The sequence below is a fragment of the Streptomyces sp. NPDC050448 genome, assembly GCF_040655295.1.
Taxonomy (GTDB): Bacteria; Actinomycetota; Actinomycetes; order Streptomycetales; family Streptomycetaceae; genus Streptomyces.
Genome location: NZ_JBFAJR010000044.1, coordinates 1 through 55958, shown reverse-complemented (window position 1 = coordinate 55958; position 55958 = coordinate 1). Strand labels below are relative to the sequence as shown.

Sequence of the window (55958 nt, the reverse complement as noted above, 5' to 3'; positions counted from 1 at the left end):
ACCGGCTCCCCCGGTACCGGCAAGACGACGGTGGCCCGGCTCTACGGGGAGATCCTCGCCTCCCTCGGGGTCCTCGAGCGCGGCCACCTGGTCGAGGTCTCCCGCGTGGACCTGGTCGGCGAGCACATCGGCTCCACGGCGATCCGTACCCAGGAGGCCTTCGAGCGGGCGCGCGGCGGGGTCCTGTTCATCGACGAGGCGTACGCGCTGGCGCCGGAGGACTCGGGCCGGGACTTCGGGCGCGAGGCGATCGACACCCTCGTGAAGCTGATGGAGGACCACCGGGACGCGGTCGTGGTGATCGTCGCCGGGTACACGGCGGAGATGGACCGCTTCCTGACCGTCAATCCGGGTGTGGCCTCGCGGTTCTCCCGGACCATCACCTTCGGCGACTACGGGCCCGACGAGCTGCTGCGGATCGTGGAGCAGCAGGCGGAGGAGCACGAGTACCGGCTCGGCGAGGGCACCACCGCGGCGCTGCTGACGTACTTCACGGAGCTGCCGAAGGGCCCGGCGTTCGGCAACGGCCGCACGGCCCGGCAGACCTTCGAGTCGATGGTCGAGCGGCATGCGGGCCGGGTGGCGCAGCTGTCGGATCCGAACACGGACGAACTCACCCTGCTGTTCCCGGAGGATCTTCCGGCTCTGCCGGCGCTGCCGGCTCCTTGCTGACCCTCGGGGCCGGTACGGCGGGTGCGGCGGCGGGTGCGTCGCCGCGCCCGGTCGGCCCTGCCGGTGCGGCCGACCGGGCCCGGCGGGCAGGTCCCGCCAACCGGACCAGGAGGGCGTCGCGTTCGGCGGCGAAGGCGGGGTCGGCCTGGTAGTCGAAGTGGCCGAGGATCGGCGCGGGCAGCGGGTGGCGGGCGCTGCGCCCGTAGGCGAGCGGGTCGGCGAGCGGCCCCCGGTCCACGGAGTCGGCCGGGGCCATCGGAGCGGCTGAGCCTGCCGGGGCTGCCGGGGCTGCCGGGGCTGCCGGGGCTGCCGGGGCTGCCGGGGCTGCGGTATCACGGCCGTCCGTGAGGACCGGGCCGCCGATCGGGTCGGTGGCGCGCCAGAGGTTGCGCCAGCAGTCGACGTCCCCGTGCAGCGCGCCGAGCGGCCCCGGGCCGAAGTACGCCGGGAACCAGCGCCCGTAGAGCCGGCGGAGCGGGGAGCCGTACGTGAGCAGGGCGACCCGGCGGCGGACCTGGGGCGGCAGCTGCCAGACGGCGGCCGCCGCGAGGACGCTGCCCTGGGAGTGGCCGGAGATCACCAGGCGGCCGCCGGTGCGGCCGGTCCAGCCGGTCATCCGCCAGGTCAGGTCGGGGACGGCGCGCTCGGCGTAGCAGGGCGGCGCGAACGGGTGGGCGGCGCGCGGCCAGAAGGTGCCGACGTCCCACAGCACGCCGATGGTGCGGCGGGCGGCGGGGTCCCGGTAGGCGCGGCGGCCCCAGGTGACGAACAGCACGAAGCCGAGGCCGATCAGCCAGGACCCGGCGTCCTGCGCGGCGCGGGCGGCGGTCTCCAGCAGCGGGTGGGCGCCGCGGGCGGCCTCACCCGGGACCTGGCCGCTGAGCCAGGCTCCGGCGAGGGCGCCCGCGCCGAGCAGTAGGGTGATCCCGGCAACGGCGGCCACGAACCAGGGCGCGGAGTCGGTGAGCGCTGCGGCGGCCCGGGCCCCGGCGATCCGGCGGCTGCGGTCCTCGTCGGGCGGCTCCCCCGGGTACTCGGCGGCCACCCCGGCGGCGAGCCTGCGCCGGGCGCGGACTCCGCGCACCGCGAACCAGGCGGCGAGCAGGGCCAGTACGAGGAGCAGCGGCGGCAGCACGGCGGCCTGCCAGGACAGCAGCACGGGCGGCGCGGGCAGCGGAGCCCCGGCCGGTCCGAGGGCTCCTCCTCCGTCGAGCCAGTCGGCGACCCGCTGCGCGACGCCGCCGGACATGACCCCGCCGAGGGCGCAGCCGAGCATGGCGATGGCAGGGCCGCCGAGGCCGTACAGGGCGGTCGCCGGGTCGGGGGCCAGCCGGTACAGGTGGACGGCGACGGCGGCGAGGAGCAGGACGCAGCAGCCCTGTCCGAGCATGAGCACGCCGAAGGCGAAATCGCCGGGGAGCCGCCCGGTGGAGGTCCAGCCGGGGCGCGACCAGCCGGCGTACAGCAGGACGGCGGCGAGCAGTGCGAGCGCGGAGCCGGGCAGCAGGGTGACGGCGGCCCGGTCGAGGCGGTGGTCGGCGCGGTCCTCGGTGCGGCCGCGCCGGCAGACGACCCAGGCGACGGCGACGGCCCCGGCGGCGAGGAGCACCTCCACGGCCCAGCCGAGGGCCTCGAGCGCGGGGGCGCCGGCGCGGCGGTCGTAGCGGGCGGTGGGGGCGGCGACGGCGGCCGCGACGGTGAGCAGCCCGGCGGCGGTGTGGGCGGCGCGCAGCCGGGCCACGATGCGCCTCCCGTACCAGAATCCGGGCCGGCCGAGCGCGGGCGTACCGTCCCCGCCGGCTGCGGGGACGGCCGTGCCCGCGGGTGGCGGCTGGGACTCGTACGCGCTCCACGTGCGGTTCGACAGGAACCACAGCAGTCCGGTCAGCGCGGCCGGGACCAGCGCGCCGAGTGCGAGCCGCCGCCCTGGCTGGCCCCACCAGCCGCCGGGCTCGAGGAACCCGAGCCAGGAGCGGGGGGCGGTGCAGGCCTTGGTGCCCGCGCACTGCCAGGCGAGGAGGTCGAGTGCGACCTCGCAGGCGGCCGCGATCAGCAGCAGGGTGAGGGTGAGGGCAAGGACCCGTACGAGGACCCCGTACGTCCGCACCGCGCGCGGCGCCGGACCGGCGGCGGGCGCGGCCGGCCGGGCCCAGTGGGCGAGGTTGACCACCATGAACGGCAGGAGCAGCAGCCACAGGGCGCGGGCGCCGTTGCCGGAGGTGAGCCGGGACCAGCAGTAGGCCTCGACCACCGGCCGCCCGGCGTACCACTCGGGGTGGGCCTCGGCGTCGGCGTCCGCGGCGCGGCGGAACACGGCTGCGGTCGAGTCCCCGGTGATCCGGACGGTGCGCGGGTCGCCGAGCAGCTCGTCGGGGGATGCACCGTGGACTCCGTGCACGCGGAGTTCGAGGGCCAGGGGCCGTGGGGGTGTGAGGAGTTCGAGGGCCAGGGGATGCGGGGGCTTGGGGGTGTCCGGCACGGCGGCCTCCGCTCGCGGGGCGGGATCAGCGCAGATCCAGCATCCCGCGCACCGGGCCCCGCGCCTAGGCCCTGATCGGGCGATCTTCCGGGTCCGGGTCCGGGGTCGGGGTCGGGTCCGGGGTCGGGTCCGGGGTACGGGTCCGGGGTACGGGTCCAGGGCCAGGTCCGGGTCCAGGTCCGGGTCCGAGGTCGAGTCCGGGTCCGAGGTCGAGTCCAGGTCCGGGGTCGGGGTCGGGTCCAGGACCGGGTCCGGGCTCGCCGCCGACCGGGGCCGGGCTCTTCGGCCGCCGGGTGCGGATCCGACCCCGGCGGCGCCGCCGGCGTCGTATGCGCGGGCGTCATGGCAACAGCCGGTCGGTCAGCCGGCGCCGGCCGGCCGGGAATCGGGGCCGCAGCGGACATCTGACGGGCCGCCAGCTATGGTACGCGCACCACACGCGCACACACGTTCCGCTGCACACCCCCAGGAAGGACCGCCATGGCTCGCCGACTCCGCCCGGTGGGGCTGGACTTCATCGAGGACGCCCCGATCCGCCTGACCTTCGCCGCGCGGACGACGGCGGCGCCCGAGGCCGTGTACCGGGCCCTGGCCGAGGAAGTCGAGGGCTGGCCGCACTGGTTCGGGGCCGTGACACTGGCCCGGCCGACGCACGGGGGTGCGGGCCGGGAGGTCAGGCTGGTGGGCGGGGCCCGCTTCCAGGAGACGATCATGGCGGCGGATCCGGAGCGGCGCTACGCGTACCGGGTCGACGAGACCAACGTCCCCGGGGTCCGCGCCCTGTTGGAGGAGTGGCGGCTCGCCCCCGCCGAACCGGGCTCCGGCACCCTGGTCGGGTGGACCTTCGCCGCGGACGGCCCGGCGCCCTTCCGGCTCGCCCTCGCCGGTGCCCGCCCGGGCCTGGGCCGGGCGTTCCGATCGGCGGTCCGGGCGCTGGACGCCCGCCTGGGCGCCCGGCGCGCGGCGGACCAGTAGCCGGTACGAGGCCGGTTCAGCCGTCCGCGTCCGCCGCGTGTCCGGTCGGGCCGGTCCGGCCTGTGGTGCTCGAGTCGTGCTCGATGCCCACCGCGGCAGCCCCGGGGCTCCCCCGGGGCTGCCCATGGATCCGCCGTGACCAAAGTCCGCACGGCGGACCCGGCCGAGGCCGGCGAGGCCGGTCAGGCCGCGGGCTCGCGCCAGACGCCGGTCGCCAGCAGGGTCTCGATCGTCTCCGCGTACGGGGCGATGTCCAGGCCCTGCGAGGCCAGCCACTCGTCCGAGTAGTACTTGTCCAGGTAGCGGTCGCCCGGGTCGCACAGCAGCGTGACCACGCTGCCCCTGCGCCCCTCGGCCACCATCTCCGAGATGATTTTCAGCGCGCTCCACACGCCCGTGCCGGTCGAGCCGCCCGCCTTGCGCCCGATGGCCTGCTCCAGCGCACGGCACGCGGCGACGCTCGCCGCGTCCGGCACCTTCATCATCCGGTCGATGGCGCCCGGCACGAAGCTCGGCTCCATCCGCGGCCGGCCGATGCCCTCGATGCGCGAGCCGCAATCGCTGCTCGCGTGCGGGTCGTTGTTGGTCCAGCCGTCGAAGAAGCAGGAGTTCTCCGGGTCCGGGACGCATATGCGGGTGTCGTGCTGCATGTAGTGCACGTAGCGCGCGATGGTCGCCGACGTACCGCCGGTGCCGGCGGTCGCCACGATCCACGCGGGTTCGGGGTAACGCTCCAGGCGCAGCTGCTGGTACATCGATTCTGCAATGTTGTTGTTGCCGCGCCAGTCCGTCGCCCGCTCCGCGTACGTGAACTGGTCCATGTAGTGCCCGCCCGTTCGGGCGGCGAGCTCCGCCGACTCCTCGTACATCTTCATCGAGTCGTCCACGAAGTGGCATACGCCGCCGTGGAATTCGATGAGGCGGCACTTCTCCGGGCTGGTCGTGCGCGGCATGACGGCGACGAACGGAACGCCGATGAGCTTGGCGAAGTACGCCTCGGAGACGGCGGTCGAGCCGGACGAGGCCTCGATGACCGGGCGGCCGGGCCGGATCCAGCCGTTGCACAGCGCGTACAGGAAGAGCGAGCGCGCGAGGCGGTGCTTGAGCGAGCCCGTCGGGTGCGTGGACTCGTCCTTGAGGTAGAGGTCGATGCCCCATTCCTCGGGGAGCGGGAAGCGCAGCAGGTGGGTGTCCGCAGAACGGTTGGCATCGGCCTGGACCTTGCGGACGGCCTCCTTCAGCCAGGCGCGGTAGTCCGCGTCGCTACGGTCGACGTCGATGGTCGTAGCCGTCGTACCGGAGGTACGGGTGGTGCTCATGCGCCTTGCTCCTTCGTGCGATTCTTCGCCCCCTGCTTTCGCAATGTACCCCCCTCACCTGCACAAACGGTCACTTTGGGTATCTATGCGGATCACTTTCGATCGCGTTCGGTTGCACACACGGGCACCGTGGGTGACCCTGGTGGAGCATTACCGAGGGTGCAGCACCCGTAACACTCATGTCGGGGAGTCGCAGCCGTGATCAGTCATTCACGCAGGCACTGCGTAGTCGAACTGCAGGCCTTGCCGTCCCGGATCGGGCAGATCCGAAGGATCGTTTCGGCGCAATTGCGCCACTGGCAGCTCGATCCGCTCATAGACCGGGCTGCCCTCGGCGTGACGGAGCTGCTCAGCAACGTCCACCGCCATGCGCAGCCGGACAAGACGTGCACGGTCGAGATCGAGCTGCGGCTGGGGCGGCTCACGGTCTCGGTGTATGACAGCGATCCGCGGCTTCCCGTCCTGCGGGAGGCGGCCGCGGACGCCCTGGAGACCTGCGGGCGCGGGCTCGCGCTGGTCGCGGCGGTCAGCGAGGCCTGGGGCGCGCGGAACCAGGCCGACAGCCCCGGCAAGGTGGTGTGGTTCTCGCTCCGCGCCGCCCCCGCGACAACGGCGCAGCAGCATCCGATCGGCAACGGATCCACGCCCGTACGAGAGCCCGCGCCGACGGTGGCCGTCGCCGTGGACCCGGGCGCCGTCCCGACCGGCATATCGGTGGCGGCGTCGGTCGGCGCCGGGCCCGGGTGAGGGTTCCGCCGCCGCATCCCGCGACCCCGTGGCCTCGCTTCTCACCCCTCGCCCGCACCCTTCGCCCTCACCGGAGCCGTGCAGACCCGGCAGCATCAGGGGTCTGCGGGCCGGGGCGGGGACGGGGGACGGGGCGGCGCCACCCTCCGTCATCGTCATCGCCATCGACGGTGCGCTGTTCCGGGGCCGTCATCGGGGTCGGGGTCGACGCCGATGCTCCGCGCCCGGGGTTCGACGCGGTGCACCGGCGGCGCCGGCGGACCGGCGCCGCAGCCCACGTCGACGGCGCCCGCTAAGCCGCCGCCCCCAGGGCCCCCAGCGGGTCGTCCAGTACCGGCTGCCAGGCCAGTTCCGCCGCGCCGACCAGGCTGTTGTGGTCCAGGGTGCACGGCAGGATCGGTACTCCCCCGCTGCGCCCCCACAGGCTGCGGTCCGCGACCACCGCGCGCAGCCGCTCCGGGTCCGCGTGGAGCAGCTCCCGGTGCAGTCCGCCGAGGATGATCCGGTCCGGGTTCAGGATGTTCACCAGCCCCGCGAGGCCGAGGCCCAGCCGGTCGATGAGCTCTTCGGCGGCCGCCCGTACCGCCGGCTCCGCGTACTCCTCGCTCAGCAGGTCGCGGGCCTGCTGGAGCAGCGACACCTCCGGGCCCGGGGTGCGGCCCGCCGCGGTCAGGAAGGCCAGCGGGTCCGCCTCCACGTCCAGGCAGCCGCGGCCGCCGCAGTGGCAGGCCCGCCCCTCCGGGTTGACGGTGAGGTGGCCGACCTCCAGGGCCAGGCCGGAACTCCCGCTGTGCAGGCGGCCGTCCAGCACCAGCGCGCCGCCCACCCCGCGGTGGCCGGTGGCCACGCACAGCAGGTGCTGGGCGCTGCGTCCCGCGCCGTGCCGGTGCTCGGCGAGCGCGGCGAGATTGACGTCGTTCCCCGTCAGCGCCGGGCCGTCGATCCCGGCCGCCTTCACGCACTCCGCGAAGATGGCCCGTACGGGAGACCCGGCCGGCCAGGCCAGGTGCAGCGGGTTGAGCGCCGTACCGTCCGGCTCCGCGACCGCCGACGGGACGGCGAGGCCCGCACCGATGCAGCGGCGGCCGGTGTCGGCGAGCAGCGCCGCGCCCGCTTCGACGACCGCGCCCAGCACCTGGGCCGGGTCCGCGGACACGGTGACCTTGCCGGGGGCGGTGGCCACGATCCGGCCGCCGAGGCCGACCAGCGCGGCCCGGAACCCGTCGGGGTGCACCTGCGCGGCCAGCGCCACGGGGCCGTTCTCGTCGATGGAGAGCCGGTGCGAGGGGCGGCCCTGGGTGCCGCCCGCGCCGCCCGGGCGGGAGTCGACGCGGATCAGGCCGAGCGCCTCCAGCTCGGCGGCGACGGCCCCGGCGGTGGCACGGGTGACACCGAGCTCGGCCGTCAGGACGGCGCGGGTCGGGGCCCGGCCCGTGTGGACGAGCTCCAGCGCCGGGCCGAGGGCGCCTCGGCCCCGCTCCAGCTTGGTCCTCGTAGACGCCGACGACGCAGCAGAGGCTGCTGCGGACAGCGCGGACACCGTGGTCACATCCCCCAGCCGCGGCGGGGCCCCGTTGCCGTTCATGACAGCGATCCTCGCATGATCGGCGGTGTGCGCGGCGCCGCCGGTCAGTCGGGGGGCGTCCCCAGCCCGCCGACCCGGAGGGTGATGTTCAGCCGCCCGGTCAGCCCGAGACCGGGCGGGGCGGTGCCGGGCAGGACCTTCGGCACCCCGTGATAGGCCGGCCGGGCCGGGCCGCCGAAGACGAACAGATCGCCGCTGCGCAGCTGAACGTCCTGGTACGGCCGGCCGCGGGAGGTGGCGTTGCCGAAGCGGAAGACGCACGTGTCGCCGAGGCTGAGGGAGACCACAGGTGCCCCGGACTTCTCCTCGGCGTCACGGTGCATGCCCATGCGGGAGTCGCCGTCGTAGAAGTTGATCAGTGCGATGTCGTACGCCTCACCAGCCCCAGCCCCAGCCCCAGCCCCGGTCCCGATCCCGGCCCCGGCCCCGACGGGCGCCGGCCGGCCGTACGCGGCGGTCACCGCCTCGCGCCCCAGCTCCGCGAGCCAGTCTGGCATCGGCTTGACCGGAGCGCCGTCGCCGTCCACGGCGGTGCGGGCGTACCCGTACGGATACCAGTGCAGTCCGAGGCACACCTGGCGGGCGGTCATGGTGCCGCCGCCGGGTGTCCGGACGGTGCGCAGTCCTGCGGGCGGGCGCGCCCAGGCCCGGCAGGCCTCGAGCAGCTCCCGCTGGCGCTCGGGCGCGAGCCAGTCGGGCACGTGCACGGCGCCGGGGGCGATCTCGGTCCGCTCGCGCGGGAAGAGTTCCCCGTCCATGGCTCCATTGTCACCGCTCGGTGCGACACTGCCCGCATGAAGATCACGGAGTATGTGGAGACCCTTGCGCGGGAAGGCGAGTTGCTCGCCGACACGGCCGAACGGGCGGGTACGGACGCCCCGGTGCCCACCTGCCCGGGATGGCGGGTCGCCGATCTGCTGCGGCACACGGGTGCGGTGCACCGGTGGGCCGCCGGGTACGTCAGGGACGCGGTCGTGGAACCGGGCCCGTTCCCGGACGCCCCTGAGCTGGCCGGCTCCGAGCTGCTGGCCTGGTACCGGGAGGGGCACGCGGACCTGGTCCGGACGCTGTCCGAGGCTCCGGCCGATGTGCAGTGCTGGACCTTCCTGCCGACGGCCGCGCCGTCGCCGCTGGCGTTCTGGGCGCGCCGGCAGGCGCACGAGACGGCCGTGCACCGGATGGACGCGGAGGCGGCACTGGGCGTGGCCTACGCACCGCTGTCCCCGGAGTTCGCCGAGGACGGGGTGGACGAACTGCTGACCGGCTTCCACGCGAGGCCGCGCAGCCGGATGCGGACCGAGGAGCCACGGGTGCTGCGGATCCGCGCCGCGGACACGGCCGCGGTGTGGACCGTACACCTGTCGGCGGAGCCGCCCCGTACGGTGTCGGGCGACACGGGCGACCCGGCGGACTGCGAGGTGACCGGCGAGGCGTCGTGGCTGTACGCGGCGCTGTGGAACCGGCTCCCGCTGATGGGCCCCGAGGTGACCGGAGACGAGTCGCTGGCGCGGCAGTGGACGGAGGCGGCCGGCATCGGCTGACGGCATCGGTGACGTGATCGGTCGGCCGGAGCCGGGCGCGGGTGGTCGAGGCAGCGGGCCCGAGGCGCTCTTGTGACAGTGCGGTACGTACTGTGACACTGCGCGCATGGGACGACGTACGCAGGCGGAGCGCGACGCGATCACGATTGAGATCGGCTACGCGTTCGTCAGCGCGTGCTTCGCGGCCGCCCTGGTGTTCGGGGCGGTGTACGGTCCCGCCCTCGTCTTCGACGTGTCCCCCACGGCCGATGCCGTCCTGACCCTGGCGGGCGGGGTGCTGGCCGCGGCGGTGTTCCTGTTCCGGGTCACCCACGTCCTGTGGCGCTTCGCCCGCCGCCCGGAGAACGGCGGGCGCTGAGCGATTTCCCCCGGATCATGCCTGGCCGGGCGCAACCCTGACGGTCGTCGGGGCACGGGCCGCCGTTCGGCCGGGGTCCCCGGCCGACGGGATTCCTACCGTCGGCGCCACGCACACGGGGCCGACGAGCCGTGATGGCAGCCGCATCGGCTGCCACCACGCCCAGTGTTGCCCCCCCCCCGCCGCCACCCCCACGACTGCCGCAGCGCCGCCCTGGCCGGTGCCCGGCAGCGGGCTCCGGGCCCACGCCCAGGCCGGGGGCCGGGGGCCGGCCGGGGGCTGGAGCGGGCCGGGCCGGGGGCCAGAGCCCGCCGCCGGACGCCGGCCCAAGCCCAGGCCCAGACGCAGGCCCAGCCCCGAATCCGAGCGCAAGCGCTGGGCCGCGGCCGGACGTCGGCCCAGACGCACAGCCATACCCGAACCCGAGCACGGGGCCGCGGCCCGGAGCCGGACGCCGGCCCAAACCCAGGCCCAGGCCCAGGCCCAGGCCCAGGCTCGAGCGCAAGCGCGGGGCCGCGGCCGGACGCCGCCCCAGACCCACAACCAGCCCCGAACTCGAGCGCAAGCACGGGGCCTCAGCCCCGAGCCGGAGCCAGACGCCGGCCAAGGCCCAGACGTAGACACGGGCCCAGCCGCCTCAGCCCCGAGCCGGAGCCAGACGCCGGCCAAGGCCCAGACGTAGACACGGGCCCAGCCCCAAACTCGGGCGCGGGGCCGGGGCTGCAGACCGCAGGCCCGGCTGCCTCGGCCGGCACGGGCCCGTCACCGCCCCGTCGTCACGTGCGCCTCCGTACGGCCCTCCGCGCGCCGGACCACGACGGCCGCCCGTTGGGCCGGGGGGGTGTTTGGTGACGTTCGACGACCGGCGGCCCCTCCCCGGCCGTCGTATCGCCATCCGTCCGGAGCCGTACGTAGAGCCCGGCCCCGGTCGCACGGGCCACCAGGTCCCCGAGTTCCGCACGCCGCCCGGCTCCTCGCGCAGGACGCGGCGGGCGGCCCGGTGCCGGATCAGCCCAGGGTGGCGGCGTACGCAGTCTGGCTGCGGTACTTCCAACTCGGCGACTCGCCCCACGGGTTGGGCATGACTGCGCCGGTCGCGTACGCGTAGCCCGCGCCGCGGTCGAACGCCGTACGCAGGGTGGCGCGCATGGCGGCGGCGTCCGGGACCGCGTGGACGAGGTGCCAGAACGCGGTGCCGGTCGGGTCGAGTTCCGTGCCGGCGCGGTAGCCGCCCGACTCGCCGAAGACGTTGCCGCCGAGCCAGCCACCTCCCGTGTACGCGGCGTACGTGTCCTCGTAGGTGACGAAGACGTCCGCGGTGCGGTGGCCCGGTTCCAGGTAGCAGTCGGCAATGGCGGTGCCGGGGTTGTCGACCACCAGGTCGGCGGCGGTGGGGTCCGCGGCGTTCATGGTGTCCTGCACGTAGTCGCGCAACTGTGCGTAGTGGTCGCGGGTGGCGTTGCCGGGGCCGCAGTCGCGGCTGACGACGTCGAAGAAGATGCCGTCCACGTGCAGGCGGCCGTCGCGGGTCTTGAGGTAGTTGTCGACGGAGGCCTTGACGGCGGCGGTGTCGCGGTCGCCGTGGTCGGTGTGGACGTAGCCGAGGACCTTGGTCTTCTCGCCGGTGGCGGTGGTTCCGGCCCGCAGCGCGTCTGCGCGGGCCTGCCAGTGCGCATCGAAGGGGGCGTCGCCGTTGCCGGGGTTGAGGACGACCACGGAGGCGGCGGGTGTGGTGGCGATGAGGTCGCCGATCATGGGGGCGTCGGCCCGTGCGTACGCGGGGACGGCTGTCTCCAGGCCCCGCACTCCGGATATCCGGGGTCTCGGGGCGGGGGCTGCGTCCTCGGCCGCGGTGCCGGCCGAGGCGGTCACGGCGGGCGCCGGGGCGGCCAGTAAGGAGGTGATCAGGACGGCGTACAGGGCCTTCACGGCACGGGCCATGGCTGTTCTCCGGCAAGCGGCGGGGGGCGGGGGCAGGAGCACGACCCGACGAACAGTAGACGGGCGCCCGTTCGGTGAAAGCCGAAGCACTCGCATTGACGTGAGGAACAGACAAGCGACCTGTCACCTCATCATGTGAGCCGCGGTCATACGGTGGGCAGCCCGACCCCGTGGGCCAGTTGGCCCGCGGCGTGCGCGAAGAAGGTGTCGCGGTCCTCGACGACCCGGTTGAACTGGCCGAACAGCTCGAAGGAGACGAGGCCGACCAACTGCGCCCAGGCCGCGACCAGGGCCGCGGTGACCTCGGGGGGCAGGCCTTCGGCGAAGTCCGCGGTCATCCGGACGGCTTCGGGGCGCAGGGCGTCGGGCAGCGGCGGGAGGGCGAGGCCCCGGCCGGCGTGGGCGGCGCGGACGATGCCGATGAGGGTGTTGCCGACGCGCGAGGCGGGGCCGACGGTGTCCACGGGGGCGCTGTAGCCGGGGACCGGGGAGCCGTGGATGAGGGAGTATTCGTGCGGGTGGTCCAGCGCCCAGGTCCGGACGGCCTCGCAGACGGCGATCCAGCGCTCGCGGGGCGGGGCGCCGGCGGCGAGGGTGCGGGCGTCGGCCTGCTCGGCGGCGGCGCCGACGCTGTCATAGGCGTCGACGATGAGCGCGGTGAGGAGCTCGTCGCGGCTGGGGAAGTAGCGGTACAGGGCTGAGGAGACCATGCCGAGCTCGCGTGCCACGGCGCGCAGTGAGAGCTTGGCGGCGCCCTCGGCCGCGAGCATGCGGCGCGCCTCGTCCTTGATGGCGGCGGTGACCTCGATACGGGCCCGCTCCCGGGCCCCGCGCACGGTACTCATACGAGCAGTGTGCCACGAAGGGAGAGCGGTGCCCAAAAATGGAATCGCCGATACATTCAGAGAGCACCGCTCTTGCTTTGGTGCAGCGATCCGTGCACACTGGTCTCAAGCGAGAGCACCGCTCTCCCAATAGCCCCGGAGGCAGTCATGAGCGCGCCCACCCCGTACTACGTCTCGGCCAGCCCGCTCGCCACCCGCTTCAACTCCCTCTTCGGGAAGCTGGCCCGGCTCGGCATCAGCCTGGCCGGCACCGCCGAGCTGTCGGTACGCGGCCGCACGTCCGGCCAGATGCAGCGGATCCCGGTCAATCCGCACACCTACGAGGGCGAGCAGTACCTGGTGTCGGCGCGCGGCCACTCCCAGTGGGTCCGCAACATGCGGGTGGCGGGCGGCGGCGAGCTGCGCGTGGGCCGCAAGGTGCGCACCTTCACGGTCACCGAGCTCACCGACCCGGTGCAGAAGGCCGCCGTACTGCGCGCCTACCTGGTGAAGTGGGGCTGGGAGGTCAACCGGTTCTTCCAGGGCGTGACCGCGGACTCCTCCGACGCGGAGATCCAGGCGGCGGCCGGCGACCACCCGGTCTTCCGGATCACGGTGTCGAACTGACGGGCAGGGCGCATCCCGCGCCGCCCGACAGCCCGTACCAAAGCAGCGGTGGTCTTGCCCGCACATCCGGGCAAGACCACCACCATCGTCGGTACGCGGGCCCCGGAAAAAGCCCCACCGGCCCCGCTCCCGGGTCTGGGCCTGGCCCCGGCCTCTGCGCCCGCCCTGGGCCTTCTCCCTCTCCTGGCCCTGGCTCCGGCCCTGGCTCCGGCCCCGGCTCCGGCCCTGGCCCCGGCCCTACTCCGGTCCCTGCGCCCGGTTCCGCGCCTGCCTGGCGTCCAGGGCGTGCAGCGCCTTGCGGGCCATCGGGTGCGTCCGCACCAGGTCGGGCAGCGTCGTCGCACCCCGGGTGATGCGGGCGAAGGCCCGCCACGCCGGGCGGAAGCCGGTGATCGCCGCGTGCATCAGCCCCGGCCGGGCCGCGAAGGCCGTCAGCATGCTCTTGCCGATGCCCATCTCCACGCCCAGTCCGGCCTTGACCGCGAACGCGTAGTTGAGCGCCTGGCGGCGCGCGTCCACCGCATCCTGCGCCTCGGAGATCTTCACGGCCCACTCCCCGGCCAGCCGGCCCGAGCGCAGCGCGAACGAGATGCCCTCCCGGGTCCACGGTTCCAGCAGTCCGGCCGCGTCGCCCGCGACCAGGACCCGGCCGCGCGAGAGCGGCGAATCGGGCTTGCGGCAGCGGGTCAGGTGCCCGGAGGAGACCGCGGGTTCGAAGCCGGCGAGTCCGAGACGGGCGATGAAGTCCTCCAGGTACCGCTTGGTCGCGGCGCCGTCGCCCTTCGCCGAGATGACCCCGACGGTGAGGGTGTCTCCCTTGGGGAAGACCCAGCCGTAACTGCCGGGCAGCGGGCCCCAGTCGATGAGAACGCGCCCCTTCCAGTCCTCCGCGACCGTCTCCGGAACCGGGATTTCCGCCTCCAGGCCGAGGTCCACCTGGTCCATCTCGACCCCGACGTGCGCGCCGATCCGGCTCGCGCTGCCGTCCGCGCCGACCACCGCGCGCGCCAGGACGGTCTCCCCGTCGGCGAGCACCACGGCGACCGTGCGCCGGTCGGGCACCGCCGCCCCGTGCTGCTCGACCCGCGCGACGGCCGTACCCGTACGGACGGCGGCTCCGGCCTTCTCGGCCTCGGCGACCAGCGCGGCGTCGAACTCCGGCCGGTTGACGAGCCCGAACAGCATCTGCCGGGAACGGCGGGTCCGGGTCAGCTTCCCGTTCAGCGAGAAGGTGACCGCATGGACGCGGTCCTTGAACGGCAGGACGAAGCCGGGCGGGAGGGCATCGCGCGACGGGCCGATGATCCCGCCGCCGCAGGTTTTGTACCGGGGCAGCTCGGCCTTCTCCAGCAGCAGTACGCGCCGCCCGGCCGTCGCCGCCGCGAATGCGGCCGAGGCGCCGGCCGGTCCGGCCCCGACCACGACCACGTCCCACACCTCACCGGTGCCCCCGGCCACCCCGTCCCCCGCCCCCTGAGCGGCCTGCCGTGCTGCTGAGTCGGGTCCCCCGACGGTGCTGTCGTCGCTGCTCACGATGTGTTGCTGCTCCTGATCATGCGGTTGCTCCGATGCATGGAAATCCTACGGCGCGAGTCCGCCCCGTCCTGCTGTGCGAGGATCGGGACTGTCTTTCGCCGTACCCCGTATACGCCCACGACGCGGATGCGGGCGGCTTACACGTACACAACGTCGCACCCAAGAGGAGCGTGCCCATGTCCCAGAATCCGATCGCCGAGACCATCGCCTCGCTGATGCCCCGCGCCAAGCAGGAGCTGAGCGAGCTGGTGGCCTTCCAGTCGGTGGCGGACTGGGCGCAGTTCCCCCGGAGCGAGAGCGAGGGCGCGGCGAACTGGGTGGCCGACGCGCTGCGCGCCGAGGGCTTCCAGGACGTGGCCCTCCTCGACACCCCGGACGGCACCCAGTCGGTGTACGGCTTCCTGCCCGGTCCGGAGGGTGCGCCGACCGTTCTGCTGTACGCGCACTACGACGTGCAGCCGCCGCTGGACGACGCCGCCTGGATATCCCCCGCCTTCGAGCTGACCGAGCGCGACGGCCGCTGGTACGGGCGCGGCGCCGCGGACTGCAAGGGCGGGTTCATCATGCACCTGCTGGCGCTGCGCGCGCTGAAGGCCAACGGCGGCGTGCCGGTGGGCGTGAAGGTGATCGTCGAGGGCTCGGAGGAGCAGGGCACCGGCGGTCTGCAGCAGTACGCCGAGGCGCACCCGGAGCTGCTGACCGCCGACACGATCGTCATCGGCGACGCGGGCAACTTCCGGCTCGGCCTGCCGACGGTGACGGCCACGCTGCGCGGGATGACCCTGATCAAGGTGAAGATCAACACTCTCGGCGGCAACCTGCACTCCGGCATGTTCGGCGGTGTCGCCCCCGATGCGCTGGCCGCACTGATCCGGCTGCTGGACTCGCTGCGCACGGCGGACGGTTCGACCACGGTGGACGGCCTGGCCTCGGACGCGGTGTGGGAGGGCCTGCAGTACCCGGAGGCGGACTTCCGCGCCGACGCGAAGGTGCTGGACGGGGTCGAGCTGATCGGCGAGGGCACGATCGCGGACCGGCTGTGGGCCCGCCCGGCCGTCACCGTGCTCGGCATCGACTGCCCGCCGGTGGTCGGCGCCACCCCGTCGGTGCACGCGAGCGCCGGCGCGCTGATCAGCCTGCGCGTGCCGCCGGGCGTGGACACGGCCGAGGCCATCAAGCTGCTGGAGGCGCACCTGGTGGCGCACACCCCGTGGCAGGCGCACCTCGAACTCGAGGTCGTGGGCCAGGGCCAGCCCTTCCAGGCGGACACGAGCAGCCCGGCGTACGCGTCGATGGCCGCGGCCATGGAGGTGGCGTACCCGGGCCAGGAGATGCAGATCGCGGGCATGGGCGGCTCGATCCCGCTGTGCAACACGCTGACGTCGCTCTACCCCGAGGCGGAGATGCTGCTGATCGGGCTGAGCGAGCCGCAGGCCCAGATCCACGCGGTGAACGAGAGCGTCTCGCCGCAGGAGCTGGAGCGCCTTTCGGTCGCGGAGGCCCTGTTCCTCGTCAACTACGCGGAGTCCAAGCGCGGCTGACCTGCGCTACGGGCGAACTCCGCTCCCGGTGAAAAACAGGCCGGGGGCGGAGTCTGCGTACGTACGTTCGGGGCATGGATCTCATAGAAGTGCTCCCCCAGCGGCTCCACATGCTCCGCTTCCCGATCGGCCAGGCGTACCTGTGGCGCGACGGCGAGGCCCTGACCCTGATCGACTCCGGCCACGCCGGATCCGCGGCCGTGATCGAGGAGGCCGTCCGCTCCCTCGGGCTGAGCCCGGAGCGGCTGGAGCGGATCGTCCTGACCCACTGCCACCGCGACCACATCGGCGCCGCGGACGAACTCGCCGGCCGCTGGGGCGCGGAGGTCGTGGCGCACCGGCTGGAGGCCCCGGTGATCCGGGGCGAGCTCCCGGTGCCGGAGCCCGTCCTGCTCGACTGGGAACTCCCGCTGTACGAGCACGGCCTGACGGTCCCCGAGGCGCCGCCGACGCGGGTCGACCGCGAGGTCGGGGACGGCGAGGTGCTCCCGTTCGGCGACGGCGCGGTGGTGGTCCACGCCCCGGGCCACACGCCGGGCAGCATCGGCATCCACCTGCCGCGCCACGGCGTGCTGTTCGCGGGCGACTGCATCGCGGGGGTGGGCCAGGTGATGCTCGGCGTCTTCAACGTGGACCGCGACGAGGCCCGGGCCTCCTTCCGCCGCCTGGCGGCGCTGTCCCCGTCGGTGGCCTGCTTCGGCCACGGCGACCCCCTGACCACGGACACGGCGGCCGTCCTCCGCACGGCCGCGACGGCGGAGCCGTCCCTCCCATAACCACTGCGCGGCGGAACGTGGCCGCCGCGCGGGGCTTCCTCCCGCCGCGGCCTTCTCCGCTTCCCGGGCTCCGCACTGACCTTCCCGAAGCCACCGGCCGGGATGTACCCCCGTGCCCCGATCGCCGGCGGGGCTGCCCTGACAGGGGGGACCAAGCGGCCGGCGCGTTTCCGGCCCCGCCGGCGTTCGAGACGCCGGAGGTCCCCCGGACGGGGGTCCTCCCCGCGGTGGCCGGGACCGGTGGGCCCCGGCGGCAACCGGGCAGCGGGGGCCGGCAGCGGGGGCCGGACAGCAGCGCCGCTGCCCGCGGCCGGCCCGCCCCGGACGGCTACGGTGTGGGTCGGCCCGCCTCCAGGTACAGCGGGCGTCCCCGCTCCCGCGCCCGCAGCGCCCAGCGCAACCGCTCGTACCGCACGGCGGGCAGCAACTGCGCCGCCTCCTCCTCCGTCACGAACCGCCACGCCCTCAGCTCCGGCCCCGGCAGCCGGAGCCCGGCCGCGGCGGCAGCCGAGAGGCGCCCCCCGTCGAACAACAGCCGCAGCCCCCCGTACGCCGGGGGCATCGGCGGCTCCCAGTCCACGACCAGCAGCCCCGGTACCGCCTCCAGCGTCAGGCCCAGTTCCTCCGCGACCTCCCGCACCCCCGCACACCCCGGCGCCTCGCCCGCCTCCACGACCCCGCCCGGGAACTCCCAACCCGGCTTGTACGTCGGATCGACCAGCAGTACCCGGTCCTCGTCGTCGAACAGCAGAACCCCCGCCGCCACCGTCTCCCGCGTCGGCTCCGGCGTCTGCACGATGTCGCAGACCCGGGCCGCATCCGTGCGCACGGCTTCGGCGATCCGCTCCGCCGTCTCCCGTACGCTCAGGCCGCCGTTGTCGATGACGTGCGCGTCCGCCGCGAGCCAGCCGCCCAGCGCCTGCTGGTACGCGGGGATGTGGTCGTACGCCCACTGCCGCACCCGTACGTCCACGTCCTGCGGGTCCCCCGGCTCCTCCCGCGTCGCGATCCGCTCACGGAGAATCGTTTCCGCCGGGGCGAGCAGCACATGCCGCACCGGGATCCGACGCGCCGCGAGCCCGCCGAAGATCTCGTCCCGGTACTCCTGCCGCAGCAGCGTCATCGGCACCACCAGCACCCCGCCCAGCTCCGCGAGCATCGCGGCGGCCGTGTCCACTACCAGGCGCCGCCAGCTCGGCAGGTCCTGGTAGTCGGAAACCTCCGCAAGGCGTTTGCGCGGCAGCAGTTGGCGTAGTGAGTCGCCGACGAGCTCCGGGTCGTACAGGGTGCTGTCCGGCAGGATCCCGGTCAGTTCGCGGGCCGTGCTGGTCTTCCCGGCGCCGAATGTGCCGTTGATCCAGACAATCACGTCTACCCCTCTCCCCATGGCTCGTCCGGAGCCCCCAGTGGCTTGCCCGCATCACCCTGCCACGGAAACCCGCTCCTCGGCCCAGTGCTTATCCTCAAGGTCAGAGCCGTGCCCCGCCGCCTCAGGAGGTTTCCGTCCCGTGCCGCAGACCCGCCGTCCGTCCGGCCCCCGTTACGGCAACCGGCCGACCATGAAGGACGTGGCGGCGCGGGCCGGCGTGGGTCTGAAGACGGTGTCGCGGGTGGTCAACGGCGAGGCGGGGGTCACCCCGGACACCGAGAGGCGGGTCCAGCAGGCCATCGAGGCGCTGGGTTTCCGCCGCAACGACAGTGCCCGCGTGCTCCGCAAGGGCCGTACCGCCACCGTGGGCCTGGTCCTGGAAGACCTCGCGGACCCCTTCTACGGCCCGCTGAACCGGGCCGTGGAGGAGGTGGCCCGGGCCCACGGGGCGCTGCTCGTCAACGGCTCCAGCGCCGAGGACCCGGACCGCGAGCGGGAGTTGGCGCTGGCACTGTGCGCGCGCCGGGTGGACGGGCTGGTCGTGATCCCGGCCGGGGACGACCACCGCTACCTGGAGCCGGAGATGCGGGCGGGTGTGGCGACGGTGTTCGTGGACCGCCCGGCGGGCCGGATCGACGCGGACGTGGTGCTGTCGGACAGCTTCGGCGGCGCCCGCGCCGGTGTGGCGCACCTGATCGGGGGCGGTCACCGCCGGATCGGTTTCATCGGGGACCATCCGCGCATCCACACGGCGACGGAACGCCTGCGGGGCTACCGCGCGGCGATGGCGGACGCGGGCCTGCCGGTGGCGCAGTCCTGGGTGGCCCTCGGCTCCACGTCCCCGGACCGCGTCGGGGAGGCGGCCCGGGCGATGCTGGCGGGCCCGGACCCCGTCACCGCGGTCTTCGCCGGGAACAACCGCGTGACGGTGACGGTGGTACGGGTGCTGGCCGGGCATCCGGCGCCGGTGGCCCTGGTCGGCTTCGACGACTTCGAACTGGCCGACCTGCTGCGCCCCGGGGTGACGGTGGTCGCCCAGGACGCGGCGGCCCTGGGCCGGGTGGCCACGGACCGCCTGTTCCAGCGCCTCGCGGGCGCCGCCCTCCCCCCGGCCCGCATCGAACTCCCGACCCGCCTGATCCCCCGCGGCTCGGGCGAACTCCCCCCGGCCGCCTGAAGCTCACCGGATCACCCCCCGCAGCACGGTCACGGCCCCGCCGGCGGCGGCGAGCACGGCGAGGGCGGCGGGTGTGCCGCCGAGGCAACTCAGCCCGCCGACGGTGAACCCGATGAGAAGGGCGCCGATGAGCACGACGGCGGTGTGCAGTGACAGGAACGGCGGCTCGCTGTCCGGATCGGTGTCCGGCGGCATGTTGGTCATGCCTCCGATTGCACCGCCGCCCGAGCCACCGGCACGCACGGACGGATCAAGCCCGACCGTACGGGTTCGGCGCCGAACGCTCGTGAGCACCAAGGGTGTTCGGCCACGGCAGGTGCCGACGGCACCGTACGGTTCCTCGACCCGGCCGACGCCGACCGGCCCTGCGGCGATCCGCTGACCGCGCACCGCAACGAGGCGGTCGGGATCGCCTTCGCGCCCGCCGGGTGCGTCATCGCGACATCCGGGGCGGACGGCGCCGTCCTCCTGTGGAACGTCGGCACGGGAGAGCGGGTCGGCGCGCCGCTCGTCGGCCACACGGCCACGGTGTGGTCGGTGGCCTTCTCGCCGGACGGCGGCAAGCCGGCCACCGCGGGCGCCGATGCCACCGTGCGGTTGTACGACCCCGAGAGCGGCCTCCGGATCGGGGAACCGCTGACCGGCCACGCCCCACCGGTGTACGACGTGGCCTTCTCGCCGGACGGCACGCTGCCGGCCTCGGTGGGCGAGGACGGCATGACGCTGCTGCGGGACGCGGAGAGCGGACAGCCCGTAGGCAGTCCGCTGGCCGGTCACGACGGGTCCGTCAACAGCCTGGCCTTCTCTCCCGACGGGAGCCTGCTCGTCACCGCGGGCCGGGACGGGGCCCTGAACCGGTGGCTCGTCGGTCCGCTGTGAACACCGCACGGCCCGGCGGGTGCGCGTCGGCCGGGCCGTGCGGCGGTTGCGACGGTCAGGCGGTCAGGCGGTCAGGCGGTCAGGCGGTCAGGCGGTCGCCGTCAGCGTCGCCGAGCGGCGGGGGATCGCGAAGGCGTCCAGTTCGGCGCGGGTCAGGCCCGTCAGGGCGGTGACCTCCTCCGTGCCCACCGCGCCGCAGTCCAGGCCGCGGACCAGGTAGCCGGCCAGAGCCTTGGCGGTGGCGGGCTCGTCCATCACGTCGCCCTCGATCTTCGCGACGTACGCCTTCAGGCGCGCGGCAGCCGCCTCGAGGCCCTCGCGGTAGAAGGTGAAGACCGCCGCGTAGCGGGTCGGGAGGTGGCCCGGGTGCATGTCCCAGCCCTGGTAGTAGGCGCGGGCCAGGGCCCGGCGGGTGAGGCCGTAGTGCAGCTTCCAGGCTTCGTGCACGTGCTCGGTGGTGCCGATCGGCAGGACGTTCGTCGAGCCGTCGGAGACGCGTACGCCGGTGCCGGCGGCCGCTACCTGCATGATCGCCTTGGCGTGGTCGGCGGCCGGGTGGTCGCTCGACTGGTACGCGGCGGAGACGCCGACGCAGGCGCTGTAGTCGAAGGTGCCGTAGTGCAGGCCGGTGGCGCGGCCCTTGGAGGCCTCGATCATCCGGGCCACGGTGGCGGTGCCGTCGGAGGCGACGATCGACTGGCTGGTCTCGATCTGGATCTCGAAGCCGATCCGGCCGGGGCGCAGGCCGCGGGCGGCCTCGAAGGCCTCCAGCAGCTTGACGAAGGCGCTGACCTGCTCGGCGTACGTGACCTTGGGGAGGGTGAGGACCAGCCCGTCGGGGAGGCCGCCGTGCTCCAGCAGCCCGGACAGGAAGATGTCCGTGGTGCGGATGCCGCGGTCGCGGACGTTGGACTCCATGCACTTCATGCGGATGCCCATGTACGGGGCGTTCGTGCCGTTGGAGAAGGCCTCGGAGACGAGGCGGGCGGCCCGGGCGGCCGCCTGGTCCTCCTCCTCGTCGGAGCGGACGCCGAAGCCGTCCTCGAAGTCGACGCGGAGGTCCTCGATGGGCTCGGAGGCGAGCTTGGCGCGGACGCGGTCGTAGACGGGTACGGCCAGTTCGTCGCTGATGCCGAGCACCTCGGCGAAGGTCGCGGCGTCCGGAGCGTGCTCGTCGAGGGCCGCGAGGGCCTGGTCGCCCCAGGAGCGGATGGTGTCGGCGGCGAACACGTCACCGGGCACGTAGACGGTGTGGATGGGCTGGCGGGTGCCGGGGTCGCCCGGGTAGTGGCGCGCGAGCTCCGCGTCCACCGGCGCGAGGGAGGCACTGATGCCCTCGCTGACCGCGCCGGCGAGGCTCGTCGCCACCTTCTCCTGCTGACCCATCGCGCACTCTCCTCTTTTCCGCTTCACGGAAGCTTAGATCCGCATAGCAGAATTTAGTGTCGAGGTTCCGCCCCCGTCAATGGTCCCTCCACCGACACGGGCAAACGACTCGGGGCCGTGCGGTGAGAAACACCACACGGCCCCGAGAAGGTCAGCCAAAGGTCAGGCGACGAAGAGAAGCGCAGGTCAGCCCTTGCGCGCCTTGATCTCCTCGGTCAGCTGCGGGACGACGGCGAAGAGGTCGCCGACCACGCCGTAGTCGACCAGGTCGAAGATCGGGGCCTCGGCGTCCTTGTTGATGGCAACGATGGTCTTCGAGGTCTGCATGCCGGCCCGGTGCTGGATCGCGCCCGAGATTCCGGAGGCGATGTACAGCTGCGGGGAGACCGACTTGCCGGTCTGGCCGACCTGGTTGGAGTGCGGGTACCAGCCGGCGTCGACGGCGGCGCGCGAGGCGCCGACGGCGGCACCGAGGGAGTCCGCGAGCTCCTCGATGATGTGGAAGTTCTCGGCGCCGTTGACGCCGCGGCCGCCGGAGACCACGATCGCGGCCTCGGTCAGCTCGGGGCGGCCGGTCGACGCGCGCGGGGTGCGGGAGACGACCTTGGTGCCGGTGGCGAGGGCGCCGAAGGTGACGGCGAGGGCCTCGACGGCGCCGGCGGCCGGGGCGGCCTCGACCGGAGCCGAGTTCGGCTTGACGGTGATGACCGGGGTGCCCTTGGAGACACGGGACTTGGTGGTGAAGGACGCGGCGAACGCGGACTGCGTCGCGACCGGACCCTCGTCACCCGCCTCCAGGTCGACGGCGTCGGTGATGATGCCGGAGCCGATGCGGACCGCCAGGCGCGCGGCGATCTCCTTGCCCTCGGCGGAGGACGGGACGAGCACGGCGGCCGGGGAGACGGCCTCGTACGCGGCCTGCAGCGCGTCCACCTTCGGTACGACGAGGTACTCGGCGAACTCGGGGGCGTCGGCGGTGAGGACCTTGACCGCACCGTGCTCGGCGAGCACGGCGGCGGTGTTCTCGGCACCGGCGCCGAGGGCGACGGCGACGGGCTCGCCGATGCGGCGGGCGAGGGTCAGCAGCTCGAGGGTGGGCTTGCGGACGGCGCCGTCCACGTGGTCGACGTAGACGAGGACTTCAGCCATGGGAATGCTCCTGCGAATGCGAAGTAGTCAGGGGGCGATCGAGAGGGTGTCGGCTGAGGTTCTTGGATGAACTTCTGGCCGGCCAGGCTGCCTTAGATGAACTTCTGCTGCGCAAGGAAGGCGGCCAGCTGCTTGCCGCCCTCGCCCTCGTCCTTGACGATCGTGCCGGCGGTACGGGCCGGGCGCTGCGCCGCGGAGTCGACTGCGGTCCAGGAGCCCTCGAGGCCGACCTCGTCCGACTCGATCTCCAGCTCCTCCAGGTCCCAGGACTCGACCGGCTTCTTCTTGGCGGCCATGATGCCCTTGAAGGAGGGGTAGCGGGCCTCGCCCGACTGGTCCGTCACGGAGACGAGCGCCGGGAGGGAGGCCTCCAGCTGCTCGCTCGCGGAGTCGCCGTCGCGTCGGCCCGTCACGGTGCCGTCCTCGACCTTGACCTCGGAGAGCAGGGTGACCTGCGGGACGCCCAGGCGCTCGGCCAGGATCGCCGGGAGCACGCCCATGGTGCCGTCGGTCGAAGCCATGCCGGTGATGACCAGGTCGTAGCCGGCCTTCTCGATCGCCTTGGCGAGCACGAGCGAAGTGCCCATGACGTCGCTGCCGTGCAGGTCGTCGTCCTCGACGTGGATGGCCTTGTCGGCACCCATGGACAGCGCCTTGCGCAGCGCGTCCTTGGCGTCCTCGGGGCCCACCGTCAGGACGGTGATCTCGGCGTCGTCGGCCTCTTCGGCGATCTGCAGCGCCTGCTCGACGGCGTACTCGTCGAGCTCCGACAGCAGACCGTCGACGTCGTCGCGGTCGACCGTCAGGTCATCGGCGAAGTGCCGGTCGCCGGTGGCGTCGGGCACGTACTTCACACAGACAACGATCCTCAGGCTCACGCCGGCTCTCCTACCGCATCGTCTTTTTTCTGATACCGCCTTGTGCAGGCAGCATAGGCGCCTTGTCGGGCGGATCCCGGTCGGGGCGGCCCGCGCTCCGAAGGGAATGTTACTCGTCAGTACACCCTGGGTCCTCCACGGTTGCAAGGCCGGTGAACTGTGATCTGTCCAACGCCGTCCGAACCCGCCCCAGCAGGGACGATTCAGTCACGCAACGCGTTGAAGCGACCCTGGTGGTACAGCAGGGGCCGGCCCTCCCCGGCCGGGTCCCCGGCCACGGCCTCCGCGATGATCACCCGGTGCGCCCCGGCCGGCACCCGCGCCACGACGCGGCACACCAGCCACGCCAGCACGTCGTCCAGCAGCGGAACCTCGTGCGGACCCGGGGCCCAGCCCGTGGCGGGCCCGAACCGGTCGGCTCCGCTGCGGGCGAACAGGCCCGCCAGCTCCTTCTGGTGCTCGCCGAGTATGTGGACGCCGAGGTGCTCGGAGTCGCGTATCGCGGGCCAGCTGGACGACCCGGTGGCGATCGTGAAGGACAGCAGCGGCGGATCTGCCGAGACGGAATTGAGCGAGGTCGCGGTGAAGCCGACCGGCCGGTCCCCGCCGTCGGCGGTGATCACGGCCACTCCGGCGGCATGCCGGCGGAAGACGGAGCGGAGCAGGTCGGGCGAACCCGGCTGAGCGGAGCTGAATCGTGCGGACTGGGCCGCGGGGGCCGTCGGGGCCGTCATGGAGGTGCTTCCTTCTGCCGCGGAGGCGGCGGGCACGGGCGCGGTCGGATCGGGTCGGAGGCCGGGGTCGTTCAGTGGCCCCGACAACGCGCGCTCGCGTAGCGGACGAGGTCCACGTGGACCCGCCCGTAAAGCAGGAGTTCATACCGCATGCCGCCAGCCTGGCGATCTCCCGTGTACACAGTCAAGCCGCAATGGGCAGATGCGAGGCGCGTCACGCTGCGTGCGGGCGTGCGTACCGGCGCGCCCGTCATACCGCGGCACCCAGGGCGGCGATCACATCCGCCTTGCGGGGCATCCCCGCAGCGCGCCGCACGATCCGGCCCCCGGCATCCAGGACGAGCACGGTCGGTGTCTTCTCGATGCCCAGGGCGCGCACCAGCCCGAGGTGGGCTTCGGCATCGATCTCGATGTGCGCGACCCCCTCGACCAGGTCCGCCACCTCGGCGAGGATCCGCCGAGTGGCCCGGCAGGGCTGGCAGAACGCGCTGGAGAACTGCACCAGGCTGGCCCGTTCCCCTGGCTCCGCACCCAGTTCCGCCGCGCCCAGCCGCCCGGCGTCCGGCCGCACCGCTCCTGCGCCGCGCCCGCCCTCGTCCTCGTCCTCGTCCTCGCGCACCCCTGCTCCCGTCGCCGCTGCCCGTCCGCCGCGTCCGGGCGGCCGTCCGCCGTCGCCGCGGACCTCGTTGCCGCATCATTGAAGTACGTTCGTACGCTGATCGAAGCACGTTCGTACGGTGATCCGAGCGCCCCGGACACGCGCCGCATTCCCGGCGTGACGAGAATCTCCCCGGGCGCAGACGTCTGGACTGGCCAGCAGCCCGCGTATGGGGCACGATCCCCAAGGGCCGCGTACCTACGCAGCCGTAACTTCCGGCCGGGAGTACCTCCCCAGGCAGAAAGCGGGGTCTCCCCCTCATGGCTGAGCTCGTCTACCCTCCGGTGATCGGCGCCGCCCACACCCTCTTCCGGGCGCTGGACATCCGCATCGACATGAAGGGCACGGAGAACATCCCGCGCAAGGGCGGGGCGGTTCTCGTGTCGAACCACATCGGCTACCTCGACTTCATCTTCGCCGGCCTGACGGCGCGGCCGCAGAAGCGCCTGGTCCGCTTCATGGCGAAGGAGTCGGTGTTCCGCCACAGGGTGTCCGGCCCGCTGATGCGCGCGATGAAGCACATCCCGGTGGACCGCAAGCAGGGTGAGACGGCCTACCAGCACGCCCTCGACTCGCTGCGCGCCGGCGAGATCATCGGCGTGTTCCCGGAGGCGACGATCTCCCAGTCGTTCACGCTCAAGAGCTTCAAGTCGGGCGCCGCGCGCATGGCCCAGGAGGCCGGCGTCCCGCTGATCCCGGTGGCGCTGTGGGGCACCCAGCGTCTGTGGACCAAGGGCCGTCCGAAGAACCTCAAGCGCAGCCACATCCCGGTGACGATGCGGGTGGGCGAGCCCATCGAGGCGCCGACCGACCAGTACGCCGGGGCGATCACCCGCCGCGTGCGCGAGCGGGTGCAGGAGCTGCTGGACGCGGCGCAGCGCGCCTACCCGGCGGCCCCCAAGGGCTCCGAGGACTCCTGGTGGCTGCCGGCGCACCTGGGCGGGACCGCGCCGACGGCCGCCCAGGTCAAGGAAGCGGGCTGATCCCGCACCACCGGGTCGGGTGATGGTGCGGCCCCGCTGTTTACGGCGGGGCCGCGGTACCGTGCCCGCCCGTCAGTTGGGGTTCTCGGCGTGGGTCAGCGTCTCCCATGCCTCGAAGTGGTTCTCGGTGCCCGCGGGGCGCCGCCCCTCGGTCAGCTTGCGGGTGTTCTCCATGGCGATGCCCAGCCGCGTGTGCAGGGCGTTGTAGCCGACCTCGGTCGCCGGGCCGATGCCCTTGGTCAGGCTCCCGCCGCACAGCCAGGAGGGCACCGGCGCGCCGAGCTCGTACGCGGCGTGGAAGCCGAGTGCGTTGCGGAACCGGTCCTTGAACTCCGGGTAGAGGTCGCGGCCCTGGATCCGCGAGGTCTCGGCGACGTGCATGGTCGCGGCGATCGCCATGCCGGTGTGGCCGAAGTCCCGGCAGGTCTCCTGCGCGAGGCCGTCCACGAACGTGCTCTGGCCGTGCCAGTAGTCGACCAGCTCGCTGCGGGTGTCGATGGAGGAGCGCGGCGGATACTTGGGCTGCGGGCCGTCGGAGGCCAGGTAGAAGTACGCGGGGACCCGGCCGAGGTAGATGGCCATGGCCTTGTCGTAGCTCGCGCGGTCGTCGAGATGGACGGAGATGCCGACGGCGGCGTCCATCATGATCAGTTCCCAGTTGCCGTTGCTGTTCGGCTTGCCGTTGATGACCTCGGGCAGGTAGACGTCGCGCAGCATGGTCGCGAACCGCCCCTGGCCCGGCCAGCCGCCGGTGTACGTGTGCTTGACGATCTCGGCGGCGCGCGGCCAGGTGGAGCCCGCCCAGCCGCTCTGCAGCGGGGCGTTGCTGTTGGTGTGGTCCTTGATCTTCGCGGACCAGGCGTCCATCAGCTCGATCGACTTCTTCGCGTACTTGGCGTCGCGGGTGATGTACCAGGCGAGTGCGTCGCTGTACGCCGCAATGGCGTCCTCGCGCTCGTCGGAACAGCCGATGTCCGGGTTCGAGTACGAGCCGCACTCGACGACGGCGCGCGGTTTGGGTGTGCGTGACAGGGAGCCGTAAGGGCTGGCGAGCATCGCATCGAACGCTCCCTTCCACGGCTGCTCTCCGGCCTGCACCTTGGTGCGTACGAAGTCCAGTTGGGCGCGGCTGTTCAGGACTCCGGGGTGGGCGAACTGCGCGGGGGCGACAGCAGCCGGGGCGGGCCGTGGGGGGCCGGCGTGAGCGGTGGGGGTGAGGGTCAGGGCCGCGGTTAAGCCGAGTGCGAGGGCGGCCAGCCCGGCGGGGACTCCGTAACGCATGAGCGCCTTCCGGTCGGAGGTGGGGGGGAACGGGGAATTCCTGCCGCCGAAAGTACCCATGGGCATGCCAAGTTGACAACGTTATCCGACAGGAAACTTTCCTATCACCTCGCCCGCCCGGGCCGGCCACCTCCGCCCGTCCGGCCGCCTACGCCTGCCCGGAAGCCTCCGCGCTCCCGACCACCTCCGCGCGCTTGCGCCTCCGGTGCGCGGCGACCCGCGCACGCGTGGCGCAGGTGGTGGAGCAGTAGCGGCGGGCGCTGCCGGGCCCGGCGCCGAGGAAGAACCGCCCACAGCCCTCGGCGGCGCAGGCGCCCCACGCGATCCGCCCGTACTCGGTGAGCAGGTGGGAGAGCGCCAGGGCCCCGGAGGCCAGGAACCACTCGCCCCAGCCGGCCTGTTCCCCCCGGTCCACGTGCAGGTGCCAGGGGTGGCCGTCGTGCCGGGTCAGGCGGGGCCGGGTGCCGTACTGCGCGAACAGCGCGTTGAGGGCCTCGGCGGCGCGGTCCTCATCGGTCTCGGCGAGGACGGCGCCCATCCGCCGGGCGGCGGCCCTCAGTTCGGCCGCGTCGGCCTCGGTGAAGACCTCCTGCGCGAGGTCCGCGGGGTGCTCCCCGTGCCGCGCGAGGAGCGCCGCGAGCTCGGCGCGCGGGAGGCCGGGGTCCACGCGGACCGCCTCGGCGAGATCGATCAGCCGCCGGCCCACCGAGAACCCCTGCGCGGAATCGGTCATCCCAGGATCCTTTCGCTCTACAACGGTATGGCGTAACGTCTTGTGCCGCTATCACGTTACACACTGCGGGGAGGGTCCGGGGATGCACGGGTTCGGGCGGTACGTGGCCGCCGCGCTGGCCGCGCGGTTCGCCTCGGAGGGCATGAGCCTCGCGGTGGTCCTGCTCGCCCTCGAGCGCACCGGGAGCGCCGCGCACGGGGCCTTCGTACTGACCGCCTGGCTGGCGCCGCACGTACTGGCGGCTCCGCTCGCCGGGGCGGCGGCGGCCCGGACCCGGCGGCCGAGGCTGTTCCACGTGGGCGCGCTGGCCGGGTTCACCTGCGCGGTGGCGGCGCTGTCCGTGCTGCTGGGCCGGGCCCCGGCGCCGCTGGTGCTCGCGGTGGCGCTGCTGGGCGGCAGCTGCGGGCCGATGGTGACGGGCGGGATGTCCAGCCTGGTCGCCGGCCTGGTCCCGGCGGGGGCCGCGCGGGACCGGGCGTACGCGTGGGACGCGTCCACCTACACCGCCGCCGCGGTCACCGCCCCGGCGGTGGTGGGCCTGGCCGCCTCACTGGGCTCGGCCGCGCCCGCGATGGCGGCGCTCGCACTGGCCGGCGCGCTCGCGGCGGCACTGGCCACGACCCTCCCGTACGGAACCCCGCGGCCGGGCCCGGTGGCGGACGCCGGGCCAGATTCCGGGGCGAACGGCGGGCCGAACGGCGGGACGCACCCGGGCGCGAACCCCGCAGCGGCCCTGCCGAGCCCTCCCCCGGCCGGTCTGGGCGCCGGGCTCGCGGCCCTGTGGCGGATCCGGGAGCTGCGGGCGATCACCTCGGCCACGACGCTGGCCTTCGTCGGTATCGGCACGCTCACCACCACCTCGGTGCTGCTGGCCTCCCGGCTCGGCAGCCCGGGGGCCGGGGGCGTGCTGATGACGGCCTTCGCGGTGGGCGCGCTGGCGGGCTCCCTGACGCTGGGCCGGATCACGGCCGTGGAGCCGGGGCGCTTGGCGCGCTGGGCGATGGCAGGCACCGGAGCCGCCCTGGCGGCGGCCGTGTTCGCCCCGTCCGTGACCGTCGGGGCGGTGCTGTTCGCCGCCGCCGGGGTGTGCGACGGCCCCCTGCTGACGGCCACCCTCCGGATCCGCTCGGAGTACGCCCCCGACGCAGTACGGACCCAGGTGTTCACCCTCGGCGCGGGGCTCAAGCTGACCGCCGCGTCGGTCGGCGCCGCCCTCGTGGGCTTCGCCGCGGCCGCGCCGCCTCAAGCGCTGCTGGCCGGGATATCCGCACTGATCCTGGCCGCGGCCCTGCTGCACGCGCTGGTGGCGCGGCAGGGCGGGGCCCCGGCTGCCGCGACGGCTACAGGGCTGTCGGGAGGTTCCGCCACAGCTCCTGCCGGTCGGCGGAGTCCTGGAGGGCCTTGAGCGCGGCCGGGTGCGGGACGGCGTACAGCCCGGGGTAGTCGACCTCGCCGAGCTCGGGGCGTACCGGGAAGGCGAGCCGCTCGGCGTCCAGGGAGAACCGGGCGTCCACGCCCGGCTTGTTGCCGCGGGCGTCCTGGCGGGCCCAGTCCGCGGCGCCGGGCAGCCGGAGGGCGATCAGCCCGTGGACGGCGGGGTTCGAGCCGTCGTCGTCGGCGAGCCGCTGGTAGCAGAGGCCGGCCGGGATGCCCCGGGCACGCAACAGGGCGACCAGGGCATGGGACTTGGCGTAGCAGATGCCGTTGCGCGTGCCCAGTACGTCCGAGGCGCGCCAGGAGACGCGCGGATCCCCGGAGTCGGCGGAGTGCGGGATGGTGTCGCGAATGAACTCGAAGGCGACCTTTGCGTATGAGTATGCGTCGCTGGTGGCGGTCCAGAGGGCGTCGGCGGTTTCCCGTACGAGCGGGTGGTCGTGGTCGATGACCTCGTCCGCCGCCAAATAGGCATGGATGTCCGGGCTTTGCGGGATCAGCTGCATGGCCCGGAGCATAGACATACCCCCGACCGCAGATCAATGAATTTACAGTCGAGGGTATATCTATTCACTTTTCGAAGGGGGCCGACACCTAGCGGGCCAGCTCCTCCTTCAGCGCCTGGAGGAAGCCGTCCACGTCCTCCTCCTGGGTGTCGAAGCCGCACATCCAGCGCACGTGGCCGGCGACCTCGTCCCAGAAGTAGAAGCGGTAACGCTTCTGCAGCCGCCGCGACACCTCGTGCGGCAGCTTCGCGAACACCGCGTTGGCCTGCACCGGATAGAGGATCTCCACGCCGTCGGTCTCGCGCACGCCCGCCGCCAGCCGCTGCGCCATCGCATTGGCGTGCTGGGCGTTGCGCAGCCACAGGTCCTTGGCGAGCAGCGCCTCCAGCTGCACCGACACGAACCGCATCTTGGACGCGAGTTGCATCGACATCTTGCGGATGTGCTTCAGCTGCCGGACCGCGTCGGGGTTGACGACCACCACGGCCTCGCCGAACATCATGCCGTTCTTGGTGCCGCCGTACGACAGCACGTCCACGCCCACCGTGTTGGTGAACGTGCGCATCGGCACGTCGAGGGAGGCCGCGGCGTTGGCTATCCGGGCCCCGTCGAGGTGGACCTTCATGCCGTGGCCGTGCGCGTGCTCGCAGATCGCCCGGATCTCGTCCGGCGTGTACACCGTGCCCAGCTCAGTGTTCTGGGTGATCGAGACGACCTGCGGCATCGCCCGGTGCTCGTCCTCCCAGCCCCAGGCCTGGCGGTCGATGAGCTCGGGGGTGAGCTTGCCGTCCGGGGTCGGGACGGTGAGCAGCTTGAGCCCGGCCATCCGCTCCGGGGCGCCGCCCTCGTCGACGTTGATGTGCGCCGTCTCGGCACAGATCACCGCACCCCAGCGGTCCGTCAGGGCCTGGAGGGCCGTGACGTTCGCGCCGGTGCCGTTGAAGACCGGGAAGGCCTCCGCGTACGGGCCGAAGTGGCTGCGGATGATCTTCTGCAGGTTTTCGGTGTACTCGTCCTCGCCGTAGGCGACCTGATGGCCGCCGTTGGCCAGGGCGAGGGCCTCCAGGATCTCTGGATGGACCCCCGCGTAGTTGTCACTCGCGAAACCGCGCACCGCCGGATCGTGGTGGCGGCGGGCATCGGTTTTCACGGTTGCGGAGTGAGCCACAGACGCTGTCCGTTCACATCGATGGCGGGCCGCTCCCACACGCCGGCGATGGCCTCGGCCAGCTCCTTGACGTCGGTGAAGCCCGCGAACTTCGCATTGGGGCGCTCGGCGCGCATCGCGTCGTGCACCAGTGCCTTGATCACCAGGATCGCAGCCGCGGCGCCCGGGCCCTCCTCGCCCCCCGCCTTGCGGAAGGAGTCGGCGAGGGCGAGGGTCCAGGCCTCGGCGGCTGCCTTGCCGGCGTTGTACGCGGCGTTGTTGGCGACCGGCTTGTGCGCGCCGGACTGGCTGACCAGGACGTAGCGGCCCTGGTCACTGCGCAGCAGCGCGTCGTGGAAGGCGAGCGACGTGTGCTGGACGGTGCGGATCAGGAGCTTCTCCAGGAAGTCCCAGTCCGCGAGGTCCGTGTCGGTGAAGGTGGTGCTGCCGCGCCAGCCGCCCACGAGGTGGACGAGCCCGTCCACGCGGCCGAATTCCTTCTCGGTCCGGTCGGCCCAGGCCTTGGTGGCCTCCAGGTCGAGCAGGTCCACGGTGTCACCGGTGACGGTGGCGCCGCCGTGGGCGTAGCGGGCCGCGTCCACGGACTCCGCGAGGCGTGTCGGGTCGGCGTCGGCCGCCACGACCACCGCACCGGCCTCGGCGAGGCGGAGCAGGGCGGCGCGGCCGGCGGGGCCGCCGGCCCCGGCCACCGCGACGACGGCCCCGTGGAGCTTGCCGTTCCCGGAGTTCCCAGCGCTGTTCATCTGTGCAGCCTCCTGTGGGCGAGCGCTCACGCGGCGACCCGCTCGACCGAATCGGCGTTCACTGCAGTGATGCCCTTCGTGGAGGCGATCACTCCCTTGAGCTTCTTGGCGAGCGCCTCATAGAACATGCTCAGCGGAAACTCGTCGGGAAGCACGTCGTCCACGAGCTTGCGCGGCGGCTGCGTCAGGTCGAGGGCGTCGGGGCCCTTGGCCCACTTGGAGCCCGGGTGCGGGGCGAGATAGGTGGAGACGAGCTCGTACGCCTTGAACCAGTGGACGAGCTTCGGGCGGTCGATGCCGGCCCGGTAGAGGTCCTCGATCTCGGCGCACAGCTGGTTGGTGACCTGCGGGGCACGCATCCAGTCGATCTTCAGCTTGTTGTCCGTCCAGCGCACGACGTCGTGCTTGTGGAGGTACGCGAAGAGCAGCTGGCCGCCGAGGCCGTCGTAGTTGCGGTTGCGGTCGCCCGAGACCGGGAAGCGGAACATCCGGTCGAAGAGGACGGCGTACTGCACGTCGCGGCCGTGCTCGTTGCCCTCGGACTCCAGCTTCACGGCCTCCTTGAAGGCGGTGAGGTCGCAGCGCAGCTCCTCCAGGCCGTACATCCAGAACGGCTGGCGCTGCTTGATCATGAAGGGGTCGAACGGCAGGTCGCCGTGGCTGTGGGTGCGGTCGTGGACCATGTCCCACAGGACGAAGGCCTTCTCGCAGCGCTCCTGGTCCTCGACCATGCGGGCGATGTCCTCGGGCAGCTCGATGCCGAGGGTGTCGACGGCGGCCGCGGTGACCTTGCGGTAGCGGGCGGCCTCGCGGTCGCAGAAGATGCCGCCCCAGGTGAAGCGCTCGGGGGCCTCGCGGACGGCGATGGTCTCCGGGAAGAGCACGGCGGAGTGGGTGTCGTAGCCCGGGGTGAAGTCCTCGAAGGTGATGCCGAGGAACAGCGGGTTGTCGTACCGGGTGCGCTCCAGCTCGGAGAGCCACTCGGGCCACACCATCTTGAGGACGACGGCCTCGAAGTTGCGGTCGAGGTTGCCGTTCTGCGTGTACATGGGGAAGACGACCAGGTGCTGGAGCCCGTCGGCACGCTCGGCGGCCGGGTGGAAGGCCAGCAGGGAGTCCAGGAAGTCCGGCACCTTGAAGCCGTCCGCGACCCACTTGCGCAGGTCGGAGACGAGCGCGCCGTGGTACGCGGTGGCGTGCGGCAGCAGCGGCGACAGCGCCTCGACGGCGCCGACCACCCGCTCGACGGCGGCCTCGACAACGGCCGGGGCGGGGGCGTCCGCGGCCTCGAAGTCGATGGAGCCGTCCTTGGCCTGCCAGGGGCGGATCTCCTCCACGGCGGCCTTGAGCTCGGGCCACGCGGGGTGGTCGACCACCCGCGCACCGGCGGTTATCACCGCACCGCCAGAACCCGGCACAAGAATTTCCGTCATGTCACTTCCTCCACAGGAGAACCTCGCGTCATGACAGCGTATGCATGCAAGCCTGTCCCGCTCAAGAGGGTGTTCGGGAAATTATCCTGCGCGACCCCCGTCGACACCGTAATTCTTCCCGCCGCTCACCGTTCGATTGATAGTTTCGTCCCTTTCGTCAAGTTCTCCGCCGGTAGCGGGGAGCCGTGCGCGGATCCACAAGACCGGCCGGGCGTGGCCGGATTGCGTACGCGGCCCCGCCGCGGAGCGGACCGCGGCCCGGCGGCCCCGCGGGGCCGCCGGCCACCCGCGGGGCGGGCGGGTGACGTCCGTCACGCCGCCGTCATGCCCCGCCCCGGTTCGCCCGGGCGGCGCGCGCTCAGGCCGTACGGAAGTGCGGGATGACCTTCTCGCCCCACTGCCTCAGGGTCTCCAGGCAGGCCTCCTGCGGCACCGTGCCCATCTGGATCAGGCACATGATCTCGTCCGCCCCCGCCTCCTTGAGCCGCTGGACGTACGCGATGGCGTCGCCGGCGCTCCCGTACGCGTGATCGGCACGGAACGTGGCCGTCGAGGTGGGCCGCACCGGGATGTCCTGCTCGTGCAGCCGGGCCACCGCCTGCTCGGCCGCCCTGCGCATCTCCGCCGCCTCGTCGGCGCCCGCGACCACGGCCTCGTCCGGGATGCCGGCGCCGCCGTACCAGTGGCCGATGGACTGGGCGAAGAACCGCTGGCCCCGGATGCCGATCCGGCGCGCCTCGGCCGGGTCGTCGAGCACGATGGTCGGACAGAGCACCGAGAAGTGGTCGTTGACCGCGGCGGAGACGAAGCGGGCGCCGTCCCGGCCGGCGACCGCCCCGTCGTACACGGCCCGCATCCCGGCGATGGACTCGGGCCCGGCGAAGCCCATCACCAGCGCCCCGACGCCCAGTTCCGCGGCCTGCACCAGGGTCTCGGCGCGGCTGCACGCCAGGAACAGCGGCGGATGCGGGGTCTGCCGCGGCCGGGGCAGGATCGGGTGCGGGGCGATGTCGATCAGCTCTCCGTGGTACTCCAGCTCCTCCTCCCGCCAGGCCTTGCCGATGATCCGCAGCGCCTCCTCGACCTCCCGGGTGGTGCGCTCCCTGTCGACCCCGCACAGGGAGGTCTCCTGCTCGGTGCCGCCGCGCCCGGCGCCGAGGTCGAGGCGGCCGCCGGAGAGCAGGTCGAGCATGGCGGCCCGCTCGGCGACCCGGACCGGGTGGTTGAAGTTGAAGGGCATGCACACGACGCCGTGGCCGATGCGTATGGTGTGCGTCCGGGCGGCGACCCAGGTCAGGAAGACCTCCGGGGCGCTCAGGTGTGAATACCACTTCAGGGAGTGGTGCTCGACGGCCCAGATCCGGTCGAAACCCATGTGCTCGGCGAGCACGGCCTGCTCCACGCAGTCGTGGATGACCTGGTGCTCCCGCTCCACGGTCGGGTCGGCGAGCTGAGCTTCGAAGATCACGGAGAATTTCACGATGCCTCCAGGGTTGCGTCCCGTACCCGGCCACACTTCAATTCGCAATATGACTAGTAGTCATACGTCGAAGAAGCAAGACCTTCCGCCGACCGCATGGGCGGTGCTCGGGCTGCTGTCCTTTCCCGGGGAGCGCACCGGGTACGAGCTGAAGAAGTGGGCGGACTCCTCCCTGCGCTTCTTCTACTGGTCCCCGGCCATCAGCCAGATCTACGCCGAGTTGCGCCGGCTCGAGGAGCTGGGGTACGCGGCCTCCGCACGCTCGGGCCCCGAAGAGGCCCGGGCCAAGCGCCGCTACGCCATCACCGACGCCGGCCGCGAGGCCCTCGCCGGCTGGGCCTCGGACACCGCGGACGCCGGTCCCCCGGTGCTCAAGCACGGGCTGCTGCTGCGGATCTGGCTCGGTCACCTCGCCGAGCCGGAGCGGCTGCGCGCGCTGGTCGGCGGCCATCTGGAACGCACCCGGGGCGAACTGGCCGCCGTACGGGAGGCCATGGAGCATGCGGGCGACATGCCGGAGTGGGCCTTCCCCGCGCTCGCGCTGCGCTGGAGCGAGCGGCAGCACCTGGCCGAACTGGAGCTGGGCGAGGCCCTGCTGGCTGATCTCGCGGAGCTGGACGGGACCGGGACCGGAACCGGGACGGGGACCGCAGCCGCGGACCCGGATCGTCAAGGCGGCGGGGACGCGCCCACGCCCGGGTGACGCAGCAGGGCCGCCGCACGGCGTGCGGCGGCGCACAGCCCTGGCGGGAACCGGCCGACGGGCTCGTTCCGGGCGCTGCACGGGCGGTCTCATCGCATCCCCGGCGCACTAGCATGCGTCCTCACCGCGCGCGGCCGGTAGGGACACCGCGACCGCGCGGGAGCCGCCGTCGACGGAAGCGAGAGAACCTTGACTTTCCTCACCATCGGTCACCGCGGGGTCATGGGTGTCGAACCTGAGAACACCCTGCGGTCGTTCGTCCGCGCGGAACGTTCCGGGATGGACGTCATCGCGCTGGACGTGCAGCTGAGCAAGGACGGCGTGCTCGTCGTCCTGCACGACGCCGAGGTGGACCGGACCACCGACGGCGCCGGGGCCGTCGTCGATCTGACCCTGGCCGCACTGCGCGAGCTGGACGCCGGCCAGGGCGAGCACGTCCCGGTCTTCGAAGAGGTCCTGGACGCGGTCCGGACCCCGCTCCAGGTGTCGGTCCAGGACGGGGCCGCCGCCGCGGCGCTGGCGGAGCTGGTCCTGCGCCGCGACCTGAGCACGCGGGTGGAGGTGGCTTCCTTCCACGACGAGGTGCTCGCCGAGACGGCCCGGCTGGTGCCGGGGGTGCGCAGCTGCCTGTACGCGGACATGCACGTGGGCCACCGCAGGACCATCGAGGACCGGGCGCTGGCCGTGGGTGCGCAGACGGTCGCCCTGAACATCCGCGAGCTCACCCTGGACACGGTGGAGTCGGTGCACGCGGCCGGGCTGCGGGTGACCGGCTGGACCGTCAACACCCTGCAACAGCTGCGGGTGGCGCGGGCGCTCGAACTGGACGGCGCGACGACCGACTTCCCGGAGATCCGCAGCACGGGCCGGTTCATCGCCTGACGGGCGCCCCGGCCGCGGTTCCGGCCCCCGCTCCGTGCTACAGCGACTTGACCAGCAGCTCGAAGGCCAGGTCGTCGCGGAGCGGGACGCCGAAGCGCTCGTCGCCGTACGGGAAGGGGCTCAGTTCGCCGGTGCGCCGGTAGCCGCGGCGCACGTAGTAGGCGATGAGCTCCTCCCGCACGTTCACCACCGTCATCCGCATCTCCTTGGCGTCCCACGTCTCGCGGGCGCGGCGCTCGGCCTCGGCGAGGATCTCCTTGCCGAGGCCGCCGCCCTGCAGCCCCGGGCGGACCGCGAACATCCCGAAGTAGACGTGGTCGCCCCGGTGTTCGAGCTGGCAGCAGGCGACGAGAGCGCCTGCGCGCTCGACGACGAGCAGGACGCTGTCGGCTGAGTCGATGATCGCGCGGACCCCTTCGGGGTCGGTGCGCTGCCCGTCCAGGAAGTCCGCCTCGGTGGTCCAGCCGCCACGGCTGGCCTCCCCTCGGTAGGCCGACTCGACGAGCGCCACCACTTCCGGTACGTCCGCCTCCGCGGCGCTGCGGAAGCTCAGGGCGGTGGGGTGGGCGGTCGACATCGGGGGCTCCGTTCTGCTCGGCGGCATATGACATGCCCGGTGCGGCACGGAGAGCCTAACCCGGGGCGGCGTGCGGGCGTCCGGGCCGGGGCATCTCTTCCCGTGACGCCGACGAACCGGGAGGTTCCGCCGTGCACGGTCCCGCGATGTCCCTTCCCGCTTCCCTCTCCGCCTGGCTGCTCGTGCTGCTGTGCGCCGTGAGCGGTGCGTACTGCCTGCGGCGGGTACGCAGATCGGGCCGGGAGGCGCGCGGCGGGACGGCGGGCGAGGCACTGATGGGGTTCGGGATGGCGGTGATGGCCGTACCGTCGGGCATCGGGCCGTGGGGGCCGGGGATCCTGCTGGCCGTCTTCTGCGGGGCCTCGCTGCACGCCCTGTGGCTGCTGCGGGGCGGGGTGCACCACGCGCACCACCTGGTCGGCTCGCTGGCCATGGCGTACATGGCGCTGACGATGGCCGCCGGTCACGGGCACGGCGGGGGCCCGCCGCTCGTCACCGGGGCGCTGCTCCTCTATTTCGCGGGGTACGTGCTGCTCGGCGGGGCGCGGCTGGTGACGGCGGGCGGGGGTGCGCAGCCGGTCCCGGACGGGCCGCAGGTGTTGCCCGCGGAGCTGACGCGGGCCTGCCGACTCGCCATGGGAATGGGGATGTTGGCGATGCTGCTGAGTCTGTGACCCGGCGGGCAAACGTGTCCTGCGTCACCAATCCCGAAAGCCCGTACCCGCAGGTAGCCCCACGCTCATAGGCTGGCGGACATGATGGTCCCCGCCGCACTCCTGTTGCTCGGCGCCCTGACCGCGGTGCTCGCCCCCCGTCTGCTGGCCCGGGCCGAATGGCCCGAGCGTGAGCCCGTCGTCGCCTTGTGGGTGTGGCAGTGCGTGGTGGGCGCGGTGCTCCTGTGCTTCGCGCTGTCGATGGTGCTGAGCGCGGCCGCCGCCTGGCTGGCGGTCCGGGGCCGGCTCTTCGCAGCGGCCCCGCACGGGGTGGTCGACGCGTACGCGCTGGGCCCGACCGGCGGCCCGTGGGCCGTGGGCACCGCGCTGGCGCTGGCGGGCGGCGGGCTGTGGACCGGGGCCCGGCTGACCCGGGAGGTGCTGCGGGCCCGGGCCCGGCGGCGGACGCAGGGCGCCGAACTGCTCGTACGGGCGCCGCTGCTGCCCGGGGAGGACCCGGCCGGGGCCGGTGCGCGGCTCGTCGTACTGGAGGGGACGCGGCCCGACGCGTGGTGGCTGCCGGGTGCGGCGCCGCAGCTGGTGGTGACCACGGCCGCGCTCGGGCGGCTCAAGGGGAGCCAGCTGGACGCCGTACTGGCGCACGAGCAGGGGCATGCGGAGGCCCGGCACGACTGGCTGCTGCACTGCTCGCGGGCGCTGGCGGGGGGATTCCCGCAGGTGCCGGTGTTCGCGGCGTTCGAGGCGGAGATGCACCGGCTCGTCGAGCTCGCCGCCGACGACGTGGCCTCGCGGCGGTTCGGGAGGCTGACGATCGCGCTGGCGCTGGTCGGGCTCAACGAGGACCGGGGGGTCTTCGGGCCCTACCCGAGCCCGCAGCCGCACGTCTCGGAGCGGGTGCGGCGGCTGCTGTCGGCGGCCCCCCGGCTGTCGGCGGCCCGCCGGCTGCTGCTGACGGCACTGGCCACACTGGTCCCGGCGGTACCGCTGGTGGTGGCCCTGATGCCGGGGCTGAGCGCCATCACCTGATCCCGCCCGGCCGGGTGCCGGGCGGGAGCCCGGCGTCCTACCGGCCGAGTTCGGTGGCGAACAGCTCGCGCACCCGCGCCCACGAGTCCTCGGCGGCGGCCTTGTCGTACGGTTCGCGCCCGGGGAAGAAGAAGGCGTGCCGGGCCCCCGGATAGACGATCTCCTCGTGCCGTGCACCGGCCGCCGTGAGCGCGTCGGCGATCTGCGCGCGCTGCCCGGCGTCGATGACGTGGTCGAGTTCCGCGAAGAACAGGAGCACCCGCACGTCGCGCTCGGCAAGGGCGCCGGTGGCCTCGAGCAGCGGCTCGGGACGGCTCAGCGCGGTGCCCGCGACGGGCAGCCAGCCGGGGTAGAAGATCGCCGCCGCCGCGAGGTCGAGCCGGGTGGCCGCGAAGTAGGCGATGTGCCCGCCCAGGCTGAACCCGAGCACCGCGGTCTGCTCCGCGGCCTGCTCGTGGGCGCGGACGTGGGCGATGGCGGCGCGCAGGTCTCCCTCGACGCCGTCCCGGGTCAGCTGCCCGAGCAGCTCGAAGGCGCGTTCCCGGTTGGCGGCGCTCTCGGTCAGGCCGGCGGCGGTCTCGGCGCCGGAGCGGTGGTACAGGTTCGGGGCGATCGCGACGTAGCCGAGCGCGGCGACCTGCCGGACGATGCCGCGGACGTCCTCGGTCACCCCCCAGAGCTCCGAGCCGACGAGCACGGCCGGGTGGCTGCCGGACCCCGCCGGGCGGGCCAGGTACGCGGTCATCGGTGCGGCGTCGCCGGTCGCGATCTCCACTTCATGTGCAACGGTCTCGTATGCCATGGGGGACCCCCTCGTACAGCGTGGAAACGGTCAACTCGCCGAGCTTGTCACGCCACTGACGGAGTGTGGGCATCCGTCTCGACGGGCGGACCGGCAAACGGACCGGAAAACGGATCGGCATGCGGATCGATCAGTTGCAGCGGCCGGGATCGGCCGGGCGCGCGCTGCTCGCCGGTGTCCGCGCGGGGTCTGCACGCGCAGGCCGTCTCCCACCGCGGCTCCCACCTCGTGCGGGTGCGCTCGGAGGCCGGGGCCGGGTGGGCCGAAACCCGTCGTCCTGTGAGGTGTGGGCGTCCCTGCTCTGGGCGATCCCCCGCGTCGCCCAGAGCAGGCGACCCCGTGCGCTGAGTATATTGGCCGGGAGCCAGTCAACGCAGGAGTAAGCATGTCCCCGCGCAGCGCATCGGTCAATGAAGAATTGCGCAGACGTTCCCGGGAGCGGCTGCTCCAGGCCACGGTCGAACTCGTCGCCGAGCGCGGCTACGAGGCCACGACGCTCGGCGACATCGCCGACCGGGCGGGCACGGCCCGCGGCCTGGTCTCGTACTACTTCCCGGGCAAGCGACAGCTGCTGCAGTCGGCGGTGCACCGGCTGATGCACCTCACGCTGGACGCGGCCCTGGAGCGGGAGCCGCGCAGCGACGACGGCCGCGAGCGGCTCGCCCGCGCGGTCGACGCGGTCCTCGGGCTCGCCCGGGACGAGCCGCTGCTGATGCGGATGCACATGGCGGGCATCCTGCAGGCCGAGGGTTTCGTGCAGTGCCCGGAGCAACAGCGGCTGGCGGAGCTGCTCCGGGACACGGTCACGCGGTACGGCTCGGCGGACGTGGACACCGACTACCCGCTGCTGCGGGCGCTGCTGATGGGCGCGGTGGTCGCGGTCCTGCTGCCGGGGGCTCCGATGCCCCTGGCACGGCTGCGGGCCGAGCTGTTCCAGCGCTACGGGCTGGACTGGGAGCTCGGTGTCCCGCCGGACGGCGGGCCGCCCGGCGGAACGTTTCCCTCAAGGGGCTGACACCGCCGGCGTCAGTGGTATTCGGGCTGGCTCTGCACGTTGAGCCGGTCCATCCACACCCACTTCGCGCTCTCGGTGCGCCAGTCGTCGATCCGCAGCACGTCGAGGCCCTTGACGATGTCGTTCGAGTAGATGTGGCCGTTGTAGTAGTACGCCGACCAGGACCCGCCGAGGCCGAGCTTGTCGGTGGTGAGCGGGCCGCGCTCGAAGTAGCCGATCTCCTTCGGCCGCGCGGAGTCGGTGAAGTCCCATACCGAGACGCCGCCCTGGTACCAGGCCTGGACCATGATGTCGCGGCCGCCGCCGACCGGGATCAGCGAGCCGTTGTGGGCCACGCAGTTCTCGGTGTCGGCCTGCATGCGCGGGATCTTGAAGTAGCTGCGGAAGACGAGCTTGCGCTGGTCGCCGCGGCCGGTGATGTCGTAGATGCCGTCGGCACCGCGGTTCGGGCCGGTGGCCTCGTTGCAGGTGGGGCCGCCACCGCCGCCCAGCTCGTCGGTGAACACCACCTTGTCGGCCTTCTCGTTGAAGGTCGCCGAGTGCCAGAACGCGAAGTTCACGTTGTCCTGCACCCGGTCGATGACCCGGGGCTGCTCGGGGTTGCTGATGTCGAAGAGGATCCCGTCGCCCATGCAGGCGCCGGCGGCCAGCTTCTTCGACGGCAGCACGGTGATGTCGTGGCAGCCGGTGGTCTGGGTGACGCCGGGGTTGGTGGGCGCGCCCGGGTTGCCGCCGTCCGGGAAGAGGACGGGGAAGGCGACGACCGCCGCCTGCGTGGGGTTCTTCTTCGGAACCTTGATCACGGAGATGCCGTCGTGCGGCGGCTGGCAGTCGGGGAACGCCTCGCTCGGGGAGTACGAGGACACGTAGAGGTAGATGTCGCGCTCACCCGGCACCAGCGTGTGGGTGTGCGAGCCGCAGTTGGTCTCGACGGACTTGATGTATTTGGGGTTCTTCTTGTCCTTGATGTCGAAGATCTTGATGCCCTCCCACGAGGACTTCTCCGTCGCGGGCTGCGAGACGCTGTTGCAGGAGTCGTCGCTGCGCGAGGAGTCGGTGGAGAGGAAGAGCAGGTCCCCCTGGACGGAGACGTCGTTCTGGCCGCCGGGGCAGAGCACCTGGCTGACGGTCTTCGGGGCCTTGGGGTTGCCGATGTCGTAGATCGTGAAGCCGTTGTAGTTGCCGGCGTAGGCGTACGTGCCCTGGAAGGCGAGGTCGGAGTTGATGACGCCCGGGTAGGTGCTCGGGATGTTGGCCAGGTGCTTGACGTTGGCGCTGTGCACGATCTCGTCCTGGCCGGGGATCTCGCCCGGGGCGAGTTCGCGGCCCGCGGCCGGATCCGCACCCTGCGAGGACGGGGCGCCGCCCGGCGATAAGTCCCCCGGATCGGGGGTGGCGGCCGCGGGACCGGCCGCGAAGAGCGTGGTGAGCAGCCCGGCCGCGGCCACGGCCGCTCCCAGGCTCCTGCGCCGCACTCTGGTGGTGTGCTTCGAGGTCACTGTGCCCTCCCATGGGAGTCCGGTCGATTCCGTTCGGGGTGGGAACGGAACCAGGACCCCGGAAGTATGTTACTTACCATGGACATGGCAAAGGGGTTACTCGGTCGAACCACCGGGGCGGTCGTTGCCGCGGGGCTCCTGCTCGCCCTGGCCGGCTGCCGCGGCGACGACGGCCACGACGGGGCGGAGCGCGGCGGGGCGCCGGTCATCGCGCCCGGCAGACCGGGCGAGAAGGCCCGTACCCTCTCCCCCGAGGAAGCCGCCGAGCGGCAGCCCGACGACAGCGCCAACGCGGCCGACCGGGCCTACGTGCAGCACATGGTCGAACACCACCGGCAGGCCCTCACGATGAGCGCGCTGGCCCCTGCGCGGGCCTCGGCGGAGGGGGTCAAGCGGCTCGCCGAGCGGATCTCGGCCGCCCAGCAGCCCGAAATCCGCGCGATGGAGAGCTGGTTGGCCCGCCATCCGGCACCCTCCGGGGCCCCGGCCGGCCACGACCACGCCGCGATGCCGGGCATGGCGACCGAGCAGCAGCTGAAGGAGCTCACCGAGGCGAAGGGCGCCGGCTTCGACAGGCTCTTCCTCGCCCTGATGACCGCCCACCACGAGGGCGCGGTGAAGATGGCGGGCGAGGCGCTGGCCGCCGGGAACAACGGGGCCGTGGAGGAGATGGCCAACGAGGTGGTGGCCACCCAGACCGCCGAGATCCACCGGATGCGCGCGATGGGCTGACGGCCGCCGGGCCCGGTGTCATGCTGGGAGCACCTGCGGGAGGAGCTCCGCCGTGCTTCGTGTCGCCGTCGTCGGTTCGGGCCCCAGCGGGGTCTACGCCGCTCAGACGCTGGTCCAGCAGCGTGAGGTGCCGGGCGTCCGCGTCGACGTCCTGGACCGGCTGCCCGCGCCGTACGGGCTCGTGCGCTACGGGGTGGCCCCCGACCACGAGAAGATCAAATCGCTGCAGGGCAGCCTGCGCACCGTGCTGGAGGACGAGCGGATCCGTTTCCTCGGCAACGTCGAGGTCGGCGGGCCGCAGCTGTCCACCGAACGGCTGCTGGAGCTCTACCACGCGGTGGTGTACTGCGTGGGCGCCGCCCGCGACCGGACGCTCGGCATCCCCGGCGAAGAGCTGGCCGGGGTGCATTCCGCGACGGCCTTCGTCGCCTGGTACAGCGGGCACCCGGACGCCGCGGGCGAGGCTTTCGACCTGCCCCGGGTGGGCTCGGCGGTGGTCGTCGGGGCGGGCAACGTCGCCGTGGACGTGACGCGGATGCTGGCCCGGGGCGAACCGGAACTGGCCCCGACCGACATGCCGCAGCCGGCCCTGGGCGCCCTCGCGGACAGCGGGGTGAAGTCCGTGTCGATGGTGGCCCGACGCGGTCCCTCGCAGGGCAAGTTCACCACCAAGGAGCTGCGGGAGCTGGGCACGCTGCCGGGCGTGGCCGCCGTGGTGGACCCCGCCGAGTTGGCGCTCGACCCCGCGTACGCCGACCAGGGCGCGGCCGCCGCGCTGCCCGCAGTGGCCCGGCGCAACCTGGAGGTGCTGCGCGGCTGGGCGGAGCAGGGCCCGGGCGACGCAGAGCGCCGGATCGGCCTGCGGTTCTACCTGCGCCCGGTGGAGGTGCTGGGCGGCCCCGGCGGCCGGGTCGCCGCGATGCGCTTCGAGCGGACCGCCCCGGACGGCCGGGGCGGGGTCACCGGGACGGGCGTGTACGAGGACGTCGAGGCGCAGTTGGTGCTGCGCTCGGTGGGGTACCAGGGCGTTGCGCTGCCCGGCCTGCCGTTCGACCCCGTGAAGGCCACGGTCCCGCACGCCGCGGGCCGGGTGATGCGCGCGGGCCGGGCCTCGGTCGGCGAGTACGTCGCGGGCTGGATCAAGCGCGGCCCGACCGGGGTGATCGGCACCAACCGGCCCTGCGCCAAGGAGACTGCGTCCTCGCTGCTCCAGGACGCGGGGGCGCTGGCCCGGCGGGAGCTGCCGGGCGACCCGCTGGACGCGCTGCGGGCGGCGGGACTGCACCCGGTGGAGTGGCCGGGCTGGCTGGCGATCGAGGCGGCGGAGGCCGACCTCGGGCGCTCGCTGGGCCGCCGCTCGGTGAAGATCCCGGACTGGACGGGCCTGCTGGGCGCGGCGGGCGCCTGAGCCGGGTCCGGTGCCGAGGAGGGTGCCGGGGCCGGAGCCGAGACCGGTGCCGGTGCCTGCTCCGCCCGGCGCGCCACGCCCCGCTCCGGTCTCGTACGGGAAACACCGCAGTACACCGACCGCCCGCACCATCCCGGCCGAGTTGCCCTGCCGGGCGCGGTGGTACGGGGTGGGTACCCGGACCTCGGCACCCGGACCCCGGCTGCCGGTCCGGCGCCCGCGCGGCGGCCCCGGTTCGGGTCGCGCAGCAGCCGGACACGCCGCCGATCGGCGGCGTGCGCGACTCGTCGTACGCATGCCTTCCTCCTACGAGACCTCGCGTACCAGCACGTCGAGTTCGGCGCGCAGCGCCTCCGCGAGGGCCGCCAGGTCCGGCACCGCCGCCGCATCGGCGACCAGGCCGTAGTGGACCGTGCCCTTGTACGTGGAGACCGCGACCGCGAGCGAGTGGCCGCGGGCGAGCGGGGCGAGCGGATAGACCTCCCGGACCCGGCTGCCGCCGAGGGAGAAGGTGAAGCCGGGCAGGGGGACGCTGGTGACCAGGATGTCGAAGAGCAGCCGGGCCGCCTGGGCGACCAGCGGGCCGCCGAGCCGGTGGCCGAGCGGGTGGACGTGGTCGGCGAGCAGGGCCACGGCACCGGCCCCGCGGGCGGGTCCGGCCTCCTTGTTGCGGTCCATGCCGGTCCGCACCCGGTGCAGGCGCAGCACCGGGTCCGGCTCGGCGAGCGGCAGCCGGAGCAGGTAGCCGGAGAGCCGGTTGCCGTACTGCGCGCCGCCCGGCCGGCGGCGGGATACCGGTATCAGCGCGCGCGGCCCGGGACCCTCCGGCTCCGGGTCGCCGCGGTCCACCAGCCAGCGCCGCAGGGCGCCCGCGACCAGGGCGATCAGCACGTCGTTGACGGTGCCTCCGGCAACCTTGCGGATGCGGTTGACGTCGTCGAGGTCGAGCGCGAGGCCGGCGACCGCGCGGGTGCCGGTCCGCGCCGCGACGGCCGTCAGGGCCGCCGGGACGCCGAGGGGCAGTCCGGCGCGGGCGACGGACGCGCCGATCTCCAGGGCCTGGCCGACGTCCTGGACCCGGGCGGCCAGGATCCCGGGAAGGCTGCGCAGGACGGAGCCGCCGGGCTGCGGTGCGGGGACCGGCCGCGCGGGACCCCGCAGGGGCGGGCCCTCGTCGAAGAGCATCGCCGCCAGCGCGAGGGCCCCGAGCCCGTCGGCGAGGGCGTGGTGGAACTTGAAGAGGACCGCGAAGGAGCCGGGATCGGGCCCGGCCAGGACGTGCGCCTCCCAGGGCGGCCGGCTCCGGTCCAGCGGCCGCGCCATCAGGGGCCCGGCGGCGGCCTGCAGGTCGTCGGTGCGGACGAGGAACACGTGCCGGGCCGGATCGAAGTCCGCGTCGGACGACCAGGCGGCCGCGCCGACCGGCAGCAGCACATCGTGGATGCGGCGGCGCAGGCCGGGGACTGCGGCGCAGCGGGCGGTGAGCAGCGCGGCGGCGCGGACCGCGGCGTCGCAGTCGCCGGGGCCGGGGCCGGGGCCGGGGCCGGGTTCCCGCGGGGCGGCTTCGAAGACCGCGAGCGCGCCGAGGTGCATGGGGTGGGCGGCGGATTCGATCCGCCAGAAGGCGAGGTCGAGCGGTGACAGGTGCTCGGTGGGCACGTATTGCCTCTCGCGTGCGGTGGCAGAGGTGGAAGTCAACCCCTTTCGGCCTCCTACGATCAAGTAGCCACCCTTTGGATACGCCTGTTGATCGATGGCGACCGGCTGGTCAGCGCAGCGGGGTGGCTGCCCGGCCGCTGTCGGTGGGAGGGTGCAGACTGGCTGGAAAGATGCACAGCACGACGATCGGGACGGCGAAGTCCGGAGGTGTCGACCATGTCAGAGGTGCTCCTGCTCGCAGGGACCCGCAAGGGGCTCTTCATCGGCCGCAGGCGGGCCGGCGGCCCGTGGGAGCTCGACGGGCCCCATTTCAACGCCCAGGCCGTCTACGCCGTCGCGGTAGACCGGCGGGGACCGGTACCCCGGCTGCTCGTCGGCGGGGACAGCTCGCACTGGGGGCCGTCCGTGTTCAGCTCCGACGACCTGGGGGCGAGCTGGCAGGAGCCCGCGGAGCCCGCCGTGAAGTTCCCGAAGGACACCGGCGCCTCGCTGGAGCGGGTCTGGCAGCTGCATCCGGCCGGCCCGGAGGCGCCGGACGTGGTGTACGCGGGGACGGAGCCGGCCGCCCTGTTCCGCTCGACGGACCGCGGGGAGTCCTTCGAGCTGGTCCGCCCGCTGTGGGAGCACCCGAGCCGGGGGAGCTGGGTGCCGGGCGGCGGCGGTGAGGGCCTGCACACGGTGCTGACGGACCCGGCCGACCCCGACGCGGTGACGGTGGCGGTCTCCACCGCCGGAGTGTTCCGGACCCTGGACGGGGGCGCCGGCTGGGCTCCGTCCAACGAGGGGGTCTCGGCCGTGTTCCTGCCGGATCCGCATCCGGAGTTCGGCCAGTGCGTGCACAAGATCGCCCAGGACGCCGGGAACCGGAAGCGGCTGTACCTGCAGAACCACTGGGGTGTGTACCGCAGCGACGACGCCGGTGCCCGGTGGACGGACATCGGCGCCGGCCTGCCCTCCGACTTCGGCTTCGCGGTGGCCGCGCACCCGCACCGGCCGGACACCGCGTACGTCTTCCCGCTCAACGCCGACTCCGACCGGGTCCCGGCGGAGCACCGGTGCCGGGTGTTCCGTACGCAGGACGCGGGCGCCACCTGGGAGCCGCTCACCCGTGGACTGCCGGCCGGGGACCACTACGGGACGGTGCTGCGGGACGCCCTGTGCACGGACGACGCGGACCCCGCGGGGGTCTACTTCGGCAACCGCAACGGCGAGTTGTACGCCAGCCACGACGACGGGGACAGCTGGCAGCTGCTCGTCGAGCACCTGCCGGACGTCCTGTGCGTACGGGCGGCGGTACTGGCTCACTGAATGGGCCAGTAGAGTGACTCACCGTGGCAGCACGACCGTTGAACGAGATCGTCGAGCCGGGCTGGGCCCGGGCTCTGGAGCCGGTGGCGGCACAGATCGCCGCGATGGGCGACTTCCTGCGCGCCGAGATCGCCGCGGGGAGAACGTACCTGCCGGCCGGGGCGAACGTGCTGCGCGCTTTCCAGCAGCCCTTCGACGAGGTGAAGGTGCTGATCGTCGGCCAGGACCCGTATCCCACGCCGGGGCACGCGATGGGCCTGTCCTTCTCGGTGGCGCCCGACGTCAGTCCGTGGCCGCCCAGCCTGGACAACATCTTCCGCGAACTGTATGCGGACCTCGGGGTGCCCCGGCCGGCGAACGGGGACCTGACCCCGTGGACCCGGCAGGGGGTGCTGCTGCTGAACCGCGCGCTGACCACCGCCCCGCGCAAGACCGGGGGCCACCGGGGCAAGGGCTGGGAGGCCGTCACCGAGCAGGCCATCCGGGCGCTGGCCGCGCGCGGGAAGCCGCTCGTCTCGGTGCTGTGGGGCCGGGACGCCCGCAATCTGCGCCCGCTGCTGGGCGAGTTGCCGGCCGTGGAGTCCGTCCACCCCTCCCCCATGTCCGCCGCCAACGGCTTCTTCGGCTCCAGGCCGTTCAGCAGGACCAACGACCTGCTGGTCCGCCAGGGAGCACAGCCGGTGGACTGGCGGCTTCCGGCCGCCGGTTGACCATTCCGTTGAACGGTATACGACATTCAACGGATAAATACGGACAGAAGCCGCCCGTTAAGGCCCTGCCCGAACACTCCGTTCCGATAAACCAGTAGCATGCGGCGCCATGAGCTCCCCCACTGGGCCCGCAAATGGCCTGCCCGTACGAATGCCGCGACCCCGCCCTGCCGGACGGCACCGCCGCCCCGAGCCCGCGGTGGCGCCCGAGGGCGCGCCCGCGCTGGTGCTCGCCGTGCCCGGTGCCCCTTCGGCCGCCTCGCGGGGGCTCGCGGAAGAGATCATCAGCATCGGCCGCTCCGAGCTGCCGGGCCTGGACGCCCGCATCGGCTTCCTCGAGGGTGATGACGCCGAGGGCTCCGAGTTCCCGGCCCTCTCCGGCGTACTGACCGCGGTCGGGGCCGAGCGCATCGCGCGCGCGGAGTTCGCCCGCGCCGCCGGCCACGAGGTATCCGCGCCGACCGGCCCGGACGCCGTGGTCGTCCCGCTGCTGGCCGGCCCCGACGCCGACCTGCTGCGCCGGATGCGCCAGGCCGTCATGGACTCCTCGGCCGCCGCCGAGCTGGCCGAGGTGCTCGGCCCGCACCCGCTGCTCGCCGAGGGCCTGCACGTACGGCTCTCCGAGGCGGGCCTGGCCCGCGCCGACCGCGCCCGGCTGTTCACCGTCACCACCGCCGCCGACGGCATCATCGTGGCCACCACCGGCGGCACGGAGGCCGTCCAGGTCGCCGGGGTCACCGGCATGCTGCTGGCCGCGCGCCTCGCGGTGCCCGTCAAGGCCGCCGCGCTCGACCAGGAGGGCTCGGTGGCCGCGGTCGCCGAGCAGCTGCGCAGCGAGGGCTCCACGCAGCTCGCGCTGGCTCCCTACCTGATCGGCCCGGAGGCCGCCGAGGGGCTGCTGGACACGGCGTGCAAGGAGGCCGACTGCGCGGCCGCCGAGGTGCTCGGCGCCTACTCGGCCCTCGGCAAGCTCGTCGTCACCCAGTACTCCGCGGCGCTCGGCATCACCCAGGGCGCCGCTGCCCACTGATCCTCCCCAGGACCGCTTGTACGAGGGCCCGCGCCCCGGGATTCTTCCCCGGGAGCGCGGGCCCTCGTCCGTGCGCCGACGCGGCGCACCTGCGGTCACGTCAGCCGAAGACCACGCAGGCGGCGGCCGGAACCGCCACCGACCCGGCCCGGCGCGGCTGACCGGTCAGCGGGTCGACGTCGAACCAGGTGACGTCCCCGGAACGCTCGTTGGCCGCGTACAGCCGGCGCCCCGAGGGATCGGCGGCGAGATCCCGTGGCCAGCTGCCGCCGCAGTCCACGCTGCCCGTGAGCCGCGGATTCTCGGCCCCGCCGGCGAGCGAGAGGGTGGTGATGGTGTCGGCGCCGCGCACGGCAGCCCACACGAAGCGGCCGTCGGGTGAGGCCACCACGGCCGAGGGGTAGGCCCGTACGGCCCCTGGAGCACCCGTGGAGGCGACCGGAACCTCGTCGACCGGTTCCAGTTGCCCGGAGCCCGGATTCCAGCGGCAGACGGTCAACTGCGGCTCCAGCTCGTGCAGGACGTAGACCACCTCGCCGTCCGGGTGGAAGGCGAGGTGGCGCGGGCCCGTCCCGGCGCGGAGCGCGGTCTCGCCGTGCAGGCGCAGCGCCCCGGTGGCCGGGTCCGGCGCGCAGACCCGGACCGAATCGGTACCGAGGTCCACGCTGAGCACCCAGCGGCCGCTCGGATCGGGCAGCACCTGGTGGGCGTGCGGCCGCTCCTGGCGGCTCGCGTCGGGGCCGGAGCCCCGGTGGGTGAGGACCGAGGCGGGCCCGGAGAAGGTGCCGTCCGCGGCGAGCGGGAGGCTGCTGACGCTGCCGGAGGTGTAGTTGGCGGTCAGCAGCCGGCGCCCGGCCACGCTGAGGTGGGTCGGTCCGGAGCCGCCGACGCGGACGGCGGGGCCGAGGGCGGCGAGCCCCTCGCGGGTGGGCCGGAAGGCGGCGGCCGCACCCTGCTCGGTCTCGCTCACCGCGTAGAGCACTCCGGTGTCCCGGTCGAGGGCGAGGTAGGAGGGGTCCGCGACCGCGTCGGTGGCGGACAGGAGCGTCAGCGCACCGGTCGCCGGGTTCGCGGCCGCGGTGGTGATGCCGCGGCCGCCTCCCGAGGTGAACGAGCCGATGTGGACCCGGGGTCCGCCGCCCCGACCCCTGCCGTCCGTACCGTCCGCGCCGCCCACAGGATGCCCCTCTCCACCGTTCCGGACCGATCCGTGCGGAGCCGACGGTAACAGAAGGTCTAGACCAGATCCCGTCCTCGGGAACGTTCCTGCGCGCCGGGGTGGTGCACGTACGCCGTCGAGCTCGGCCGGTCGTCGTACGTGCGGTGGAAGACCGGGGTCGCGGAGCCCGAGATCGGTGGCACGATCCAGGACCAGTCGGCGCCCACGTCGCGCCCCTTGCGCTCCTCCCGCTCTATGTGGCTGAGGAAGCGCCGGGACTCGGTGTGGTGGTCCGCGATGGTGGCCCCGGCCCGGTCGAAGGAGTGCAGCACGGCCCGGTTGAGCTCGACGAGCGCGCGGTCCTTCCACAGCGAGCGGTCGCTGGAGGTGTCGAGGCCCAGTCGCCGGGCGACGGCGGGGAGAAGGTTGTACCGGTCGGTGTCCGCGAGGTTGCGGGCGCCGATCTCGGTGCCCATGTACCAGCCGTTGAAGGGCGCGGCCGGGTAGTGGATGCCGCCGATCTCGAGGCACATGTTGGAGATGGCGGGTACGGCGTGCCAGCGCAGCCCCCAGTCCGCCCAGCCCGCGTCGTCGGGGTGCTCGATCGGGACCTCCAGCACGGCGTCCGCGGGGGTGTCGAACCAGCGGGGCTTGTCGTCGACGCCCTGGACCACCAGCGGCAGCAGGTCGAAGGGGGTGCCCGCGCCCCCGGCCCAGCCGAGGTTCAGCAGTGCACTGGTGAGCGGCGCGTTGCGGGCATCGCCGACGGTGACGGAGTGGTGGTCGCCGTAACCGGCGTACCGGACGAGCTGCTCGCTCCAGATCAGCGGACCGGGGCGGTCCGGGGTGTCCGGGGCGAAGACGGTGATGGTGGGTCTGACCCGGCCGCCGTTGGTCGCGTCGCGCAGGTGCTCGAAGCACTCCTCGGCGATGTCGTCGGCATCGGTGAGTTCGCGGCGGTCACGCACCCGCAGCGAGTTCCAGTACAGCCTGCCTATACAGCGGTTACTGTTGCGCCAGGCGACGCGGGCCCCGTGGACGAGCTCCTGCGGGGTGTGCCGGTAGCTTCCGGTCTCCGCGAGCTCGGTCCGCACGGCGGCGAGCCGGGCCCGCGGATCACCGGCCTGTGGGTTCTCCCGGTGGAAGAGTCGGATGAACTCCTCGGCCGCTTCCCACACTTGGGCCGTGGTCGAGCGCTGTTGAAGTATTTCCATCCCGGGCGGTTACCCCCTGTCCGACCAGATCCACCCTGTACGTGCCGGATGCATGTGCAATCAACAATCACCCGTTGTACATGCCGCAGGTCAGAGGCGTATGGCACGCGCGTCCGGAACACTCCACCGAGTGATCTTCGGGCCATCGCCCTGCGGAGCGGGGCTGACAGGGCGTAGGGTTCGCCGTCATCAGGGCCCTGACCTCGGAAATCACGAGCAGGGCAGGGGGTGGACAGCGCCTGCTCGCAGGCGGCCGGAGCGTTGACCGTGCCGGCCTCCAGCCGGCAGCGGGCGGCGCCGCATCCCCGGGGCGGGCCGTCCGGTGCGTGATGTCCAGGGGCCCGGCCGGCGGCCCGGCCCTGCCTGCCGGCCCGCCGTCCGGCCCGGATCAGGCGCTGATGACGAGGGGCGCGCGCGGGTCGGTGCGCAGCGGGGCGTGGAGGGCCACGAGAGCGTGCTCCAGGCCGTGCAGGTGCGCGAGGGCCGGTTCCGCGGCGGCGGGCCGGGGGTGGGTGGGAACGGCGAGTTCCGCCGAGGCCTGCGGGGCGGTCAGCGCCTCGACGGCCGCCTCCACCCGCCAGCACGCCGCGGCCAGTCGGGCGTCGTGCGAGGCCTGCGGATCGGCGGCGACGGCCACCAGCCCGCGCACCTCCCGGGCGCAGTCGTCGAGCAGCCCGAGGACCTGCCGGGCCCGGGCCTTGCGGGCGCGCAGCGGGCTCAGCGGGTGGACGAGGGGCGCGAGGGCCATCCGTACGCGGCCCAGCAGCAGTTCGAGTTCGGCCGCGTGCGGGGCGGGATCGGCGTCGGGGTCCCCGGCGAGGCGGTCGAGGGAGGCCGCGGTGGAGGCCCGTACGCAGTGCAGGGCGCGCTGGATCCAGGCGTCGTTGGCGGCGTGCGTGGTCACCGGCAGGACGAGCACCACGGCGAGGGCGGCGCCCAGCGCGCCGATGGCCGTCTCCTGGAAGCGCAGGAGCAGCAGGCCGGGGTGCAGCACGCCGAGGAGCCCGTAGAGCAGCCCGGCCATGACGGTGACGAAGAACATCATCCAGGAGTACGAGGGCGCCGCGGTGTAGAAGATCCCGAAGACGCATACGGCGACGAGTGCGGCGGTGGGCGCGGGCGCGCCGTGCAGCGGTACGGCGATCAGCAGCCCGGCGGCGATGCCGACGACCGTGCCGAGGACCCGGCGGAACCCGCGGACGAGGGTCTCGCCCCGGGAGGCGGTGTTGACGAAGATCCACCAGGCGGTGCCGACGGCCCAGTACCAGCGGTCGTCGGAGAGCACCTGGCCGATGCCGAGCGCGAAGGCACAGGCGGCGGTGGCCTGGAAGGCCTGCCGCGTGGTCGGCCGGGCCAGACCGGTTCCGGGCAGGCCGGGCGGGGCGGCGGGCGGCGGGGTGCGCCGCTCGATGGGCCACAGGAGGAACCGCACGGCTCCGGCGGAGAGCAGGGCCAGCCCGACGGCGGCGTACAGCTCGGGCAGCTGGCCGGGTACGGCGTGCAGGAACTGGGTGACGAAGAACATCATGAAGCCGAAGATCCCGAGGGCGTGCCCGCGCGGCCCCCAGCGGCGGGCGTAGACCCCTGCGAACACGACGGCGAGCCAGGCGGCGTCCCGGGCGAGCGGTATGCCGTGCAGTGCGGTGGCCAGCGCGAGGACGGGGAAACCGGAGACGGGCAGCAGCGCGCTGGTCACGCGCTGGGCCCGCACGGTCGGGTCGACCACGGTGAACAGGGTCAGCAGGGCCGCCAGTCCCCCGGTGATGGAGGCGGTGAGGGAGAGGCCGCACAGCTCGGCCACCGCGACGGCGAGCCCGACGCCGAGCGCGGCCCGCAGCGAGTTCCTCAGTCTCAGGCGCCCCGGATCCGGAGCCACGAACATCCTCTTCACGGCGGTGTGCCGCCCCCCCTCGCGATGGTGCGCGCCGGCCCGGCGGCCGCCCGGGGGTGGTGGGCGGCAGGCGGGCACGACGAAGGCACCGCGCTCCGGACCGGCCTCGTTGCCGCCCGGCGCTGCGCGGCGCCGAAAGTACATGGATACGACACAGATAAGCATCCGAAGGCCTACTGGCTCAACCCGGCACCGCATCACTGGGCCAATGGCCCAGTGCGGGGGCGTGCGCATCGGCCACCCGCAGCCAACGGACCAGCGGTCCGCGGGTCACCGCGGTCGGCCCGCCGACGGCGGATCGAAGGTCAGGCCCGGGCGACGGGCGTAGCAGAAGAGGTGCTCCTCGGGCTCCACGGCGACGCCGGCCGCGGCACCGCCGCCGGCCCCCGTCTCGGGCCGGAACAGCGCGGTGTGGTGCTCCAGTACCTCCAGCCCGGCAGCGCCCAGCAGCCGCAGGTGCTCCGCCGTGGACAGGCTGCTGACAGTGACCTCGTGCCCCATCCACACGATGTCGAGATCGCTGATGTCGCCCGGCACGGTGGCCATCACGAAGTACCCGCCGGGCGCCACCCACGAAGCCATCCGCTCCAGTGCCGCCGCCACCTCCTGCTGGGACATCACCAGCAGCGGGAAGAAGGAGCACACCGCGTCGAAGCCGCCCTCCGCGGCCGCGTACGTCCGGACGTCGGCCTGCTCGAACCGGGCCCGCGGCACCCTGGAGCGCGCGAGGTCGACCATGTGCGCCGAGACGTCGATGCCGGTCACCGCGCAGCCCGCCCGCGCGAGCGCCTCGGCGGTCGGACGGCCCGTACCGCTGCCCACGTCCAGCACGCGGGCGCCGGGGGCGAGCCGGCCGGTGAGCCAGTCCAGTGCGGCGAGTTGCCCGGGCACCCGCCCGAACACCTTCTCGTACCGTGCGCCGACCTCGTCGAACACGTCCGCCGCGGACTTGCCGCCACTCATCGGCGCCCCCCACCTCGGTTCGCGCTGCTCCGTGCCGCCCGGCCCGTCCCGGACGCCGTGGAGGTTCTGCCCGCGCGGGCGCCCGGGAAACGGCGGGCCGGGCCGCTGCCGCTGCGCGCCGTCCCGGAGATCATCCCCGGCCGTCGCCTGCGGCGGCGTGGCTGGGCTCGATGAGCTCGAGGTCAGCCGTCAGTGCGTCGAGCCAGGCCGTCGCGGTGAAGTACACGGGCCGGGCGCCGGGGGGCGCCACGTCGGCGGGCCCGGCCCGGTGCGGCGCACCGGGGCCGGGGGCCTCGGGGCCGCCCGATGTGCCGGGCGCGCGCGGTGCGCCGGGTATGCCCGGTGCGCCCGGCGGACCTGTCCCGGCGCGGCGGGCGTTGTGCGGGACGTCGGTCCCTGCGGCCGCCCGGCGCAGTCCGGCCGCCACGCGGGCCGCGTACTCCCGGAGCTCCGCCGTCTCGCCCGGGCCGGGCGGTGTCCCGTCCGCGCTGCCCATGACCCGGCCGGCGCCCCACAGCACGTGGTGCCCCGTCATCACGGTGGCCTGCCAGTCGCGTCCCGGCCCGGCCGGCCGCTGCGTCTCGCTCTGGTACTGGGCGTACGCCGACTCGGCCATCGTCAGCGTGATCCGGACCTGGTGCTCCTGCGTCCCGGGCGACTGCGCGAGCTCCCGGGGCGCCGCGACGGCGGCGGTCGTCGACTCGACGTCGTCGGCACAGGCACGCAGCAGCCCGGCCACGGCCCGGCCCAGTTCGTCCTGGGCCCCGCGCGGCCAGGCCAGCACCCCGCACACGAGCCCGATCGCGCTGCCGATCAGCACGTCCAAGAAGCGGACCTCGGCCAGCTGCCAGGTCACGCGGGACAGCTGGGCGAAGACGACGGCGACGACCAGCGTGAACAGGGCCTGCGCCCAGCCCACGCCCCGTACGGGCCCGACGCAGAAGGTGAACAGCATCAACGGCGGGAGCACGATCGCGTACACGGTGCTCTCCCCGCCGGCCAGCGCGAGCACCGTGCCGGCGGCGAGCGCGCCCAGGCAGGTACCGATCAGCGCGCTGCGCACGGTGCTCCGGGTCTGCACGGCGGTGGTCCGGGTGAGGCTGAGGACCGCGAGCATCGCCCAGAAGCCGTGCGGGAGGGAGTCGATCCCGGCCACGGTCCGGGCTACGGCGAGGGCCAGCGCGATCCGTACGGCGTTCTGGAAGTACACGGATCGCGGCCCGGTGTGCGCGGCGAGCCGGTGCCACCACAGCCGGACCGGGCTCTGCCGGACGTACCAGAACCGGTCCGCCGGGTCCGCGTCCCGGTGCGCCGCGCGCCCCTCCACGGAGATGTCCGCCGCCGTACGGAGCACCAGTGCGGCGTCCGCGACCTCCAGCAGCGCGGCCTGCCGGCGCCGGGACTCGGGCAGATCGGCCGGGTTGCCGGCGTTGCGGTCCCGCAGGCGGCGCAGTTCCGCCGAGTCCGCCGCGGGCGGTCGCCCGTCGCGCAGCAGCGTGGCGGTCCCGGCTGCCGACTCCCGGACCGCACCCAGAAGATCGAGTCCGGCCTGCCTCGGCGGCCGCCCGGCCGGCGGTCCGGGCAGGTTCCGGAGCCGGGAGAGCATGGTGCGGGCGGCCAGCCCGGTGTGGGCCAGGGCCCGCTCGCGGCCCCCGGGCCCGGCGGGCCGTTCCGCCTCCGGGACCCGTGAGGACCGCAGCGACTCGGCGGCCGACCGGGCCCGCTCGGCCGCCGCCGCGGCCACCCGGAGGCGGGGCCGCGCCACCGCGGCGGCGCACCCGGCCGCCGCGCCCC

52 protein-coding genes (1 of these 52 running past the window's edge) are annotated in these 55958 nt (G+C 73.7%); 22 read left to right on the top strand and 30 right to left on the bottom strand.

Annotated features, from left to right (window positions below):
* Nucleotides 1-672, top strand: partial view of a right-handed parallel beta-helix repeat-containing protein gene (locus tag AB0I68_RS34215; RefSeq protein WP_363181284.1) — the 3' portion only. It extends 1776 nt beyond the left edge of the window; the window shows 672 of its 2448 coding nt (coding positions 1777-2448); the start codon falls outside the window, past its left edge; it ends in the stop codon at nt 670-672.
* On the opposite strand, the gene AB0I68_RS34210 is transcribed toward AB0I68_RS34215, so the two are convergent.
* Nucleotides 614-3121 (bottom strand): hypothetical protein, encoded by a 2508-nt coding sequence (locus AB0I68_RS34210; protein ID WP_363181297.1) that lies wholly within the window; start codon nt 3119-3121, stop codon nt 614-616. The genes AB0I68_RS34215 and AB0I68_RS34210 overlap by 59 nt on opposite strands.
* 510 nt (nt 3122-3631) lie before the next feature.
* On the opposite strand from AB0I68_RS34210, the gene AB0I68_RS34205 reads away from it, so the two are divergent.
* Complete coding sequence (locus tag AB0I68_RS34205) at nt 3632-4126, top strand: SRPBCC family protein (protein WP_363181283.1); 495 nt, start codon at nt 3632-3634, stop codon at nt 4124-4126.
* Between the two features lie 182 nt (nt 4127-4308).
* Here AB0I68_RS34205 and AB0I68_RS34200 read toward each other — a convergent pair whose 3' ends face one another.
* On the bottom strand, nt 4309-5445 hold the full coding sequence (locus tag AB0I68_RS34200; protein WP_363181282.1) for a PLP-dependent cysteine synthase family protein: 1137 nt from the start codon (nt 5443-5445) through the stop codon (nt 4309-4311).
* A gap of 198 nt (nt 5446-5643) precedes the next feature.
* Here AB0I68_RS34200 and AB0I68_RS34195 point away from each other — a divergent pair, with 198 nt between their 5' ends.
* Nucleotides 5644-6192 carry an ATP-binding protein gene (locus AB0I68_RS34195; protein WP_363181281.1) on the top strand — a complete coding sequence of 183 codons (549 nt, stop codon included), beginning with the start codon at nt 5644-5646 and terminating at the stop codon, nt 6190-6192.
* A 292-nt stretch (nt 6193-6484) separates the two neighbouring features.
* On the opposite strand, the gene AB0I68_RS34190 is transcribed toward AB0I68_RS34195, so the two are convergent.
* Together AB0I68_RS34190 and AB0I68_RS34185 are read right to left on the bottom strand one after the other, a co-directional pair.
* Entirely contained in the window at nt 6485-7777 is a 1293-nt protein-coding gene (locus AB0I68_RS34190) for an ROK family protein (protein WP_363181280.1), read from the bottom strand.
* Between the two features lie 44 nt (nt 7778-7821).
* Nucleotides 7822-8535, bottom strand: coding sequence for an alpha-ketoglutarate-dependent dioxygenase AlkB (locus AB0I68_RS34185; protein WP_363181279.1), 714 nt, complete (start codon nt 8533-8535; stop codon nt 7822-7824).
* 36 nt (nt 8536-8571) lie between these two features.
* On the opposite strand from AB0I68_RS34185, the gene AB0I68_RS34180 reads away from it, so the two are divergent.
* Together AB0I68_RS34180 and AB0I68_RS34175 are read left to right on the top strand one after the other, a co-directional pair.
* The gene (locus AB0I68_RS34180) at nt 8572-9318 is read left to right on the top strand and encodes a maleylpyruvate isomerase family mycothiol-dependent enzyme (RefSeq protein ID WP_363181278.1); all 747 of its coding nucleotides are present in this window, start codon (nt 8572-8574) and stop codon (nt 9316-9318) included.
* A gap of 106 nt (nt 9319-9424) precedes the next feature.
* Nucleotides 9425-9676 carry a DUF6332 family protein gene (locus AB0I68_RS34175; protein WP_363181277.1) on the top strand — a complete coding sequence of 84 codons (252 nt, stop codon included), beginning with the start codon at nt 9425-9427 and terminating at the stop codon, nt 9674-9676.
* A gap of 1008 nt (nt 9677-10684) precedes the next feature.
* Here AB0I68_RS34175 and AB0I68_RS34170 read toward each other — a convergent pair.
* Both AB0I68_RS34170 and AB0I68_RS34165 read right to left on the bottom strand, forming a co-directional pair.
* Complete coding sequence (locus AB0I68_RS34170; RefSeq protein ID WP_363181276.1) at nt 10685-11617, bottom strand: spherulation-specific family 4 protein; 933 nt, start codon at nt 11615-11617, stop codon at nt 10685-10687.
* Nucleotides 11618-11763: 146 nt separating this feature from the next.
* Entirely contained in the window at nt 11764-12462 is a 699-nt protein-coding gene (locus tag AB0I68_RS34165) for a TetR/AcrR family transcriptional regulator (RefSeq protein ID WP_363181275.1), read from the bottom strand.
* Nucleotides 12463-12609: 147 nt separating this feature from the next.
* Here AB0I68_RS34165 and AB0I68_RS34160 point away from each other — a divergent pair, with 147 nt between their 5' ends.
* A complete protein-coding gene (locus AB0I68_RS34160) occupies nt 12610-13068 on the top strand; it encodes a nitroreductase/quinone reductase family protein (protein WP_363181274.1) in 459 nt (152 codons plus the stop codon).
* A gap of 237 nt (nt 13069-13305) precedes the next feature.
* On the opposite strand, the gene AB0I68_RS34155 is transcribed toward AB0I68_RS34160, so the two are convergent.
* Nucleotides 13306-14505 carry a geranylgeranyl reductase family protein gene (locus AB0I68_RS34155; RefSeq protein ID WP_363181296.1) on the bottom strand — a complete coding sequence of 400 codons (1200 nt, stop codon included), beginning with the start codon at nt 14503-14505 and terminating at the stop codon, nt 13306-13308.
* 275 nt (nt 14506-14780) lie between these two features.
* Here AB0I68_RS34155 and AB0I68_RS34150 point away from each other — a divergent pair, with 275 nt between their 5' ends.
* Both AB0I68_RS34150 and AB0I68_RS34145 read left to right on the top strand, forming a co-directional pair.
* Nucleotides 14781-16145: a dipeptidase gene (locus AB0I68_RS34150; protein WP_363181273.1), complete on the top strand. Its 1365-nt coding sequence runs from the start codon at nt 14781-14783 to the stop codon at nt 16143-16145.
* 74 nt (nt 16146-16219) lie between these two features.
* Nucleotides 16220-16921, top strand: coding sequence for an MBL fold metallo-hydrolase (locus AB0I68_RS34145; protein ID WP_363181272.1), 702 nt, complete (start codon nt 16220-16222; stop codon nt 16919-16921).
* A gap of 328 nt (nt 16922-17249) precedes the next feature.
* Here the strand turns inward: AB0I68_RS34145 and AB0I68_RS34140 are convergent, their stop codons facing one another.
* Nucleotides 17250-18308: an NUDIX domain-containing protein gene (locus AB0I68_RS34140; RefSeq protein WP_363181271.1), complete on the bottom strand. Its 1059-nt coding sequence runs from the start codon at nt 18306-18308 to the stop codon at nt 17250-17252.
* Between the two features lie 121 nt (nt 18309-18429).
* Here AB0I68_RS34140 and AB0I68_RS34135 point away from each other — a divergent pair, with 121 nt between their 5' ends.
* On the top strand, nt 18430-19467 hold the full coding sequence (locus AB0I68_RS34135) for a LacI family DNA-binding transcriptional regulator (RefSeq protein WP_363181270.1): 1038 nt from the start codon (nt 18430-18432) through the stop codon (nt 19465-19467).
* A 3-nt stretch (nt 19468-19470) separates the two neighbouring features.
* Here AB0I68_RS34135 and AB0I68_RS34130 read toward each other — a convergent pair whose 3' ends face one another.
* Entirely contained in the window at nt 19471-19986 is a 516-nt protein-coding gene (locus AB0I68_RS34130) for a hypothetical protein (protein ID WP_363181269.1), read from the bottom strand.
* Here AB0I68_RS34130 and AB0I68_RS34125 point away from each other — a divergent pair.
* Nucleotides 19876-20346: a hypothetical protein gene (locus tag AB0I68_RS34125; protein WP_363181295.1), complete on the top strand. Its 471-nt coding sequence runs from the start codon at nt 19876-19878 to the stop codon at nt 20344-20346. The two genes, AB0I68_RS34130 and AB0I68_RS34125, sit on opposite strands and share 111 nt — an antisense overlap.
* Nucleotides 20347-20433: 87 nt before the next feature.
* Here AB0I68_RS34125 and AB0I68_RS34120 read toward each other — a convergent pair whose 3' ends face one another.
* The 5 genes from AB0I68_RS34120 to AB0I68_RS34100 form a co-directional block, all read right to left on the bottom strand.
* Nucleotides 20434-21732, bottom strand: a complete 1299-nt coding sequence (locus AB0I68_RS34120; RefSeq protein WP_363181268.1) for an aldolase — start codon at nt 21730-21732, stop codon at nt 20434-20436.
* 186 nt (nt 21733-21918) lie between these two features.
* On the bottom strand, nt 21919-22881 hold the full coding sequence (locus tag AB0I68_RS34115; protein ID WP_363181267.1) for an electron transfer flavoprotein subunit alpha/FixB family protein: 963 nt from the start codon (nt 22879-22881) through the stop codon (nt 21919-21921).
* A gap of 92 nt (nt 22882-22973) precedes the next feature.
* Nucleotides 22974-23759 (bottom strand): electron transfer flavoprotein subunit beta/FixA family protein, encoded by a 786-nt coding sequence (locus AB0I68_RS34110; RefSeq protein ID WP_363181266.1) that lies wholly within the window; start codon nt 23757-23759, stop codon nt 22974-22976.
* Nucleotides 23760-23962: 203 nt separating this feature from the next.
* Nucleotides 23963-24493 (bottom strand): flavin reductase family protein, encoded by a 531-nt coding sequence (locus AB0I68_RS34105; protein WP_363181265.1) that lies wholly within the window; start codon nt 24491-24493, stop codon nt 23963-23965.
* Between the two features lie 250 nt (nt 24494-24743).
* A complete protein-coding gene (locus AB0I68_RS34100; protein ID WP_363181294.1) occupies nt 24744-25064 on the bottom strand; it encodes a thioredoxin family protein in 321 nt (106 codons plus the stop codon).
* Between the two features lie 347 nt (nt 25065-25411).
* On the opposite strand from AB0I68_RS34100, the gene AB0I68_RS34095 reads away from it, so the two are divergent.
* Entirely contained in the window at nt 25412-26134 is a 723-nt protein-coding gene (locus AB0I68_RS34095; protein WP_363181264.1) for a lysophospholipid acyltransferase family protein, read from the top strand.
* Between the two features lie 72 nt (nt 26135-26206).
* Here the strand turns inward: AB0I68_RS34095 and AB0I68_RS34090 are convergent, their stop codons facing one another.
* Together AB0I68_RS34090 and AB0I68_RS34085 are read right to left on the bottom strand one after the other, a co-directional pair.
* Nucleotides 26207-27415, bottom strand: a complete 1209-nt coding sequence (locus tag AB0I68_RS34090) for an alginate lyase family protein (RefSeq protein ID WP_363181263.1) — start codon at nt 27413-27415, stop codon at nt 26207-26209.
* 148 nt (nt 27416-27563) lie between these two features.
* Nucleotides 27564-28148, bottom strand: a complete 585-nt coding sequence (locus AB0I68_RS34085) for a CGNR zinc finger domain-containing protein (protein WP_363181262.1) — start codon at nt 28146-28148, stop codon at nt 27564-27566.
* Between the two features lie 82 nt (nt 28149-28230).
* Between AB0I68_RS34085 and AB0I68_RS34080 the strand changes: the two genes are divergently transcribed.
* Nucleotides 28231-29553, top strand: a complete 1323-nt coding sequence (locus AB0I68_RS34080; RefSeq protein WP_363181261.1) for an MFS transporter — start codon at nt 28231-28233, stop codon at nt 29551-29553.
* On the opposite strand, the gene AB0I68_RS34075 is transcribed toward AB0I68_RS34080, so the two are convergent.
* From AB0I68_RS34075 to AB0I68_RS34055, 5 genes are all read right to left on the bottom strand, one after another.
* A complete protein-coding gene (locus tag AB0I68_RS34075) occupies nt 29489-30088 on the bottom strand; it encodes a transglutaminase family protein (RefSeq protein WP_363181260.1) in 600 nt (199 codons plus the stop codon). The two genes, AB0I68_RS34080 and AB0I68_RS34075, sit on opposite strands and share 65 nt — an antisense overlap.
* 88 nt (nt 30089-30176) lie before the next feature.
* Nucleotides 30177-31238: a low specificity L-threonine aldolase gene (locus tag AB0I68_RS34070; RefSeq protein ID WP_363181259.1), complete on the bottom strand. Its 1062-nt coding sequence runs from the start codon at nt 31236-31238 to the stop codon at nt 30177-30179.
* On the bottom strand, nt 31235-31999 hold the full coding sequence (locus AB0I68_RS34065) for an SDR family NAD(P)-dependent oxidoreductase (protein WP_363181258.1): 765 nt from the start codon (nt 31997-31999) through the stop codon (nt 31235-31237). Before AB0I68_RS34065 ends, AB0I68_RS34070 begins: the two co-directional genes overlap by 4 nt.
* 26 nt (nt 32000-32025) lie before the next feature.
* The gene (locus tag AB0I68_RS34060) at nt 32026-33432 is read right to left on the bottom strand and encodes a DUF6421 family protein (protein WP_363181257.1); all 1407 of its coding nucleotides are present in this window, start codon (nt 33430-33432) and stop codon (nt 32026-32028) included.
* 358 nt (nt 33433-33790) lie between these two features.
* Nucleotides 33791-34912 carry an LLM class flavin-dependent oxidoreductase gene (locus AB0I68_RS34055; protein WP_363181256.1) on the bottom strand — a complete coding sequence of 374 codons (1122 nt, stop codon included), beginning with the start codon at nt 34910-34912 and terminating at the stop codon, nt 33791-33793.
* A 49-nt stretch (nt 34913-34961) separates the two neighbouring features.
* Between AB0I68_RS34055 and AB0I68_RS34050 the strand changes: the two genes are divergently transcribed.
* Nucleotides 34962-35615 carry a PadR family transcriptional regulator gene (locus AB0I68_RS34050; RefSeq protein WP_363181255.1) on the top strand — a complete coding sequence of 218 codons (654 nt, stop codon included), beginning with the start codon at nt 34962-34964 and terminating at the stop codon, nt 35613-35615.
* 189 nt (nt 35616-35804) lie between these two features.
* Nucleotides 35805-36497, top strand: a complete 693-nt coding sequence (locus tag AB0I68_RS34045; protein WP_363181253.1) for a glycerophosphodiester phosphodiesterase family protein — start codon at nt 35805-35807, stop codon at nt 36495-36497.
* Between the two features lie 37 nt (nt 36498-36534).
* Here the strand turns inward: AB0I68_RS34045 and AB0I68_RS34040 are convergent, their stop codons facing one another.
* On the bottom strand, nt 36535-37074 hold the full coding sequence (locus AB0I68_RS34040; protein WP_363181252.1) for a GNAT family N-acetyltransferase: 540 nt from the start codon (nt 37072-37074) through the stop codon (nt 36535-36537).
* 146 nt (nt 37075-37220) lie between these two features.
* On the opposite strand from AB0I68_RS34040, the gene AB0I68_RS34035 reads away from it, so the two are divergent.
* Together AB0I68_RS34035 and AB0I68_RS34030 are read left to right on the top strand one after the other, a co-directional pair.
* Nucleotides 37221-37748, top strand: coding sequence for a DUF5134 domain-containing protein (locus tag AB0I68_RS34035; RefSeq protein WP_363181250.1), 528 nt, complete (start codon nt 37221-37223; stop codon nt 37746-37748).
* Nucleotides 37749-37829: 81 nt separating this feature from the next.
* Nucleotides 37830-38774: a M56 family metallopeptidase gene (locus tag AB0I68_RS34030; RefSeq protein ID WP_363181249.1), complete on the top strand. Its 945-nt coding sequence runs from the start codon at nt 37830-37832 to the stop codon at nt 38772-38774.
* A gap of 37 nt (nt 38775-38811) precedes the next feature.
* Here AB0I68_RS34030 and AB0I68_RS34025 read toward each other — a convergent pair whose 3' ends face one another.
* Nucleotides 38812-39576 (bottom strand): dienelactone hydrolase family protein, encoded by a 765-nt coding sequence (locus AB0I68_RS34025; RefSeq protein WP_363181247.1) that lies wholly within the window; start codon nt 39574-39576, stop codon nt 38812-38814.
* Nucleotides 39577-39961: 385 nt separating this feature from the next.
* Between AB0I68_RS34025 and AB0I68_RS34020 the strand changes: the two genes are divergently transcribed.
* The gene (locus tag AB0I68_RS34020) at nt 39962-40591 is read left to right on the top strand and encodes a helix-turn-helix domain-containing protein (RefSeq protein ID WP_363181246.1); all 630 of its coding nucleotides are present in this window, start codon (nt 39962-39964) and stop codon (nt 40589-40591) included.
* An 11-nt stretch (nt 40592-40602) separates the two neighbouring features.
* On the opposite strand, the gene AB0I68_RS34015 is transcribed toward AB0I68_RS34020, so the two are convergent.
* A complete protein-coding gene (locus tag AB0I68_RS34015; RefSeq protein ID WP_363181245.1) occupies nt 40603-42090 on the bottom strand; it encodes a hypothetical protein in 1488 nt (495 codons plus the stop codon).
* A 78-nt stretch (nt 42091-42168) separates the two neighbouring features.
* On the opposite strand from AB0I68_RS34015, the gene AB0I68_RS34010 reads away from it, so the two are divergent.
* Nucleotides 42169-42822, top strand: coding sequence for a DUF305 domain-containing protein (locus AB0I68_RS34010; protein ID WP_363181244.1), 654 nt, complete (start codon nt 42169-42171; stop codon nt 42820-42822).
* A 52-nt stretch (nt 42823-42874) separates the two neighbouring features.
* Nucleotides 42875-44230: an FAD-dependent oxidoreductase gene (locus AB0I68_RS34005; RefSeq protein WP_363181243.1), complete on the top strand. Its 1356-nt coding sequence runs from the start codon at nt 42875-42877 to the stop codon at nt 44228-44230.
* 306 nt (nt 44231-44536) lie between these two features.
* On the opposite strand, the gene AB0I68_RS34000 is transcribed toward AB0I68_RS34005, so the two are convergent.
* On the bottom strand, nt 44537-45889 hold the full coding sequence (locus AB0I68_RS34000) for a wax ester/triacylglycerol synthase family O-acyltransferase (protein ID WP_363181293.1): 1353 nt from the start codon (nt 45887-45889) through the stop codon (nt 44537-44539).
* Between the two features lie 216 nt (nt 45890-46105).
* Here AB0I68_RS34000 and AB0I68_RS33995 point away from each other — a divergent pair, with 216 nt between their 5' ends.
* The 3 genes from AB0I68_RS33995 to AB0I68_RS33985 all read left to right on the top strand — a co-directional run bounded on the left by AB0I68_RS33995 (nt 46106) and on the right by AB0I68_RS33985 (nt 48937).
* Complete coding sequence (locus tag AB0I68_RS33995) at nt 46106-47197, top strand: exo-alpha-sialidase (protein WP_363181242.1); 1092 nt, start codon at nt 46106-46108, stop codon at nt 47195-47197.
* 23 nt (nt 47198-47220) lie between these two features.
* A complete protein-coding gene (locus tag AB0I68_RS33990) occupies nt 47221-47907 on the top strand; it encodes a uracil-DNA glycosylase (RefSeq protein ID WP_119096650.1) in 687 nt (228 codons plus the stop codon).
* Nucleotides 47908-48016: 109 nt separating this feature from the next.
* Nucleotides 48017-48937, top strand: coding sequence for a hypothetical protein (locus AB0I68_RS33985; protein ID WP_363181241.1), 921 nt, complete (start codon nt 48017-48019; stop codon nt 48935-48937).
* Nucleotides 48938-49037: 100 nt separating this feature from the next.
* Here AB0I68_RS33985 and AB0I68_RS33980 read toward each other — a convergent pair whose 3' ends face one another.
* The 5 genes from AB0I68_RS33980 to AB0I68_RS33960 all read right to left on the bottom strand — a co-directional run.
* Nucleotides 49038-50114: a lactonase family protein gene (locus tag AB0I68_RS33980; protein WP_363181240.1), complete on the bottom strand. Its 1077-nt coding sequence runs from the start codon at nt 50112-50114 to the stop codon at nt 49038-49040.
* A 59-nt stretch (nt 50115-50173) separates the two neighbouring features.
* The gene (locus AB0I68_RS33975) at nt 50174-51310 is read right to left on the bottom strand and encodes a nitric oxide synthase oxygenase (protein ID WP_363181239.1); all 1137 of its coding nucleotides are present in this window, start codon (nt 51308-51310) and stop codon (nt 50174-50176) included.
* 388 nt (nt 51311-51698) lie between these two features.
* Entirely contained in the window at nt 51699-53192 is a 1494-nt protein-coding gene (locus tag AB0I68_RS33970; RefSeq protein ID WP_363181292.1) for an FUSC family protein, read from the bottom strand.
* Between the two features lie 279 nt (nt 53193-53471).
* Nucleotides 53472-54164, bottom strand: a complete 693-nt coding sequence (locus tag AB0I68_RS33965; RefSeq protein ID WP_363181238.1) for a class I SAM-dependent methyltransferase — start codon at nt 54162-54164, stop codon at nt 53472-53474.
* A gap of 130 nt (nt 54165-54294) precedes the next feature.
* Nucleotides 54295-55958 (bottom strand): FUSC family protein (locus tag AB0I68_RS33960; RefSeq protein ID WP_363181237.1); only part of this gene is annotated, 1664 nt, incomplete at its 5' end.

Coding starts and splice junctions, on each gene's coding strand:
- AB0I68_RS34075 (WP_363181260.1), bottom strand. CDS start 30,088: ATGCAGCTGATCCCGCAAAGCCCGGACATCCATGCCTATTTGGCGGCG.
- AB0I68_RS34185 (WP_363181279.1), bottom strand. CDS start 8,535: ATGGACGGGGAACTCTTCCCGCGCGAGCGGACCGAGATCGCCCCCGGC.
- AB0I68_RS34115 (WP_363181267.1), bottom strand. CDS start 22,881: ATGGCTGAAGTCCTCGTCTACGTCGACCACGTGGACGGCGCCGTCCGC.
- AB0I68_RS34190 (WP_363181280.1), bottom strand. CDS start 7,777: ATGAACGGCAACGGGGCCCCGCCGCGGCTGGGGGATGTGACCACGGTG.
- AB0I68_RS34120 (WP_363181268.1), bottom strand. CDS start 21,732: ATGGGTCAGCAGGAGAAGGTGGCGACGAGCCTCGCCGGCGCGGTCAGC.
- AB0I68_RS34140 (WP_363181271.1), bottom strand. CDS start 18,308: ATGGGGAGAGGGGTAGACGTGATTGTCTGGATCAACGGCACATTCGGC.
- AB0I68_RS34025 (WP_363181247.1), bottom strand. CDS start 39,576: ATGGCATACGAGACCGTTGCACATGAAGTGGAGATCGCGACCGGCGAC.
- AB0I68_RS34065 (WP_363181258.1), bottom strand. CDS start 31,999: ATGAACAGCGCTGGGAACTCCGGGAACGGCAAGCTCCACGGGGCCGTC.
- AB0I68_RS34150 (WP_363181273.1), top strand. CDS start 14,781: ATGTCCCAGAATCCGATCGCCGAGACCATCGCCTCGCTGATGCCCCGC.
- AB0I68_RS33970 (WP_363181292.1), bottom strand. CDS start 53,192: ATGTTCGTGGCTCCGGATCCGGGGCGCCTGAGACTGAGGAACTCGCTG.
- AB0I68_RS33965 (WP_363181238.1), bottom strand. CDS start 54,164: ATGAGTGGCGGCAAGTCCGCGGCGGACGTGTTCGACGAGGTCGGCGCA.
- AB0I68_RS34145 (WP_363181272.1), top strand. CDS start 16,220: ATGGATCTCATAGAAGTGCTCCCCCAGCGGCTCCACATGCTCCGCTTC.
- AB0I68_RS34035 (WP_363181250.1), top strand. CDS start 37,221: ATGTCCCTTCCCGCTTCCCTCTCCGCCTGGCTGCTCGTGCTGCTGTGC.
- AB0I68_RS34205 (WP_363181283.1), top strand. CDS start 3,632: ATGGCTCGCCGACTCCGCCCGGTGGGGCTGGACTTCATCGAGGACGCC.
- AB0I68_RS33995 (WP_363181242.1), top strand. CDS start 46,106: ATGTCAGAGGTGCTCCTGCTCGCAGGGACCCGCAAGGGGCTCTTCATC.
- AB0I68_RS34105 (WP_363181265.1), bottom strand. CDS start 24,493: ATGACGGCCCCGACGGCCCCCGCGGCCCAGTCCGCACGATTCAGCTCC.
- AB0I68_RS34085 (WP_363181262.1), bottom strand. CDS start 28,148: ATGACCGATTCCGCGCAGGGGTTCTCGGTGGGCCGGCGGCTGATCGAT.
- AB0I68_RS34050 (WP_363181255.1), top strand. CDS start 34,962: ATGACTAGTAGTCATACGTCGAAGAAGCAAGACCTTCCGCCGACCGCA.
- AB0I68_RS34080 (WP_363181261.1), top strand. CDS start 28,231: ATGCACGGGTTCGGGCGGTACGTGGCCGCCGCGCTGGCCGCGCGGTTC.
- AB0I68_RS34180 (WP_363181278.1), top strand. CDS start 8,572: ATGAAGATCACGGAGTATGTGGAGACCCTTGCGCGGGAAGGCGAGTTG.
- AB0I68_RS34175 (WP_363181277.1), top strand. CDS start 9,425: ATGGGACGACGTACGCAGGCGGAGCGCGACGCGATCACGATTGAGATC.
- AB0I68_RS33975 (WP_363181239.1), bottom strand. CDS start 51,310: ATGGAAATACTTCAACAGCGCTCGACCACGGCCCAAGTGTGGGAAGCG.
- AB0I68_RS34170 (WP_363181276.1), bottom strand. CDS start 11,617: ATGGCCCGTGCCGTGAAGGCCCTGTACGCCGTCCTGATCACCTCCTTA.
- AB0I68_RS34165 (WP_363181275.1), bottom strand. CDS start 12,462: ATGAGTACCGTGCGCGGGGCCCGGGAGCGGGCCCGTATCGAGGTCACC.
- AB0I68_RS34040 (WP_363181252.1), bottom strand. CDS start 37,074: ATGTCGACCGCCCACCCCACCGCCCTGAGCTTCCGCAGCGCCGCGGAG.
- AB0I68_RS34010 (WP_363181244.1), top strand. CDS start 42,169: ATGGACATGGCAAAGGGGTTACTCGGTCGAACCACCGGGGCGGTCGTT.
- AB0I68_RS34020 (WP_363181246.1), top strand. CDS start 39,962: ATGTCCCCGCGCAGCGCATCGGTCAATGAAGAATTGCGCAGACGTTCC.
- AB0I68_RS34160 (WP_363181274.1), top strand. CDS start 12,610: ATGAGCGCGCCCACCCCGTACTACGTCTCGGCCAGCCCGCTCGCCACC.
- AB0I68_RS34090 (WP_363181263.1), bottom strand. CDS start 27,415: ATGCGTTACGGAGTCCCCGCCGGGCTGGCCGCCCTCGCACTCGGCTTA.
- AB0I68_RS34095 (WP_363181264.1), top strand. CDS start 25,412: ATGGCTGAGCTCGTCTACCCTCCGGTGATCGGCGCCGCCCACACCCTC.
- AB0I68_RS34200 (WP_363181282.1), bottom strand. CDS start 5,445: ATGAGCACCACCCGTACCTCCGGTACGACGGCTACGACCATCGACGTC.
- AB0I68_RS34060 (WP_363181257.1), bottom strand. CDS start 33,432: ATGACGGAAATTCTTGTGCCGGGTTCTGGCGGTGCGGTGATAACCGCC.
- AB0I68_RS33985 (WP_363181241.1), top strand. CDS start 48,017: ATGAGCTCCCCCACTGGGCCCGCAAATGGCCTGCCCGTACGAATGCCG.
- AB0I68_RS34030 (WP_363181249.1), top strand. CDS start 37,830: ATGATGGTCCCCGCCGCACTCCTGTTGCTCGGCGCCCTGACCGCGGTG.